This is a genomic window from Flexilinea flocculi (assembly GCF_001192795.1).
GTDB classification, from domain to species: domain Bacteria; phylum Chloroflexota; class Anaerolineae; order Anaerolineales; family Anaerolineaceae; genus Flexilinea; species Flexilinea flocculi.
On sequence record NZ_DF968180.1, the window covers coordinates 598,104 to 655,774 of the forward strand.

At 43.3% G+C, this 57,671-nt stretch carries 44 protein-coding genes and 1 tRNA gene (1 of these 45 only partly in view); 21 read left to right on the forward strand and 24 right to left on the reverse strand.

Translation table 11 applies throughout. The annotated features are described in order from the left end of the window. Positions 1-72: 72 nt before the first annotated feature. The 11 genes from ATC1_RS04725 to ATC1_RS04775 form a co-directional block, all read right to left on the reverse strand. Positions 73-1,719, reverse strand: coding sequence for a sortase domain-containing protein (locus ATC1_RS04725; protein ID WP_062278846.1), 1,647 nt, complete (start codon positions 1,717-1,719; stop codon positions 73-75). Beyond that, positions 1,634-5,830, reverse strand: coding sequence for a choice-of-anchor D domain-containing protein (locus ATC1_RS04730; protein WP_062278848.1), 4,197 nt, complete (start codon positions 5,828-5,830; stop codon positions 1,634-1,636). Before ATC1_RS04730 ends, ATC1_RS04725 begins: the two co-directional genes overlap by 86 nt. A 745-nt stretch (positions 5,831-6,575) precedes the next feature. Then, positions 6,576-8,042 carry a pyridoxal-phosphate dependent enzyme gene (locus ATC1_RS04735; protein WP_062278850.1) on the reverse strand — a complete coding sequence of 489 codons (1,467 nt, stop codon included), beginning with the start codon at positions 8,040-8,042 and terminating at the stop codon, positions 6,576-6,578. 164 nt (positions 8,043-8,206) lie between these two features. Beyond that, complete coding sequence (locus tag ATC1_RS04740) at positions 8,207-9,160, reverse strand: glycosyltransferase family 2 protein (RefSeq protein ID WP_062278851.1); 954 nt, start codon at positions 9,158-9,160, stop codon at positions 8,207-8,209. Next, on the reverse strand, positions 9,157-10,434 hold the full coding sequence (thrC, locus tag ATC1_RS04745) for a threonine synthase (RefSeq protein WP_062278853.1): 1,278 nt from the start codon (positions 10,432-10,434) through the stop codon (positions 9,157-9,159). Before thrC ends, ATC1_RS04740 begins: the two co-directional genes overlap by 4 nt. A 215-nt stretch (positions 10,435-10,649) precedes the next feature. Next, a complete protein-coding gene (locus tag ATC1_RS04750; protein ID WP_062278855.1) occupies positions 10,650-12,689 on the reverse strand; it encodes a hypothetical protein in 2,040 nt (679 codons plus the stop codon). A 3-nt stretch (positions 12,690-12,692) separates the two neighbouring features. Beyond that, positions 12,693-13,433 carry a GntR family transcriptional regulator gene (locus ATC1_RS04755; protein ID WP_062278856.1) on the reverse strand — a complete coding sequence of 247 codons (741 nt, stop codon included), beginning with the start codon at positions 13,431-13,433 and terminating at the stop codon, positions 12,693-12,695. Between the two features lie 26 nt (positions 13,434-13,459). Further along, positions 13,460-14,842: an 8-oxoguanine deaminase gene (locus ATC1_RS04760; RefSeq protein ID WP_062278858.1), complete on the reverse strand. Its 1,383-nt coding sequence runs from the start codon at positions 14,840-14,842 to the stop codon at positions 13,460-13,462. Positions 14,843-15,264: 422 nt separating this feature from the next. Then, positions 15,265-16,182 carry a bifunctional 5,10-methylenetetrahydrofolate dehydrogenase/5,10-methenyltetrahydrofolate cyclohydrolase gene (locus tag ATC1_RS04765; protein WP_236688112.1) on the reverse strand — a complete coding sequence of 306 codons (918 nt, stop codon included), beginning with the start codon at positions 16,180-16,182 and terminating at the stop codon, positions 15,265-15,267. A gap of 183 nt (positions 16,183-16,365) precedes the next feature. Further along, complete coding sequence (locus ATC1_RS04770) at positions 16,366-16,743, reverse strand: hypothetical protein (protein ID WP_062278860.1); 378 nt, start codon at positions 16,741-16,743, stop codon at positions 16,366-16,368. A gap of 115 nt (positions 16,744-16,858) precedes the next feature. Further along, positions 16,859-16,942 (reverse strand) — tRNA-Leu (locus ATC1_RS04775). A gap of 633 nt (positions 16,943-17,575) precedes the next feature. Between ATC1_RS04775 and ATC1_RS04780 the strand changes: the two genes are divergently transcribed. Beyond that, positions 17,576-18,496, forward strand: coding sequence for a tyrosine-type recombinase/integrase (locus ATC1_RS04780; RefSeq protein ID WP_082174664.1), 921 nt, complete (start codon positions 17,576-17,578; stop codon positions 18,494-18,496). Positions 18,497-18,621: 125 nt separating this feature from the next. Here the strand turns inward: ATC1_RS04780 and tilS are convergent, their stop codons facing one another. The 3 genes from tilS to mutL all read right to left on the reverse strand — a co-directional run bounded on the left by tilS (position 18,622) and on the right by mutL (position 23,113). Then, the gene (gene tilS / locus ATC1_RS04785; RefSeq protein WP_082174665.1) at positions 18,622-20,061 is read right to left on the reverse strand and encodes a tRNA lysidine(34) synthetase TilS; all 1,440 of its coding nucleotides are present in this window, start codon (positions 20,059-20,061) and stop codon (positions 18,622-18,624) included. A gap of 51 nt (positions 20,062-20,112) precedes the next feature. Further along, positions 20,113-20,973: a DegV family protein gene (locus ATC1_RS04790; RefSeq protein WP_062278866.1), complete on the reverse strand. Its 861-nt coding sequence runs from the start codon at positions 20,971-20,973 to the stop codon at positions 20,113-20,115. A 328-nt stretch (positions 20,974-21,301) separates the two neighbouring features. Further along, the gene (mutL, locus tag ATC1_RS04795; RefSeq protein ID WP_062278867.1) at positions 21,302-23,113 is read right to left on the reverse strand and encodes a DNA mismatch repair endonuclease MutL; all 1,812 of its coding nucleotides are present in this window, start codon (positions 23,111-23,113) and stop codon (positions 21,302-21,304) included. Between the two features lie 515 nt (positions 23,114-23,628). On the opposite strand from mutL, the gene ATC1_RS04805 reads away from it, so the two are divergent. Next, entirely contained in the window at positions 23,629-23,868 is a 240-nt protein-coding gene (locus ATC1_RS04805; RefSeq protein ID WP_062278870.1) for a hypothetical protein, read from the forward strand. Positions 23,869-24,041: 173 nt separating this feature from the next. Here the strand turns inward: ATC1_RS04805 and arcC are convergent, their stop codons facing one another. The 3 genes from arcC to mvaD all read right to left on the reverse strand — a co-directional run bounded on the left by arcC (position 24,042) and on the right by mvaD (position 27,306). Then, on the reverse strand, positions 24,042-24,998 hold the full coding sequence (gene arcC, locus ATC1_RS04810; RefSeq protein ID WP_062278872.1) for a carbamate kinase: 957 nt from the start codon (positions 24,996-24,998) through the stop codon (positions 24,042-24,044). 265 nt (positions 24,999-25,263) lie between these two features. Further along, complete coding sequence (locus ATC1_RS04815) at positions 25,264-26,205, reverse strand: AEC family transporter (RefSeq protein ID WP_062278873.1); 942 nt, start codon at positions 26,203-26,205, stop codon at positions 25,264-25,266. Positions 26,206-26,331: 126 nt separating this feature from the next. After that, on the reverse strand, positions 26,332-27,306 hold the full coding sequence (mvaD, locus tag ATC1_RS04820; RefSeq protein ID WP_172667717.1) for a diphosphomevalonate decarboxylase: 975 nt from the start codon (positions 27,304-27,306) through the stop codon (positions 26,332-26,334). Between the two features lie 236 nt (positions 27,307-27,542). Here mvaD and ATC1_RS04825 point away from each other — a divergent pair, with 236 nt between their 5' ends. The 3 genes from ATC1_RS04825 to ATC1_RS04840 all read left to right on the forward strand — a co-directional run bounded on the left by ATC1_RS04825 (position 27,543) and on the right by ATC1_RS04840 (position 31,612). Next, positions 27,543-28,130, forward strand: a complete 588-nt coding sequence (locus tag ATC1_RS04825) for a PadR family transcriptional regulator (RefSeq protein WP_062278877.1) — start codon at positions 27,543-27,545, stop codon at positions 28,128-28,130. Positions 28,131-28,262: 132 nt separating this feature from the next. Continuing rightward, positions 28,263-29,006 (forward strand): ABC transporter ATP-binding protein, encoded by a 744-nt coding sequence (locus ATC1_RS04835; RefSeq protein WP_062278880.1) that lies wholly within the window; start codon positions 28,263-28,265, stop codon positions 29,004-29,006. A 53-nt stretch (positions 29,007-29,059) separates the two neighbouring features. Next, positions 29,060-31,612 (forward strand): FtsX-like permease family protein, encoded by a 2,553-nt coding sequence (locus ATC1_RS04840; RefSeq protein WP_082174666.1) that lies wholly within the window; start codon positions 29,060-29,062, stop codon positions 31,610-31,612. Positions 31,613-31,711: 99 nt separating this feature from the next. On the opposite strand, the gene ATC1_RS04845 is transcribed toward ATC1_RS04840, so the two are convergent. Further along, entirely contained in the window at positions 31,712-33,292 is a 1,581-nt protein-coding gene (locus ATC1_RS04845) for a S8 family peptidase (RefSeq protein WP_062278883.1), read from the reverse strand. Between the two features lie 319 nt (positions 33,293-33,611). Here ATC1_RS04845 and ATC1_RS04850 point away from each other — a divergent pair, with 319 nt between their 5' ends. Next, positions 33,612-33,944 (forward strand): hypothetical protein, encoded by a 333-nt coding sequence (locus tag ATC1_RS04850; RefSeq protein ID WP_062278885.1) that lies wholly within the window; start codon positions 33,612-33,614, stop codon positions 33,942-33,944. A gap of 254 nt (positions 33,945-34,198) precedes the next feature. Next, positions 34,199-35,167 carry an acetylxylan esterase gene (locus tag ATC1_RS04855; protein WP_062279000.1) on the forward strand — a complete coding sequence of 323 codons (969 nt, stop codon included), beginning with the start codon at positions 34,199-34,201 and terminating at the stop codon, positions 35,165-35,167. Positions 35,168-35,353: 186 nt separating this feature from the next. Here the strand turns inward: ATC1_RS04855 and ATC1_RS04860 are convergent, their stop codons facing one another. The 3 genes from ATC1_RS04860 to ATC1_RS04870 form a co-directional block, all read right to left on the reverse strand. Then, complete coding sequence (locus ATC1_RS04860; protein WP_062278887.1) at positions 35,354-36,520, reverse strand: MFS transporter; 1,167 nt, start codon at positions 36,518-36,520, stop codon at positions 35,354-35,356. 133 nt (positions 36,521-36,653) lie between these two features. Next, positions 36,654-37,403, reverse strand: coding sequence for a glutamine amidotransferase (locus ATC1_RS04865; RefSeq protein WP_152024227.1), 750 nt, complete (start codon positions 37,401-37,403; stop codon positions 36,654-36,656). 13 nt (positions 37,404-37,416) lie between these two features. After that, the gene (locus ATC1_RS04870) at positions 37,417-38,913 is read right to left on the reverse strand and encodes an RNB domain-containing ribonuclease (RefSeq protein WP_062278890.1); all 1,497 of its coding nucleotides are present in this window, start codon (positions 38,911-38,913) and stop codon (positions 37,417-37,419) included. 583 nt (positions 38,914-39,496) lie between these two features. Here ATC1_RS04870 and ATC1_RS04875 point away from each other — a divergent pair. The 3 genes from ATC1_RS04875 (at position 39,497) to ATC1_RS04885 (ending at position 42,285) form a co-directional block, all read left to right on the forward strand. Then, positions 39,497-40,579 carry a response regulator gene (locus tag ATC1_RS04875; protein WP_062278891.1) on the forward strand — a complete coding sequence of 361 codons (1,083 nt, stop codon included), beginning with the start codon at positions 39,497-39,499 and terminating at the stop codon, positions 40,577-40,579. Positions 40,580-40,754: 175 nt separating this feature from the next. Continuing rightward, positions 40,755-41,087 carry a Rieske (2Fe-2S) protein gene (locus tag ATC1_RS04880; RefSeq protein ID WP_062278893.1) on the forward strand — a complete coding sequence of 111 codons (333 nt, stop codon included), beginning with the start codon at positions 40,755-40,757 and terminating at the stop codon, positions 41,085-41,087. Next, a complete protein-coding gene (locus ATC1_RS04885) occupies positions 41,059-42,285 on the forward strand; it encodes an MFS transporter (RefSeq protein WP_062278895.1) in 1,227 nt (408 codons plus the stop codon). Before ATC1_RS04880 ends, ATC1_RS04885 begins: the two co-directional genes overlap by 29 nt. Before the next feature lie 92 nt (positions 42,286-42,377). Here ATC1_RS04885 and ATC1_RS04890 read toward each other — a convergent pair whose 3' ends face one another. Beyond that, complete coding sequence (locus tag ATC1_RS04890) at positions 42,378-42,629, reverse strand: hypothetical protein (protein ID WP_062278897.1); 252 nt, start codon at positions 42,627-42,629, stop codon at positions 42,378-42,380. Positions 42,630-43,040: 411 nt separating this feature from the next. Between ATC1_RS04890 and gcvH the strand changes: the two genes are divergently transcribed. The 11 genes from gcvH to jag all read left to right on the forward strand — a co-directional run bounded on the left by gcvH (position 43,041) and on the right by jag (position 54,393). Beyond that, positions 43,041-43,430 (forward strand): glycine cleavage system protein GcvH, encoded by a 390-nt coding sequence (gcvH, locus tag ATC1_RS04895; RefSeq protein WP_062278899.1) that lies wholly within the window; start codon positions 43,041-43,043, stop codon positions 43,428-43,430. Beyond that, positions 43,431-44,795 (forward strand): aminomethyl-transferring glycine dehydrogenase subunit GcvPA, encoded by a 1,365-nt coding sequence (gene gcvPA / locus ATC1_RS04900; RefSeq protein ID WP_062278901.1) that lies wholly within the window; start codon positions 43,431-43,433, stop codon positions 44,793-44,795. Continuing rightward, positions 44,782-46,236, forward strand: a complete 1,455-nt coding sequence (gene gcvPB, locus ATC1_RS04905) for an aminomethyl-transferring glycine dehydrogenase subunit GcvPB (protein WP_152024235.1) — start codon at positions 44,782-44,784, stop codon at positions 46,234-46,236. Before gcvPA ends, gcvPB begins: the two co-directional genes overlap by 14 nt. A 183-nt stretch (positions 46,237-46,419) precedes the next feature. Beyond that, positions 46,420-47,808: a leucyl aminopeptidase family protein gene (locus tag ATC1_RS04910; protein ID WP_062278903.1), complete on the forward strand. Its 1,389-nt coding sequence runs from the start codon at positions 46,420-46,422 to the stop codon at positions 47,806-47,808. 773 nt (positions 47,809-48,581) lie between these two features. Further along, complete coding sequence (locus ATC1_RS04920) at positions 48,582-50,087, forward strand: hypothetical protein (RefSeq protein WP_062278907.1); 1,506 nt, start codon at positions 48,582-48,584, stop codon at positions 50,085-50,087. 476 nt (positions 50,088-50,563) lie between these two features. After that, positions 50,564-50,737, forward strand: a complete 174-nt coding sequence (gene rpmH, locus ATC1_RS04925) for a 50S ribosomal protein L34 (RefSeq protein WP_062278909.1) — start codon at positions 50,564-50,566, stop codon at positions 50,735-50,737. A 68-nt stretch (positions 50,738-50,805) separates the two neighbouring features. Then, a complete protein-coding gene (gene rnpA / locus ATC1_RS04930; RefSeq protein ID WP_062278910.1) occupies positions 50,806-51,144 on the forward strand; it encodes a ribonuclease P protein component in 339 nt (112 codons plus the stop codon). Between the two features lie 14 nt (positions 51,145-51,158). Continuing rightward, complete coding sequence (gene yidD, locus ATC1_RS04935; RefSeq protein WP_236688114.1) at positions 51,159-51,485, forward strand: membrane protein insertion efficiency factor YidD; 327 nt, start codon at positions 51,159-51,161, stop codon at positions 51,483-51,485. Positions 51,486-51,511: 26 nt separating this feature from the next. Then, positions 51,512-52,627: an outer membrane protein assembly factor BamB family protein gene (locus ATC1_RS04940; RefSeq protein ID WP_062278912.1), complete on the forward strand. Its 1,116-nt coding sequence runs from the start codon at positions 51,512-51,514 to the stop codon at positions 52,625-52,627. 12 nt (positions 52,628-52,639) lie between these two features. Beyond that, entirely contained in the window at positions 52,640-53,587 is a 948-nt protein-coding gene (locus ATC1_RS04945; RefSeq protein ID WP_062278914.1) for a YidC/Oxa1 family membrane protein insertase, read from the forward strand. A gap of 20 nt (positions 53,588-53,607) precedes the next feature. Then, a complete protein-coding gene (gene jag / locus ATC1_RS04950; RefSeq protein WP_062278916.1) occupies positions 53,608-54,393 on the forward strand; it encodes an RNA-binding cell elongation regulator Jag/EloR in 786 nt (261 codons plus the stop codon). 87 nt (positions 54,394-54,480) lie between these two features. Here jag and ATC1_RS04955 read toward each other — a convergent pair whose 3' ends face one another. Together ATC1_RS04955 and ATC1_RS04960 are read right to left on the reverse strand one after the other, a co-directional pair. Then, complete coding sequence (locus ATC1_RS04955) at positions 54,481-56,148, reverse strand: hypothetical protein (RefSeq protein ID WP_152024228.1); 1,668 nt, start codon at positions 56,146-56,148, stop codon at positions 54,481-54,483. A 50-nt stretch (positions 56,149-56,198) separates the two neighbouring features. Next, on the reverse strand, positions 56,199-57,671 hold the 3' portion of the coding sequence (locus ATC1_RS04960; protein ID WP_062278920.1) for an ArnT family glycosyltransferase. It continues 168 nt past the right edge of the window; only the last 1,473 of its 1,641 coding nucleotides appear in the window; its start codon lies beyond the right edge, outside the window — the gene reads right to left on this strand; the stop codon is at positions 56,199-56,201.

Consider the following 57,671-nt stretch of genomic DNA (forward strand, 5'->3'; position numbering starts at 1 on the left):
CTTTTTTCCGTGCACTAATTGTATCAGAAAGATCCTTTTTTATCCAATTTTACTCGTAGTTTTATGCCATCCTTAACAAATATTTCCTTTAGGAACAACCCCTATATAAGTATAGCTTTGTCCATCCAGATGAATTATCAGAATATCCCCGTATTTCAGATTCTTTAGAGAGGCAAAAGGTCCGGGTAATCCATCCGCCTTATAGGCATGAGCTGTAAGTACCGTATTACCGTTCCAAGTCGGGTAAGCGGTTCCTTCGAGCCAGCCGATCTGATCCTGCAGCCAGGTAACATCCCAGCCATCAGCTGCCTGCGGGACACCGGTAATGTCCGCCTCGAGATTCAAGGAAGGAATCTGAAGCCAGAGATTACCAGAAGGATGATAGGCTTTGTCATCCGTTTGTTGGGGCAGGATTGTCAGCGCTCCGGGTCTGAAACCGGTCAAAGGATTGGATTCGACGGATTGATTTACCAAAACGCGGAAATTGATTGACGCATCCTTCCCGTAATTAATTGGATTTTTTGCCAGATAGACAATCGAGGTAGAGCCGCAAATGAAAAGGCGATAATATCCGTTAGGAAGCGATTTCCCTTCATTCAAAGCGATTGTTGCCACGAACGGACCATCCCCGCCATGGTTGTCATACGTAACAGTACCAGTCGGAATATGGATGTCATCACCAACCGGCGAATTCCCGTTATTGGCAAATGCGAGGCAGGAATTCGTGTTGTAGATATTGTCGGGGCCGGTTTGGAGTAATAAGTAATTGAAAGGATTGGTCACATCATCCGGATCCGTACCGTTACCGGAATTGCTGACATCTTCATCAAAAGTGACTTTGATTCCTGACAGGCTGGTGTCAATGGTGGAACCGTTGGTGAACAAAGAATTACCGTTGCCGATCGTGATGATGACGGTTTTTGGATCCTGGTGATCGATATAAAAGACGCGTTCGAAATTTGAACCGATCGGGAAACCGGAGCGGTCTTTCATGGAGCCGTCAATGGTCAGTTTATATTTTCCTTGTATCAACGGTATACCGCCATTAACCGACAGCGTGGCGACAAACGGTCCGAGATCACTGTGATTGTCATAAGTAACATGGTCAATGGAAATGTCGGCCAGATCATTGATTTTCAGATGATACAGAGATGGATTGAGCACATCAAAAGGATCCAGTGCAGAAATATGCTGCATATCTTTGGAAAAGACGGGCAGCAGTAAGGTGATTGAAACATTCGTGTGTTCATTTTCTGAGAGCTCGCTGTCACCCGTGTCGGCTATGCTTTCCACTTTGGAAATACCGGCAGATTCTTCAATCGATAGAGAAAAATTCTGGACTGCGGATGATAAAACATTGACAGCGCTGATATCGAATGTGTAAGTACCCAGCGTCGTCATCTCCGGTGTACCTTCCAGCGTAGCGGTTCCGTCGTGATGATCAATGAGAGTGATACCTGCAGGCAGTGTATCAGCCGCTGAGATAGTCGGGAATGGAAAGCCGCTTGTTGTGATGTTAAAGGTATTGGGGATTCCGACAATAAATGCGGCATGATCAGGGCTCGTAATGACCAGATCCATACCGAATACGATGGAGAATTGTTCTGCTGCAAGGTTTGAAAAACCGATGGCATCAACGGCGACAGCTGCTGGAATATCGAGGGTAACTGTCCCTTCGCTGCTCGGGATCAAATTGAAGGAATACGTGGAACTGTCCACTGCGAGGAAGCCGCTGATGGTACATGATATCGCTTTCCTCAAAACCGGTCACAGGTTCGCTGAATTGGACCGTGATCGGGATGGGATTGACATTGGTAGGGTCGGATTCAGTGGAGGAAATCAATACCGTTGGCGCGGTCGTATCGATCGTCCAGTTGATTTCGGCCGGGGATGGATCCACATTGCCGGCTGTATCCACAGCACGCACTTGAAAATTATGACTACCATCCGGCAGAGCGTTATATTCTTTAGGACTGGTGCAGACTGAAAAGGTGCTGCTATCGAGCATACATTCCAGGTTTTCAATTCCCGAACCGCCCGGATCATCCCCCTCGAATTCAAATACAGCATCGGTCGAAGTGGTCAGATTGGCGGGAGAACTGAGAATTGTCGTTTCCGGCAGCGATGTATCAATTTGCCAGGTGTAGGATTCCGGTGAATCATCGGTATTGCCGGCAGCATCGACGGAACGCACCTGGAAGGTATGATTGCCGTCGCCGAGGCTGCTGTAGGTCTTCGGGCTCGAACAACTTGAAAAAGGTTCCCCATCCAGACTGCATTCAAAACCGGCTATGCCCGAACCGTCCGAACCATCTGCACCGTCCGGATCCTCGCCGCTGAATGTGAAACTGGGACTGGCGCTGTTGTCGGGATTGCCCGGTTTGGCGATGATGCTTGTCGTCGGTTTTGTGGTGTCAATTCCGCTGATCGGATCGGACAGCTTGTAACTGATATTATTGACTGCATCGACTGCCTGATAACACACCCGGATGCCGTTATCTGTTTCGGCATTGAATGTCTGGCTGGCATAAACCGTGAAAGTCAAACTGCCATCGCAGGTTGTTCCGCGGGTATTGCTCATCTTTATCGTTCCATCCGATGTGGTGGCTGTAATGGTTTTGCTGACAGCTGCCGAAGAGCCCGGATGATGGATCGCAATCTCCGGCGGTGTGGTGTCTACCGTCCAATTAAATTCGGCGGGGGAAGAATCTGCATTGCCGACAGCGTCGACAGAACGCACTAAAAAGGTATGATTGCCGTCGCTAAGGCTGCTGTACGACTTTGGGCTCGAACAATCTGAAAAAGGTTCCCCATCCAGACTGCATTCGAAACCTGAAACGCCCGAACCGCCCGGATCAGCCCCCTCGAATTCAAATACAGCATCGGTCGAAGCGGTTGGATTGGCGGGAGAACTGAGAATTGTCGTTTCCGGCAGCGATGTATCAATTTGCCAGGTGTAGGATTCCGGTGAATCATCGGTATTGCCGGCAGCATCGACGGAACGCACCTGGAAGGTATGATTGCCGTCGCCGAGGCTGCTGTAGGTCTTCGGGCTCGAACAACTTGAAAAAGGTTCCCCATCCAGACTGCATTCAAAACCGGCTATGCCCGAACCGTCCGAACCATCTGTACCGTCCGGATCCTCGCCGCTGAATGTGAAACTGGGACTGGCGCTGTTGTCGGGATTGCCCGGTTTGGCGATGATGCTTGTCGTCGGTTTTGTGGTGTCAATTCCGCTGATCGGATCGGACAACTTGTAACTGATATTATTGACTGTATCGACCGCTTGATAACACACCCGGATGCCGTTATCTGTTTCGGCATTGAATGTCTGGCTGGCATAAGCCGTGAAAATCAAACTGCCATCGCAGGTTGTTCCGCGGGTATTGCTCATCTTTATCGTTCCATCCGATGTGGTGGCTGTAATGGTTTTGCTGACAGCTGCCGAAGAGCCCGGATGATGGATCGTAATCTCCGGCGGTGTGGTGTCGATCACAATGGCATTGTTTCCAGCCAGTGAGCCGGTGCCTGCATTCCAGGGCAGATTCAGAATGGCATCATTTCCGTGATAATCTCGGATGGTTCCTCCATTCGTACTCAGCGCAGTCATACCGGCATAGTCCAAATCAGAGGTATTATCACCCGCCTGAACGGTATATGTGCAGATCAAACGGATGTGTTCATTGCTGATACAATCGATTACACGATTCATGGAATCCATTTTCAACGTCAGCTGAGGTGTTCCATCCACGTTGTGGGATTCGTCAAACATAATAACAATCCCTATGCTGCTTCCAACGCCATATGTACCATCAGGTTTGCCTGTATCGACGTCGGTCACAGACGGACTGACCAGATCCAATGTGTATGCATCTCCCCCCAATGTCGGATTGCTCAGCTTCGGAGTCAGACCGTTATCATTGACTAATCCTAATCTTAAAGAACCGGTCCCGGAACCGGTGGAGGCTGTCACGATCCAATTGGTCCCAGAACCGCTGACACCGGTAATAGCAGCTCCGCTGATTCCGAAAGATACGAGAGTGAAGTTGGAAGCACTGAGACCGGTTACATTGTTTTCAAATACGACATTCCAGCGAACCGAAGCTGCATTGGTGTCGTCGGGATCTGCGCGTAAGATGGAAACAACGGAAGTCAAAGTGGTAAATTCCAAAACGCCACCGTAGCTGGTGCCGGCAGCATTGGTTGCGTAGGCTTGAAAATAATAATGTGTGGCAGAGCTCAAAGGAGAAATGCTTTCTGAAAAATCACCGCTCAAATCGATATTTGCATTCTGAATGACATCCATTCCTCCAATAGTAGGAGTAGCGTTGGAGGATGAATAAACCACGCCGGTTTCTGTAATTGGTGATCCGCCGTCGCTGGTCACGTTTCCGCCCAATGTTGCGACTGTTTTTGTAACGGACGAAGCGGCAGCGGTTGTGACAGTCGGTACCGAAATCCCGCTGCCCTGAATGCTGAAATTGAAGGGATTTTTGCTGTCGTCATCGTTGGCGATACTGACAGTGGCTGATCGATTTCCAGTTGCGGTTGGTTTAAAGGTAATTTTGAAGGTAGTTGTTCCGCCGCCCGCCGCTATGTTACTGGCAGGTAATTGTGTCAGTGTAAAATCTTCTGTGTCGCCAGTGAGGCTGACGTAGGGAGAGCTGCCGGTCAGAGTCAGACTGGCTGATCCATTGTTGGCTATGGTGAAAGTGTGCTCGATTGGATCACCTGCGATGTTGACACTGCCGAAATCGGTATCATCGCTTTCAGAAGGTTCGATATCGCCATTTGTAATTTGCATTGCATTGCCGGAGACGCTCATATTGGGAACAGCCGTCCCGGTTCCCTGGATAGTAAAAGTATACGGATTTTCGTCCCCGTCATCATTGGCAATACTGATCACAGCGGATTTGAGACCGGTTGAAGCGGGATTGAAGGTAATCTCAAAAGTTGTAGAACTGTTGCCGGCGATACTGCTCGAGGGATTTTGCGTCAGTGAGAAATCTGCTGTGGCGCCGCTGATAGCCACAAACGGACTTGATCCGGTTAAAGAAAGCGCCTCTGCGCCGTTATTTTGAATGGTGAAAGTGTGCACCACGCTGCCGGAAGCGATATCGACGCTGCCAAAATCGGTATGGTCGCTGGCAGCTGGAGATGTATCCCCATTGAGAATTGTTACGCCATTGCCGGTGATATTCATCTCCCGGATAAGGATGATAGTAATTGTTCCACTGGAAAGCGGCGCATTGGTAAATCCTGAAGCGATTGCGCCTCCGCTGAAAGTCAGATTGGATACGGATCCGATCGTCAGTGCAATGCTGCCGGAAGCGGAAGTACTCAGATCCGCAGTCACGAAGTAATACGAACCAGCGGTAGAAATTGTGGAACTGAATCCGGAAAACGTTACGGAAGCGTTGTCGCTCTGACTGTTTAACAGCGTATCGCTGCTGGCATTGAAAGTTGCGTCGGTTGAGCTCCACAGTTTCAAATTTGTGATACCGGAGCGCGTTCCGGTTGTGCTGATCGTGACTGAGGTTAACGAGGCTCCTGGGAAATCCGCTTGTAAAGAAAATCCACCGATCGGCTGATTGGTTGTTCCGGCTGTCGGACTGACAGGAGTATAGGAAGCACCATTTGTGAAGGTAATTTGTGAATTTGTGACATCATTCGTGATAGTGATAGAGATTGGGCCATAATATGTTGTTTCGATCCAAGAATCCGGATCTAAATTTTCTGGATTATCTGGTTCAGTAGAACCATAATAATAATATTTTACATGCTTATCATCAATATTATCTTGAACGATATCTGAGAATAACCATAGCAAGTAATCCGGATAATCGCTATGTGATCCTAAAAATAAATAGAGATTTTTTGAAGTGTGTTTTTATACAGGATAACCATGCCAAGTGTATCCTTGATCGAAATACGTACCCGACGAATCTGGATCATTTTCAATCACTACGAATTTATTAATGTATGATTGGGCTTGAGTGAATACAGAAAAAAAAGGTGAAAAAAACAGTATGATAATAAGAATGGTAACAGGAATTATTCGTTTCAATTGTTCTCCATTTTTCCATTTTGGTCAAAAATAAAAAATTTTATTGGAATTAAACGTTTTTTCTTAATGTATTAAAAGGAGGACTTTCAAAAGTTTTTCAACTAATGGTCTTATGGCGAATTTCCTGACAGCAAAAATTTTCTAAAATTACTCTCAACGTATCGGATGATTATCATGTTTTAATTCTCATAAAGAATCGTCAGTATAATCTCTTTACGAGTTTTCTGCAAATTGCTGAATTTATTCCGATGAAACTTCTGTAATGTATCCAGGGAATTGCGAAACTCAACAGACTTTTTTAACCCATAATTAAACGATTTACGGGCTATCACCCTGATCATCTAATTGGATTTCCATTTATATGAAAATATTTCAAAATACATAGGTTTTTATCGATTTCAAAGATAAAAACCTATGTATAAACCATTTTATTCTAATGATTTTGAAAATCAAGTCAGCCCCAGGATCTCAGACCTGACAAAAAGTTGTGCTGAAAATTCGGAAGCTCCTATGCGATTCCAACTGCATCGTTGAACGATTGAATCAGGCGGTCAATTTCATCCCGTTGAGCCTGGATTTCTGTCCAGTATTCGCGGTCATACCACTGTGCGTTCAGCTCCTCTGAAGTTCTGCCCTGCTGTTCAATCCATGTGTAGTACTTCAGGTTGTGGATGCGTTTGCGGTCTTCGTAGGTCAATTCCTTCATGGAAGACGTATTTTCGCCCATCAGATAGCGGCCGAAATTAAAGGCAGCATCGTCTCGAGTAAAAGGTCCGAATTGTGCGGTGTATTCATCCAGACGGGTTCCATAGAGTTCCATGGAATCCGTGAAAATGGTCATCACCACATCCTCATGAGTCAGTTCCTGATATTTCGCGAATTTGATCGCAGAAAGCATATTGGCGATACCGGAGAAACCCATCAGATGGAGCTGGTCGACAATTGCTGCAGGAACACCTTTATCCATCAGATACTTCTTCCCTTCCGGTTCGTTGAACAAACGGCAAAGATGAACCACGGCGTTGTCATCAATCGAAGTGACATAATCAGTGTTGCGGACGTTGTGAATCCAGGGGACGTGTTTGTCGCCGATGCCTTCGATGCGGTGTGCGCCGAAGCCATTGTTCAGCAGGGTCGGGCATTGCAGCGCTTCACTGGCGATAATTTTGGAATCCGGATAATACTGTTTCAGCAAATCACCACAGGCGATCGTTCCGCCGGATCCAGTATTGGAGCTTAACCCGGCCAACCGGTCATTCTTCCCCAAAACCTTCTCCAGGATTTCTTTCATCGCATTGCCGGTAACGTGATAATGCCATAAATAATTGCCGAGTTCATCAAACTGGTTGAAAATCATCAGTTGCTGCCCTGATTTGCGAAGTTCCCAGCATTTATCAAAGATCTCTTTGACATTGGATTCTGTCCCGGGTGTTGCAATGATTTCATCGGCAACATTTTCAAGCCAGGCAAAACGTTCGCGGCTCATGCCTTCCGGCAGGATTGCGATGGACTGGCATGCTAGCAGCGCTGAATCATAGGCTCCGCCGCGGCAATAATTGCCGGTGGATGGCCAGACCGCTTTTTCTACTGTCGGATCAAATTGGCCGGTGACGAGACGCGGAACCAGGCAGGCAAACGCTGCTCCGACTTTGTGGGCGCCGGTCGGGAACCATTTCCCGACGACTGCAATGATCCGTGCGTCCACACCCGTTAGGCTGGAGGGGAGTTCAATATAATTCACATCTCCGTAGTCGCCACCTTTTTCGACGGGCTCATTCTTCCAGGTGATGCGGAATAAATTCCGCGGGTGGATGTCCCACAATCCGATGCTTTTCAGCTCCTTCCGAATTTTGTCCGGTACGAGAGATGGATTCATCTGCTGTGCAAAGGTGGGAATGATGATATTTCGTTCCCGTGCGCGATGAATCGCATTCTCAAGACGTTCTTCATGAATCGTTAAATCTATCCTTGCCATTTGACCCTCTTTATGATTTATATTTTTTTATTTGATGCTGAATTATTCAACTCCGTTGTTGTGATGATTTTAAGCTTTGCGCAAAATCATCACTGCAACCAACAATCCTTCTAATACCATGTGTCGCTTCAGTTCATTGTTAATGAAAAGCCAGATTCTTTAATTTATGCTTTTTCTTCCTCATCAAAAATGGTTTTCGAAATTTCACGGATCACATAAAGCGGACGATTTTTTACCTCATCATAGATTCTGCCGAGGTATTCGCCCAGAATTCCCAGACAGATGAGCTGCACACCGCCGAGAAACAGTGTGGAGATCAGGGTTGTCGTCTGTCCCATTAATTCTCTGCCGGTTGTCAGACGGATCAATATAACCACCGGAATGAGAAGGATGCTGAGTCCGGCCACAATAAAGCCCAGGTACATCGCAATTTGAAGCGGAACATACGAAAATCCTGTGATGGCATTCCAAGCCAGGCGGACCATCTTTTTCAGTGGATATTTGGTGGATCCGGCATACCGTGAAGCCCGATTATATGGAACGCCAATCTGTTTGTAGCCGATCCATGCCGACATACCCCGCAGAAAACGATGCTTTTCACGCATGGTGTTCATAACACTCAGAACTTTACGGTCGATGAGACGAAAATCCCCCGTATCGATCGGGATTTTAACATCCGTGATTTTATAAATTAACCGGTAAAACATAGCTGCCGTTTTTGTTTTAAACCATGTTTCGCCTTCTCTGTTTTCCCGGACTGCATAAACTACTTCATAGCCCTCTTTCCATTTTTGGATCAGCTCTGTGATGACTTCCGGGGGATCCTGCAAATCCGCATCGATGATGATCACGGCATCCCCAAGCGCATGATCCATACCGGCTGTCACTGCAATCTGGTGTCCGAAATTGCGGGCAAAATGAATCACACGGATTCTGTTGTCCAGCCTGGCCAATTCATCCATTTTTTCCGGCGATCCGTCAGTTGAACCGTCATTCACCAGAATCAGCTCCCAGTTTTCTCCAGTTTGATCCATTACAGCAGTCATTCTGGAATACAGCGGTTCCAGACACTCCATTTCATTGAATACAGGAACAATCACCGAGTATTTTGGTTTCATAAGCACGCTCCCATCGATTTCAAATTTTGAAAGATCGCAGATTCTTCCAGGGCTTTCAAATTCGGTTCGATAACCAGCGCTTCTCCGGCGGCTTCCATGGCGGAACGAATGTCTTTTAATCCGCTGCCGGTATTAACCACAAGGACTTCATCCTGCGTACCGATCAGACCTTGTTCTGCAGCCTGCAGCATTCCGATGTACGCTGTTGCACCGGCCGGTTCAGCAAAAATTCCCAATTTCCCCAGCGCAGAAATTCCTGCATAAATTGATTCATCCGGGACGGCAATATAAGCGCCTTTGGTTTCGAATGCAGCACGAACAGCGCGGACTCCGTCTCGCGGAAGATCGACCGAAATACTATCAGCAAATGTCGATGCACTGACCGGTTGAATCTTTTCCGTTCCGTTGGACCAGGCACGGTAGACTGCGGCAGACTTTTCGGATTGAACGCCAAAAATTCTGGGCATCTGCTCGATCCATCCCAGACGGAGCAGGTCTTTGAAACCTTTATGAATTCCGGAGATAATATTTCCATCTCCGACGGATACAAAGAGGTTGAACGGACGATCGGGAAGCACTCGCTTTGGAAAAACCTGCTCCCAGATTTCAAAAGCAGCCGTCTTCTTTCCTTCTGCCGTAAATGCATTGTAACCGGTGTTTCGGCAATACCAGCCATATTTTATGGACGCATCCACAGAAAGATCAAATGCCTGGTCATAATTTCCGTCCACGAGAATGACTTTGGCTCCGAAGATCAGCAATTGCGCAATTTTTGCAGGAGGTGCTGATTTCGGCGCAAAGATGATTGCCTGCCAACCTGCAGCTGCTGCCATGCCTGCCAGCGCTGCGCCTGCGTTTCCTGTGGATGCAGTCGCTATGATCGGGGCTTTAATCTCCTTTGCGCGCGCAATCAGGATTGCACTGGCACGGTCTTTGAACGATGCAGTCGGATTGCGTCCTTCATCCTTTATCCAAAGGTTGCGGATTCCAATCTGCTGCGCAATGGATGGGGCATGGTAAACCGGTGTCCATCCCGCGGTATGGAGAGCCGTTTGCTGATACCCCGGGTCATTTACCGGAAGCAGCGGGAGATATCGCCAGAGCGATGGTTCGCGTGACGCAAAGAGATCTTCCGGTTGAACGGATGCGCGAATCCGTTGGTAATCCAGGATTACATCCAAATTTCCTGCGTCTGCATCGCATACATACCCCTGGTAAGACGCATCAAACGTTTTTCCGCATAATGAACATTGATAGCCTAAAAAATTATTCATAACTTCCTTTTTGCAGCCAACGATTTGAAATATTCGTCAGTCTTTAAAAATCAGCAATTCGAAATACGGGAACTCTATTATGGTGATGTTTTTGCGCTTAGTGCGAAAATATCACCATAACAAGTTTTATCTTTTTTTGAATTGCACGTCTATTTTTCGAACCGCTGATGTTGAACCATTTTATTTGTAAAAAATTCCTTTTTAGTATGGTGTGGTTACTCTCCGCAACCGGCTTTTCGCAGGACTTCCGAAAATTCAGGTCGGGTACGGTCAATTCCCAATAATTGAAGCTGTGAGCAGAAAAAAGCAGCCTTTTGTGGATCGCCGTTAACTTTTTCTGCAATTTGGTTGGCCTGGTCCCACTTTTCGTTCAGAACAAATGCTTTCGCAAACGGAATCCAGTCGACCGGATCCTTTGCCTCAAGCCCGTTTTCGAGTGCCTGCACAGCAGCATTCAATGCTTTGGAAAGATCCCCCCGTTGCAGTTCCAGACTGGCCTTTTGAAAATAGTAACAAAATCCATGCGCCGGTTCTTTTCCGATGGCGTCCGGCGGATTTGCCGTTGTGTTGGAGTCCGTCAGTATCATATCCGGATTGGAAATGCCGGCGACCTTAAAAATACTCTCCGGGAGCCCCGGATAATCACGATTGTCTTTGGTGATGACCCAAAGGCAGGCGTCTTTTCTGTAAAAAATTGCCAGTACCTGATCCGTTGTGGATTGGAAGGTATGACTACGATAGGCATGGCTGATTTCCTGACCGGGCTGAAGATTGCTGAAATAGGTATTAGCGCGCATCTGCAGGTCAAAATATTTGTACTGATATCTGCTGCCTGTCAGGGATGGCGCATATTGCCAGTTGATGATCGGCGTCAGATCGCTGTCGCTGTAACGATCCAGCGGAATCTGATCGGAAACGAGAATTGTACCGGATTCTAACCCGGGGGCACGCCAGGCTAACTGCCAAAAATAGTCATTCATCTTCATGGCTTCCGTTTTGTAGACGAGTGCATTGGAAAAGTGTGATCCTGCAGCCAGCGATGTCAACAAGGCGGTGATGAAAATTTGTGGGGCTGACTTAAAAAGCAATGCGATTAAAGATGCTGCAGTCAACGCTACTCCCGCGATGAATGAAAGCGTGGAGCGATCCCAGGGAAAAGCATTTTCCACATGAATCCATGTTGTCCAGAACGGAATACCGGCTGCGAGTAAAACTGCCAATCCGGTCAGGAGCTGTTGATATTCGACATTCGCCAAGACATTCTTTGTATATGATATCTCTCCGGTCTTTTCCGGTATTCGGCTAAGAACAAACCAGCAGAGGATGAAAACCAGCAGTATCAAACACAAGAAAAACAACCGTTCGTTTTTTTCCTCCGGAAAATTGATTGTTTTACGCCAGGCATTAAAGGAAACCGTCCATAAATCCTGCAGGATCTTTTTTGCGAGTTCAAGCAATGCGCCTGTTCGGTTTTCTGAGAATTTGACGAAAAATGTCGGCTGATAAGTTTGGAAAGAGAAGATGAAAACTCTCCAAACCAAAAAAATCAGTGAAGAAGCCAGATATGGCAGCCAGTGTTTCAGACAAAGCCAGAAACGGGATTTTTTGCCGGACAGCGTAGGTCGAAGGCAATTGAGGATGAAAAACCCAAGCAGAAATGGGCGGATGGCTTCCAATCCGACAAAATATTCACATGAAAACATGGCAGCTGTTCCGGAAAGGAATCCAACAACCATCCAGAAGATTCTTTTTGTTTTTGAATCAGAATCTTTTTCAAGCGAGAGATGCCGAATCATGCACCATATTGAGAACAGGCACAGATCGAGCGAGGCAAAATGCAAAATAAATTGAACAGCAATCGGTTGCTGTTGAAAGCCAGGATAGACTGCAAACAAAAGGACAGCCCAGGAATTCATCCGTTTTGCGGAAGGCCAGACACGTGTTAAAATCTTCCAAAATAAAAATACGGACAACCAGCGTTCCAGCAGCAGTAAAATATGGTACGGCAGAACCGCTTCTCCGAATACGGCGGTTGTCAGCATGTAAATCCAGGCGGAATATGGTCTATCCCAGGCGACAAATGCCGGAAAAGAAGCGGGTCCCATCAGATGATGGTTATAAATATAGATCCAATCGTCTCCATAGAAGCTGAACCAGCGGAAAAAAACCGGTATTCCATATGTCAAGAGAACAATCAGGGATGCCAGTACCAGAACGCTGTTTTTCTTCAGGAAGAGAAAGGACTTTTTTTGCACAATCTATTTACCGATGGACCGGATCACTTCGAATTTCATGAAACCCGGAATAAAATAACTCTGAGAGTAATCGATCATTCTTCCTGTTTTGTCAAACAGGAGTGCATCCAGTTTTAAAAGGACATCTCCACGTTGGATCTGCATTTTTTTTGCTATATCAGAGGGAGCCGGACTGGCGATCACTTCAGTTTTTGAATGGGAAAGCTCAGGCTTTCCGCGTTTGATGATCAAGTCAAGCACGGATCCTGTGAATCCGTCCGAAAGATCTTTTTCCTCAAGAATACCAGGAATTAATGTGTCTACCAGGAAAGCAGCAGGTCTTTCCGCTACCCAGATCACACGTGAAATACGAATAGCTTCTTCGTTCTCATTAATGCCCAGTTTTTTTGCTAATTCAACGTCTGATTTTATTTTATTGATATCTAAATAACCCATTTTGACGTCTAACCCGATACGGCGTGCCTGCGTTTCGATGCTCTCCAGCACTTCCAAACCGGTTTCGATGTTTTGCTGATGATCCAATACAAAAGTGCCGACACCCTGACGTCTGCGAATTAATCCCTGCCCTTCAAAACTGCGCATTGCTTCACGCAGTGTAGCCCGTGAAACCCCCAGGCTGGAGGCTAATTCCGGTTCTGATTGCAGTCGTTCTCCTGCCGGAGTTTCCTCGATAATTCTTGCCAGTTCCTGCTGCAATTTTTGAAAAAGGCTGAGGTTGTCAAAGTTCGGTTGTTGATGATTCATGCGATTTCTCCAAAAGCGAAAAACGTTTATTGCACTAATCGTGCAGCTGCTTTATTATGTTGGTTTACAAGATCCGGAATGTTGGCTGTACGTAGTTCTCCACGAAAAACGACAGGCTTTCCCTGAACAAAATTGTAATCCACCCAGCCGGGATTACAAAAGATTAATGCGGATAATGGATCCTGAAAACTGCCGGTATATTGCAGTTTGTTCATGTCGATCGCGATAAAATCTGCGCATTTTCCTGATTCTAATGCTCCGATATCCTTCCGCCCGAGGACGGCTGCTCCTCCTCGTGTGGCAATTTCGAGCACCTCTCTCGCTGTGATCAATTTTGGCGATTTTTCACCGCTTAGGGAAGCTCCCTGTAAACCGGCACGAAGTCTTGCCATTAGAAGCGCCTGTCGTACTTCGCCAAGCATATGAGAGCTATCATTGCTGGCAGAACCATCAACGCCTAATCCGACATGGATACCTTCTTGTAGATACTCAACCAGCGGAGCAAAGCCCGATCCAAGCCGCATATTGGAGGATGGACAATGCGCGACACCGCAGCCGAAGTGCTGAAATTTACGGATATCTTCATGCCTGACATGCACGGAGTGGGCAAACCAGACATCCGGACCCAACCAATCTACCGATTCCATATAATCCACCGGTTTGTAGCCAAATTTTCTCAGGCAGAACTCTTCTTCATCTTCCGTTTCAGCCAGGTGGGTATGAAGGTGAACGCCATAGTGACGCGCCAGTTTGGCACTGTCTCTCATTAATTCGGTTGAAACACTGAAGGGCGAACAAGGAGCCAGGACAATTTGCAGCATTGAACCTGCTTTTGGATCGTGATATTTTTCTATGACTCGAATACAATCTGAAAGGATATTCTCTTCGCTGTCAACAACGCTGTCCGGCGGAAGTCCGCCTTTACTTTCTCCCAGGCTCATGGATCCACGTGAAGCATGAAACCGCAGGCCGATCTGACGAGCTCCTTCAATCTCATCATCCAAGCGGGATCCGTTTGGAAAAAGGTAAAGATGATCGGAGGCGGTTGTGCATCCGGATAATGCCAGTTCTGCCATGGCAGTCTGCGTTGATATGAAAACATCTTCCGGAGTCATGCGTCCCCAAATGGGATAAAGCGTTTTTAACCAGTTGAACAAATTGGAATTTTGTGCTCCAGGAACTGCGCGGGTCAGAGTTTGATAGAAGTGATGATGCGTGTTGATCAGCCCTGGAAGGACAACATGACCGGAAAGATCCAAAACTTCATCAGCCGTTTCCGGAAGATCTTTTGTGAAACCAGTTCTTTCTATGAAGCCGTCCCGAATCAACATGGCTCCATCACTGTATTCATGCCGTTCTTCATCCATAGTGGCAAGCAAAAGTGCGTTTTTTATCAGCAATGTGGTCATTTTTTTTACCGTGCTCCTTCCGGATTAATTTCTATAAAACCGATTTTGCCAAATAAGATACATCTTCTTTAGTTTATACTCCAAATTTACTTGTCTGACAATAGGACAAAGGTCATCAGCAATTCGAAATTCGAATCAGTCTTTCGAATCAATCGAGACAATTTGTCGGTGTATTGTTTCTATACAAAGCCAGCTATTCGAAATATAACCTTGCTTTTTGAATAAGGAAAGAAAACTGATTGTTTTGTCGTTTTTCATGGCGCGTAAAGATGACAAAACAATCAATAATTCTTTCGTTATTTCAAATTATCGGAAAACTGCCATCAGGATGCGGCAATCGCAGATATGTAAAGCTATAACGATTCTATTCGATAAACTGGACGAAGCCAATCAGAAAGATTGTAAGCTCGGATTTATATTTTTTAGTCGAATCGCAATGCTGCGTTATAGGTGTTCTGCATGAGCATCGCAATCGTCATTGGCCCAACACCGCCAGGTACCGGAGTGATAGCTTTTGCAATCGGTAAAATTGATTCAAAATCAGTGTCGCCGGTCAGATGATAACCTCGCGGATCTGAGTTGTCCGGAACATGGTTGATACCGACATCGATGACTATAGCGCCTGGTTTAATCCAACTGCCTTTTACCATATTTTGTTGACCGACAGCTACAATTACGATATCCGCGCGCCTGCAAATCTTTGGTAAATCCACGGTTTTGCTGTGGCAAATGGTGACGGTGGCATTATTTCGGCAGAGAAGCTGAGCGGTCGGCATACCAACAATGGCGGAACGTCCGATTACGACGGCTTCCAATCCGGTGATGTCTGGTTCAATGGAATGGATGAGATAAAGAATACCGGCTGGCGTACATGGGATAAACCAGGGTGTACTCTCTTTTCTGGAAAGGAGGCCTGCATTGACCGGGTGAATTCCATCAACATCTTTTCTGGGATCAATCAGGGAGAGCAGATGATACGGTTCCAAGTGTTCCGGTAATGGGAGTTGGATTAGGATTCCGTGCACATCCGGATTCGAATTTAATTGTCCGATGAGATTTTCCAAGACCTCTTGTGTCGTATCTTCCGGCAGCAAGTGCGAAAAGGAGCGAATTCCCAGTTTTTCACAGGTCTTCGTTTTGTTTCTTACATGGATGTGAGAAGGTGGATCGTTTCCGACTAATACGGTTGCCAGTCCGGGCGGGGGAAAACCTGCTGCTGTTCTCTGGAGGACTGCTGCCGCGACCTCGTCTTTGACTGTGTTAGCAATTCGTTTTCCGTCGATTATTTCTGCTGTCATAAATTCGTTCACCCATTGCGGTTGGATTTTCCTGATTTCCATTTATCAAAGATTTTTTCCTCTTGGGAGATGAAAACAAGGAATTCTGTTACTACACAGCGATTCGAAGTTTGAGGAAACCATTTTAAAAAAGAGAAAAATTGTTTTTAAGCGTAGAGCGCAAATACATCATAAAAACAATGAATCCTTTCCCTATTTCGAATCGCTCGTAAACTCATTTTTCGTTTATTGATCAAAGATTAGTTTTTGCCAGACCTGCCAATTTTCTACCTGCGTCGGTTGGATGGTGGGTGTTGCAGTTGGTTCGATGGCAGTTTCGCTGACAGGCAGGGGGATGAGAACATGGTCCCCTTCTTTCATCATCATACCCTGCTGCCTTGCCCATTCCTCAACTGCTGTATCCGAATTGGCATAATCCACTTTTTCCGAGACGATTTCCAGTGTTGCTTTTAAATTACTGACATCGGATTCCAGTGTCATTTTTTGATCTGTGAGAAATTGCAATGTGCTGAGACGCGTGTTTAGATCGATCAGTAATGCAACGACAAGCAGAATAATAGCAATAATCCAAATTTGTTTTTTTGTGATCCATCGAACCTTCATGTGTTAAGTGTACCAATAATTCGTGATGATACCAGCAGAAAATCGAGCATCAACCCAACAATTTGCTTTGCCGAGTTCTTTCATAAAAAAAGACCTTTCAATGGAAAGGTCTTTGTGCCGGAGGAGGGATTTGAACCCTCATGAGAGTACACTCACTACGCCCTGAACGTAGCGCGTCTGCCAATTCCGCCACTTCGGCAAAAATACTCATCTGTATTTTACGCGAATGGTGCTATTTGTCAAGTAACTAACAATAATTTCGAAATTACAGCCTGATGAGCCAAGAGAGGATATTTGTTATTCATCTGGTTTGAGCTGAGCATAAAAAAAGCGTAACTACAAGATTTTCCCCTTTTAAATCGAATAGCAATTGATAATTTACTGAATATGTATGATACATCTGTCTGATAAACAAGTATAATATTAATTGTTTTATCCTATATATTCGTAATATATATTTTACGTATCTCCATGCGAATGGTTAAGTAACAGCAATTCGATATTTAGACCGGATTATTGAATTAAGAGACACACTGATTCTCGTATTGTTTTTTGGCGAAACACAAAACCACACGATATCTGTTTTCCCTCTTTTCTCATAAGATTCTTTAAATTTTGAATTGCTGATGATAAATAGCAATATGGAAAAGTGAGTCGATTATACAAAGAAAATTTGTTGTTGTGATATTTTTGCGTTTCATGTAAAAACATCACAACAACAATTCGTTTTTTCCAACCTTCGAATCAGAGGGTTATTAAAAAAACCTTTTTCAAGAATTTGATAATCGTGTATACTTACCAATTAGCAATATCGGAATTTTTTTCATAAAGGATGAAGAAACAGAATATGGAAAAGGGAGAGTCTTCAGTTCGGGAATTTGTTAATGCTGATACCACTTTTCCTGCGGCTATCCATGCGTGGGAAATTCATCTTGCAGATGAAGACAGAACTGGCAATACCATCAAAGCCTTCATCAATGATATCCAATTATTGGCGTCTTTTTTCCCGCCTGATCGTTCCATCGGATCAATAAAGACGCGTGATATTAATGCTTTTCTCAATTGGATGGAGAACGAACGGAAAGTACCCTGCAGTCCAAAAACATATTCTCGTCGAATCACATCGATTAAATCATTCTTTAAGTGGCTGAAAACATATGGCATTCTCTCGGAGGATCCTGCGGAGACTGTTATTCAAAAATCTGTGATCAGTCCGCTACCAGAAATTCTGACTTCTGTGGAAGTTCCATTGGTTTTAGAAACGGCGGATCATTTTCGTTATCTGAAAAAGCCGGATGCCAGACCTATGGCGTTATTGTATTTATTAATTTCGACGGGCATCAAAAAAAGCGAAACGCTCGGTATTTCTCCCAATCATTTTGATTTCGATATTCCTGACAATCCGGTTCTGTATATTCGATATGACACCCCCGGCAACCGTTACAAAGAAAGAAAAATCGATCTTCCGATTAACTGGATTAACATTTATAACGAATATGTTAATCAGGCACATCCAACGAAACGACTTTTTGATTTTTCAGCCCGTAGGCTCGAATACATATTGGAAGATATCGGAACTGCTGCCGGATTAAAAAAGCATCTCTCCTTTAATATGTGCCGGTGGACTTGCATGGTCCATGATTATTATACGAATACCGATCCGGAAGCTATTCGCATGAAGATGGGTGTTTCAAAAATTCAGTGGAGAGAAATTTTTATGAAGCTGGAAAAATTACGAGATCAGTACGCCTGAAATCGGATAGAGCCAGTTTTTCATGAGAATCTGATTTTTTTTCAAATCACATCATCGAAATTTACGAATTGGTATGTATTTTACCGGCTTCAGCCGGCTTTTTTTTTATTGGTGTGCTGCCGATTTTACTCATATTCCCATTTCAAGCAGATACAATGCGCGCTGTCTGGCGACAGACGGCAATTCTCTGCTGATTGATATCCAGGAATCCAGATGATACTGTTTTGATCAGAAACCAGCGGGTAAAGGCTGCGATAATCTCTGGGGATTTTTTGATTGATAAAAAAATCCGAAAGCTTTTGTGAATGTCCTTTTGAGCCGAGCGGAGAAAAGACTTCGCCGGTCTTTCCATTTCGAACGTGTAACGGCCATGCAATTTTGTCAGAATCCAGATATACAATTCTGTGATTGTGTTTCATTTCCCTGATCATTTGATCGAATTCCTGCGGATCGATATCCACGGAACGGCAGGTGATTCTTCCTCCTTCTACCGGTACTTCTCCAGGAAGACTTAACAAAACCGCTGAAGTGTTAAATGTTTGCGGCAACTTGCGGATGTTAGGACGTTGACCTTGCTCGTAAAGCATGAAAAAACCGTTTTCGACTGCCATCCACAGGTGATTGACCAACGGCTGCACATCATTTTCTGCTGCAATTTCTAAAAAATTCAAGACGCGGGCAGATGTGTCAAAACTGAAATCACGCGAGTCCGGTTGCAGCATAAAAAAAGCTTTTCGCACGAATCTGGCCTGAATTCCTTTCAGCTGTTTTATGAAAAGGCTACGGTCAAACACAACCTGCCGCTTTTCGGGATTCGCATAGATTACGCAGGTTTCCCATGCCTCGCTGACTGCATGATGGATTATTTTTTGATCCTCCTGGATTGTCTGCGACAGATTTTGGATATGCTGTCTGATTTGCGGATTGTAGTTCTGCTCCAGTTCAGGAATGAGCTGAAGTCGTAATCGGTTGCGAAAAAAGGTTGTATCGAAATTTGATTGGTCCTGAACCGGATGAATCTGATTCTCTTTGCACCAGTCATCGATTTCCTGGCGACGCACATTGAGTATCGGACGAATCAGCGGTATTTTCTTGTCAGGATCCCATTGATGAATGTATGAAACCGGATTCATACCTGCCAATCCATCAAGTCCACTCCCGCGCAAGAAATGCATCAAGATAGTCTCGGTCTGATCATCTGCGTGGTGTGCCGTGGCAACTGCAGCAGCGTTCCATTTTTTTGCAGCTCGGAATAAAAATTGATAACGGGCGATTCGGGCTGCTTCTTCCAGGGAAATTTTATGAAGTTTTGACAAAGCGGAAACATCCGATGTGTCGGTGACGCAGCGTATCCCCAATTTTTCACATGTATTCTGAACGAAAACCACTTCGGCATCCGCTTCACGCCGCAACTGGTGGTTAAAAACAGCAGCAATGACCGGTTGACCAATTTTTTTCAGATGGTACAGGAGATAGAGACTGTCAGCGCCGCCGGAAATACCAGCAACAACCATATCGTCCGGCTTCAGACGGCACTGGTTTCTAAGATAATTGATGGAAAACATAATCCTAAAGGGCGCTGTGAAAAAAACTTTTCAGAGATGAGCATGCCCTTTTCACAGCAAATCAGCAAAGAGAGACATTGGTCCACTAATCAATCCGGTCAAGGATGGGCCGGTATGTGCGCCCAGGGCTGGAGCGACAGGAACGGTTTCCTCAAAAAAACAATCCAGCCGTTCAGACATTTTTTGTTTTAAAAACTCAATTCCATCCGGGCATAAACCCTGAACAATCTGTGTTCTCAATTTTTGACTTCCGTATTTTTCGGTATTCAGTTCAACAATTTGCGCGATTGCCCGTTTAAACGTCACTGTTTGTGCAGCTGTGGCATATTTCCCGCTAGCTATGTCAACAGTAATAACGGGTTTGATATTCAAAACCGATGCCATGAGACCTTTTAAGTGGCTTACACGTCCTCCATGAATCAGATATCGCATTTCTTTTAACGTGAACATTCCGGTAACCTGATCACGGATTAAAGTGAGTCTTTCGAGGATTCTTTCAAGTGACCACCCTTTTTTGGCGGCAATTGCGGCTGCCTGTACCTGCCATCCCTGCGCTGCTGAAAGTGTCTTTGTATCCCAGAAGGTTACATCTGCTTCCGGGACCATGGCTGCACCCACTTTCGCAGAATTTAACGTTCCGCTTAATCCGGATGAAATATGGACGGATAGGATCTTTTCTCCTTTTTTTGCCAGATTCTGATAAATCTTGGCAAAATCCCCCGCAGAAGCCTGAGATGTCATAGGGTAATCTTCTGTTTCGCTTAAAAGTTTATAAAATTCTTCACCGGACAACTCGTTTTCGCCTTCGTAAGTTTTTCCGCTGAGAGTAATTCGTAATGGGGCGTAATGTATTGCCAGCCCTTTCCGTTGTGATTCTGATAAATCTGCTCCGCTGTCTGTAACAATCTGCATAATTTCCCTTTATGTCGGAATCTTACTGATGCATTTAACGAGATCTGATTTTTAAAAAAGTAAGATAGGAAAACTTCTCTCTTCAATACTTTATTTCAAAAATCATAAAATCCAGTCTACAATGTATCCAAAGTCACCGATTCAAATAGTCTTTGGCGCCAGCGTTTCGAAATTCGGAAAGAATTCAATGTCGTTGCCGGTTAATATTTATGATCCGCAAAAACACACCTGCAACAAATTTTCTCTCTTTTCGAAAAAGTCTTTTCCAAATTATGAATTACTGGTTTAGCGCTTTCTCTTAAAAGAATCAAAAAAGATTCTTTTTTTATTATATTGTACCTTTTCTTCCGAATTGTCGTTCCAAAAGATGAATACTTAAATGAATCATCGTAGGGCGACCATGCGGACAGGTTCTTGGTGATTGACAATTCTCTAAATCCCGGATTAATCCTCGCTGTTCCTCTTCCGATAAAGGTTGTCCGGCTTTAACAGCCATACTTTTACAAATCCGGCCGGCAATCCTTTTTTCAATTTCAGATTGGAGCGGCGTTTCATCTTCTTCAAAATCCTCAACGATGGAACGCACAGCGGCTGCCGGATTTCCTTTTGTAAAAATTTCCGGAATTGACAGGATTCGATACGTTGCCGGACCGAATAATTCAATCCGAAATCCGAGCCTGGTCAATATATCCATGTTTTCTTCCAGCAGCGAAGTCTGCCAGGCGGATACCTGAACAATGGCGGGTTCCAGCAACGATTGAGAAGCAATTCGGGAATCAACCTGCCCCATTAACTTTTCAAATAAAATACGTTCATGTGCCGCATGTTGATCAATCAGATAAAGTCCGTCTGGTCCTTCTGCAATGACATAGGTTCCTCCGATTTGACCGATCCAACGCAGAATTGGAAATCCCGGGTTAATCGGGGCAGTTTGAAAATTCGACTGCGGTTGCAAGATAGCGGATGAGCTGCCCGCAGGTATAGAATTGTTGGGTGGGATTTGATTTTGAGGTAACTCAGTTCTCCAAAATGCAACAGGTATACCTTCTGCCGGATTATCCACCACAGTCGTAAGTTCGTTGTCGTTTGATTGCGGATTTGCAGGAGCATGCCATCCAGGCCATTGTGCATTAGAATGAATTTCAGGAACGGGAGACTGAAAGATCAGGCTGCGTCGAACAGCGCGATGCACGATTCCGAATACTTTGTCCGGAGACCGAAATCGGACTTCGGCTTTGGAGGGGTGAACATTCACATCTACTTCTTCCGGATCCATGGAGATGAATAATGCCGCGATGGGATATCGGCCAACCATGATCAGCGACTGATATGCCCGAATGATGGCGGAATTAAGCTGGACATCCTGAATCCAGCGGCCGTTAACAAAAAAATTCATTTCTCTGCGATTGGAACGAGTCAGAGCAACCGGGCTGATAAATCCAAAAACCGAGATTCCTTCTTCTTTCAGATCGATTTCTATCAGTTTCTTTGCTATGTCAACACCATAGATAGCTGTCAGAACTTCGCGGTAATCAGCATTTCCGGTTGTCCGGATACCCGGTTTACCATCATGTGTGCTTTGCCAGCGGATATTTGGATAAGCGAGCGCATATCTGGAGATCAGAATTTCAATCTGGTTCCGTTCCGTAACGTCACTTTTGAGAAATTTCAATCTGGCAGGAACATTGTAAAATAAATCAGTAACTTGAACGATTGTGCCCTGTTTCGTTCCGGTTTGATGGATACCGGTGATTTTTCCACCATCCACCGTAATGGAATAACCGTTATTGCCTTCTGCAGTACAGGTGGTTATCCGCATGCGTGAGACTGAACCGGCAGCAGCCAGCGCTTCACCACGAAATCCCAATGTATGAATATGAAATAAATCTTCTGCGTTTGTCAGTTTACTGGTTGCGTGCCGCATAACGGCTTTTTCAAGTTCATCCGATTGGATACCGCAGCCATTGTCGATAATCTCAATGATCCGTTTTCCTGCTTCTTCTGTTCGAATCATTATGGCTGATGCACCTGCATCAATCGCATTTTCGATCAGTTCCTTGACCACAGAGGCAGGTCGTTCGATGACTTCTCCTGCGGCTATCTGCGAAACTACCTCATCTGCAAGTATTCGAATGGCCATCAGCCTCTCCTCTGATAATTCGAAATATGCTCATCATTACAAGGGCTTTTCCTAATTTCGAATTAATACTTTTGATAAGATTATAATCGTTGCACATCTATTTCAAAAAACGGCGATTCGAAAAACGGGTATTTTTTATTATTGTATCGTTTTTGCGCATCACGCAAAAACGATACAATAATAAAAAATAAACGATGGATTGAAAGATTGGACTTCCTATCCGAACGATAGAAATATCATCACCTGTTTGACAGAATTCACAACCGGATGAAATTTTGTCATTTTTTTTATCTGTTGCGCGAAAACTTATCATCCTCCTTAATTTTTGATGATATTCTTCCTATATCGCCAGCAGATTATTCGTAGTACTAATTAAATATCGAATGACATGAACGGATTCCGGATCCTCCCGTGTTTTTGAACAGTTCATAATTATTTTCTTTCAGACTGTCATCCGGAAAATCGTTCTGTTAAATTTTCCCAGTTTTATTGATTTATGAAAAGAGGAAATTAATATGCTGTCTAAAGAAGAATTTATGAAGCAATTGTCGCAGTATAAGAATTCAGAGGAAAGAATGGATTTCCTGGTCAGTGAAGGTTATCAACCAGATCAGAGTGAATCATTATCGGATGAAATCCTTGAAAAAATCGCCGGCGGCAGGAATGACATTCGTAATCCGAATCCTTTGGATCCTTGCTGGTTTTGTCTTACTTATCATTTGCCATGCGGGGGTGAAGCCTGCCCTGATTATTAATCGGTTGATTCCAGCAATTCGAAATATCAATAAATTTTTTTCCAAAATTCGAATCACTGAATTACTGGATTGGGGAGAAGAACGGATTCTCCTTGTTATGAAATATTGAATGAAAAAAGTGTCTTCCTTCATCTGAAGAAGACACTTTTTTTAACTGCATCATAAACAACAGCCTAAGCTGCTGTGATCATCGTTCCTGTTTCTCCCCTCAACGCACGTCCAATATTTTCTGGATTGGTAATCAGGGCTTGTTTACCGCCGGCTTCCAAGAACCAGATACAAGCTTGAATTTTGGGCGCCATTGAGCCGCTTTTGAAATGTTTGCCTTCTTTCAGATAGGCTTTTGCCTCGTCCAATGTCATCTTGTCAAGCCATTTTTGTTCCGGCGTTCCATAATTGATCGCTACCTTCTCAACTGCGGTGGAAATCAGCAGTAAATCCGCATTGATTTTTCGTGCCAGCAGACTGTTGCCAAAATCTTTGTCAATCACAGCTGAAACACCTTCCAGACTTCCATCCTCGTTTTTAATCACTGGAATACCACCGCCGCCGATTGAAATGGTAACAATTCCTGCCTGAATTAAGGCTTTAATGGCATCGAGCTCCACAATTTCCATCGGAAGCGGGGATGCGACAACACGTCTCCATCCGCGGCCGGCATCTTCGACTACCGTCCAGCCGTCTGATTCCGCTTTGATATTGGCTTCCTCTTCCGTCATAAATCCGCCAATTGGTTTGGTCGGATGTTGAAATGCCGGGTCATTCTTGTCAACAATAGTTTGTTCCAAAACGCAGGCAACGGGCTTATTAATGCCACGTGTTTTCAGTTCATTTTGTAGATTCTGAACCAGCATATATCCGATTTGCCCCTGGCTTTGTGCTCCGCATACATCCAGCGGTGCCATGGAGAGTCCTGCCTGTTTTTCAGCAATTTCTGCTTTTTGCAGGATGAATCCTACCTGTGGCCCATTCCCATGTCCGATTACAACTTCCCAACCGGCTTCAATCATATCCACGATGTGCTTAGCAGTCTCTTTCGCAGCCAGATATTGATCCTGACAGGACTGATGGGCATTATCCTTGATTAATGAATTTCCGCCAATAGCGACAACAGCAACCTTTTTTTCCATTGAAATCCCTTTTTCGTTTTCGAATAATATTTTTTAAGCTTCTTATGACCGAAGCTACATTGTCTGACAAATATTATACACTGATTCAATATTGTCAAATTGCAAAAATTCAAAAATAGAAAAGATTACTTACTGTCGAAGTTTATTACAAAAAACCAAAAAATGAAAAATTGTAAATTCTTCTACGATTCGAAAGACAGAATAATATGATGAATTTCTGTGAGGGGAAATGGAACACTATGGTGTATCAGTAATTCGTAAGCAGTTACTGGATGACTCCGAAAATCAGAAGATAACAGCTGATCATGATACAAAAACCGATGGTTGTAAAAAGGATGATCAAACGGGATTCGTTCCCGCAGCTATGGTATTTCTGGCTGACGATGAAATGATTTACAGCGGTTGGAAGCATGGAACAGATCACGGCAGCGGATAACCACCAGGCATCCAGACGGAAAAGGTATTTACCGATCAGGAAAGCGATCAATGGCTGAACAATCACTTTAAAAAAGGATGCGATGAGCGCCATTTTCATTTCATGTTTTGAAATCATACTGCCTGCAGGCAGGTTACTGGTGAAACCAAGGACAAAGAGTCCGGTTGTTGCTGCCGGTTTCCCCATTAACTCAAAAGTCGAGATTAAAAATTGCGGGTAATGTATTTTTAATACCAATGAAAGGATTGCCAGAAAACTTGCGATCAAAATGGGATTTTTTACTACCAAGAGTATCGTCCCAAATCGATCTCTTTTTGGCTTCGGTTCACAGAATTGATCCATCAAGAAAATGGAAAGCGGGAAAAAAAAGGAAGCCTGAAGGAATAATGCAATTAAAGGCGGGATGACCGAAGAGAGGATCAATGAAGTGACTGGAACACCCATGTAGACGATATTTGCGTAAAAACCACCCATCGTCAGCATGACCAATTCCTGACCACGGATGTGAAACAGGCGGTTGTATAAAAGATATTGCAGTGTGATAACGATCAGCATACCGGAAAGGAAGGTGAATAAAAATCGATAATTCAATAAATCTTCCAGTTTTGACTGATAAATATTGGAAAAAGTCAGGCTTGGCAGACAAAAGAAAAAAAGGAAACGAGTGAGTATGTCACTGGTTTCAACTTTTAAAATCTTAAATTTCCCTGCTGCATATCCGATCAGGATTATGGACAATATGGGAATTATGAGGTTGAGTATGTTTTGCATGGGATTTTCAGGATCATTTCTGAATCAATCGGGTTGGCGATGAACTTTTCTTCCGTCTATCTGTATTTTGATGTACCTTGTTTCTTAGCATCAGAACAAGAATACTTGATGAATAATGCAGCGGAATTATACCAGAACGGCTGCACCGCCAATATTGGATCGGATGATTTCTTTAACTCCCGGGATTTTGTCCAACCTTTGCTGTAAGGCAGCTGAAACAGAAGCAGGGCAGATTATATGAACGTTGGGACCTGCATCCAGCGTGGCAAAACAGGGAAATCCGTCTTTTCGCCAATCCATGATGGTTTTGATAATATCGAGCGATAAAGGTTCCCAGTAAAAAAGTGGTGGATTTTGCGTCATCATAACCGCATGCATCATCGTACTGTCTTTTTCGCTGACTTCTGCCAGCCGGTTGAAGTCGCGTTGCAGAATGGCATTCCGACATTCAAGAAGCCGTTCTGGTGCAGATTCGACTCTCATTTGCTGATAAGGACTGGTGACTGCCATACGATGACCTGCGGTCGAGCCGACTTTTTTGTGGCTTTCTGATACGACGACAATTAAATCAATCAAATCCCAGTAATCCTCAGCTGCGATGGAAATGGAGAGTGAGCTTTGGTCGTCATCTCCCGCCAGCCATTCAGAATAGCCTCCAGGAACAGAACGGCAAGCGGAACCGGATCCTCTACGTGCTAATCGGGAACACTCCGCCTCTGAAAGTTCCATACCGGCTGCAGCGCTGCCGGCAAGCGCCAGCGCTGCAAATGCAGATGCTGATGATGCAATCCCTGCTCCGATCGGAAAATTGTTGACGCTTTCTACAGAAGCAAAGCGCGGTTCTGCTGACATGGAGCGGATAATGTCGAGAAATTTCGCGACACGCGTCAATGCTTCTCCATTAATTTCCTTATCATTGATTTTCAGCGTATCACAGTGCAGCTCATCCCGAAAACTCACGACCGTTTTCGTATATAGAGTCCCTAGATTCATCGAGATGGATCCATTCATAGGGAGCCTCAGCAAATCGTCTTTATTGCCCCAATACTTAATGAATGCGATGTTCGGATGAGCGATAGCGGCTGCTGTTCGGACTGCCATGGATACCTCATTTTGTTGATTTTCTTTTAGTTTACCATGAACCTGAGCTGAGTGTTCTTTGACAGCAATCAGCATTTTGAAAGTTGGAAACACCATTTGCACAAAAATATCACAACAACAAATAATTCTTCCCAAATTATGAACCGCAGGAAAGCTTAAAAACTTCTTGACAAAAACTATTAACTTGTTTAGTATATATAAGATTGTAAAACTATTAACCAGGTTATTAGATAAATATGTCTGTCAGATATGCAATTCTTGGACTTTTGGCACAGCATCCTAGTCACGGTTATGAGCTGCATGCTGCCATCTTGGCATTGGCTGGCGGTGGGCAAGATTGGGATTTAAAGCCTGCTCAGGTCTATACGACGCTGAACCGATTGGAAAAAAATGGTTTCGTCCAAAAAACGGAAGTACAACAGGACGGCGGCCCCGAACGGCAGATTTATGCAATTACGGCAAATGGAAAAGAGGAATTGGCTGAATGGTTTACAAATCCGACGGTAGGGGATCATCAACGGGACGATTTTTTCTTGAAATTGATGACAGCGTTGATTTCCACAGATATTAATCCATCGTGGATCATTCAAAAACAAAGAATGCATCTGCTTCAGGAATTGCATCGGGCAACCGCACAGCGTGATCAGTACAACCCGAAGAGCGAAATGGCACAGATTCTCTTTCAGGATAAGATGATCATGCATTTGGAAGCTGACATCCGATGGCTTGAGATGATTGAAGTTCGATTGGAGGAAATAAAAAAGCAGCCATTTCCCGAACCGGATGTTCGGCCAAGAGGAAGACCCAAAAAAAATACCGATTAATTTATGCAAAAGAATGATTCGAAATATGGACGCGTTGCTTATTCCTGATAAAAAAACATCGCCAAGTTCAAAAAACGCATTGAAATTATGGATTACTGAATACGAAGAGGGAGTTCAAAAAAAGGAGGAAAAATGTCAGTTATTCAAACTGAAAATTTAACCAAGATCTACGGGAAAAATGAGACAGCGGTAACAGCATTGGATCGCGTCAACATTCAGATTGAAGAAGGTGAGTTCGTTGCCGTAATGGGTCCCAGTGGCTGCGGAAAATCCACATTGATGCATCTCTTAGGAGGTTTGGATAAACCGACCAGTGGAATTGTACGCATTAATCAGATCTCGATTGCTGAAATGGGCGATGATGAATTAACAAAACTGCGAAGAAGAAAGATCGGATTTGTTTTTCAGTTTTTTAATTTGATTCCTGTTTTAGATGCAGCGGAAAACGCCGCTTTACCAATGACGCTGGATGGAATGAAACCGGATCTTGCCCGAAAGAAAGCATGTGAATGGCTGGAGCGATTCGGTATGGCAAACCGAATGAAAAATCGTCCTGATCAGCTCTCTGGCGGTCAGCAACAACGGGTTGCCATTGCGCGTGCGTTAGTAGCCGATCCGACTATCATACTCGCAGATGAACCGACCGGAAATCTGGATACGCATTCCGGGGACGAAATTGCCGGATTGCTGCGAAATGTCTCGAATGATTACAACCGAACTGTGATCATGGTTACACACGATCCAAGGATTGCTGCTTATGCCAACCGAATCATCTTTCTAAAGGATGGCAGCGTCATCGATGAAACCATACTTGAGAAAAAGAATGATAACAACGCAGGTCTGGTCGCTGACAAAATGAAGAAGATTTCAGATTAAAAATGAAAAAGAACTGATTAGGGTTCTTTTTAATCTTTTCGAAGGGTGATTCCATGAACATACAATTTCGTTTGGCACTTCGATACTTGAGTGGCAGAAAAATGCGGACTGCTTTGACAACGCTGGCAATTGTATTCGGCGTATTAGTTATTTTTGGAATGAATATTGTTCTGCCAACAATGATCACTGCCATTAAAACCAACATCTATGCGGCTTCCGGTCAGGCAAGCTTGACGATTTCTCATATCACGGGCAATTTATTTGATCAATCGCTGGTTGAAAATGTTTTGCCAATCAACGGCGTGCTCGCCGCAACGGGGAAAATGGTTCGGACGATCAATTTACCGAAGAATTACTTTGATCAGGACAGTGAGAAACCGGATCGCGTCTCCGTCCTGAATCTGCAAGGATTGGATCTTGATAATGTTCAATCGGTCCATTCATTTCCTTTGCAAGATGGCCGTTTTTTGCTGCCAGAAGATCGAGATGCTGTTGTCATTACGCAGTCTCTCGCGGATAAAATATCCGTAAAAATCGGGGATTCCATGCGGATCCCCACGGTTGTCGGTGAGAAACAGTTGACCGTTGTGGGGCTTCTGTTCCCGCGTACACTTCCTGGTGATGAGGACATTTTTGTAAATCTACCTTACGCGCAGGAAATCATGAACTGCTCTGGGAAAATCAACCTGATTGAAGCAAATATCGATAATTTTGAAGATCAGGGAAAACGCGATGAAGTTGTTAATGCAATCCAGGAACGGCTTGGCTTGGATTTTCAAATCGGGACATTAAACAGTAATGAAGAATTGTTAGGCGTCATGGATATGGGTCAGATGATCTTGAATATATTTGGAGTACTGGCTTTGTTTATGGGCGCTTTTATTATTTTTAATACCTTCAGAACGATCGTTCTTGAACGGCGTTATGATATCGGTTTGCTGCGGGCTGTCGGCGCCAGCCGCAGTATGATAACCGGTATGATCCTGATAGAAGGTTTGATTCAAGGAATCATCGGATCGCTTGCGGGTATTGTGTCAGGATATTTTTTGGGTTATGGTATTCTACGCCTGGCTCAAGAACCAATGAGCGCTTTTGTCAATATCAAGCTGGGAACTCCCGTTGTTCCTCCAGCGCTGGTTGGTATCTGTTTGCTCCTCGGTGTGTCCATCTCTGTTTTGTCCGGGTTGATTCCGGCGATCAAAGCAGCGCGCATCACGCCATTGGATGCATTGCGTCCTTCCGTTGCAGATGTCAATTACCGGAAACAAACCGGTATCTTCTTCCTGATCGGATCCATCTTTATCGGAGTCGGAATCCTATTGCTGTTTTCCGATCAAATGTCATGGATTGCTGCAGGCGCCTTTGCTTTTCTGCTCGGACTGGTCTGTATCACGCCTGCTGTTGTTCGACCGTTTGCATTGCTGTTCGGGAAAATTATTGCCAGAATCTATCACCGTCAGGGTATTGGTGAATTAGCACAGGGAAATATGGCACGTCATCCAGGCAGAACTGCCATTACTGTCAGCGCAACGCTGCTGGGCTTGGCTGTCGCTGTTGCTGCAGGTACGCTCGTGTCCAGTGTCAGTATCTCTGTGGCAAATCTGATCAAGATATCTATGGGAAGCGATTATCTATTAGTTCCGCCTTCTGTCTCTTTATGGGGGACCAATATTGGTGCCAGTGCTGATTTGGAACAAAAACTGCGCGCTGTTGAGCAGGTTGATGTGGTTTCTTCACTGCGTTTTGCAGAAAGCAAGGTGAATGAAAATTCGGTTTCCGTCTTAGGAATTAATCCACATGATTATCCCTGGGCTGGCGGATTGACCTTTGTTGATGGCAGTGAATCGGATTACGATCAATTAAATGATGGCAGATCCATGTTTATTAACAGCATATTTGCCATGACTGTCGGCGCAAAAAAAGGGGATGTCATTGAATTGGCGACAACAGATGGCCGAAAACCATATCGTGTGGCAGCCGTAGTGAATGATTTATTAAATGCAAAAGTGACAACAGTTTTTATCTCTCAGAAGAATATGGAAAAAGATTTTCAAGTGACGGAAGATATTTTTATCCAGGTAAATTTGAAGGAAAATGCGGATATCAATGCTGCGGACGCCGCCATTAAAACTGCTGCATCCGGATATGATCAGTTTACAGTGATTTCAGGAAAAGAATACTCGCAATCCTTGATGAATCAACTGCAAACAGCTTTTTCGGGTTTTTACTTTTTGCTGATTTTACTGGCTGTGCCTTCTTTGCTGGCAATGTTAAACACACTGTCCATCGCCGTCATCGAACGGACACGCGAAATCGGAATGCTGCGTGCAGTGGGCGCAACAAGAAAACAAATTCGCCTGATGATGACTGTGGAAGGGCTCCTGTTGGCTGCTTTTGGAACCATATTGGGTATTTTGGGCGGGCTTTATCTGGGATTCCTTTTCGTTAAAGGGATTGGAACCTTTATGCCTTCCGAATATATTTTCCCGTTGTCCGGTGTTTTGGCTGCTCTCATTATCGGGCTGAGTTTTGGCATTTTAGCAGCTGTCATTCCATCGCGGCAGGCTGCACGCCTGGATGTCATCAGAGCTCTGCGATACGAATGAATCAGGAATAAATGTTGTTATGTTGTTTTTGCGCTTTGTGCAAAAACAACATAACAATCAAAAATTATTTTTTTCTCGAATAACTGTTCAAATTCATTTTTACCAAACGCTTCCTTCAAAGTTGTAAACCGGTTGATTCGATTGACTTGTATCTCCGACTATCCACCAGGGTTCTTTCAATGCCTCGATGATTTTCGGTACTTTTGAAAAATCAAGAATTTTTCGAGTATATCGATCGCGCGTGGCACTGAGTGTTGATACTTTTTGCAGGAAAGATTCAACATTTACTCCGGTTGTTTCCGGTACCTTCCCTGCAACCAATGCGATTGCACCAGTCACCATCGGCGTTGCCATCGATGTTCCGGAGGCATATGCGTATGATCCATTTAGAATTGTGGACAGAATGTTAACCCCAGGCGCCAGCAAATCCACTGCCAGCGCATGATTGGAGAAGCTAACGATTTCCGGTTTGTTGTTGACATAGTTTACGGCGCCGATCGAATAAGCGCTGGGAATACAAGCCGGATAGTTGATAAATCCATTGTAATGATTATTTCCGGCAGCTATTACCGGGATGGTTCCAAGCTCTACCAACCGGTCAAATAATGGCTTTCTTGGATCATTTTCACAATAACCGCTGCAGCTTCCTCCTCCCAGGCTCATGTTGAAAGCGACAATATTTAAACCGGATTCGCGGAGATCGATAAGATATTCAAGCGCTTTCATCTGATCGCTGTCCCAGGAAAGCGCAAGGTTTGTTTGTGATCCATAAACAGTGAAATTCGAAAAAACTTGGAGTGCAATAATATTTGCCTTTGGAGCGATTCCGCCATTGCCTGCGGCAATTCCGGCAACATGGGAACCATGCGACCAGGAACTTGATAATCCACCCCAATAAGGATAGGCGGATTCTGATTCCGTTAATTGAATTGTTCTGGTTGAATCAGTACAACTTGCAACCGAAAGGAGATCCGGTAAAAGATTTGCCGGTGAAGACCAGCAATGTTCATGGGTCACTCTTCCACCGAATTCCGGATTGGAAGCGTCAAGGCCTGTATCAAGGATTGCAATATAGGCATCAGCGCCTTCATAGCCGGCTTGATGCATCATGCTGACATGGGTGATTGCTTCTGTAGCTGATCCCAGTGTTATGGCTTCCGGAGTACTGAGTTTATCGGTTTCAATTCTGATGATGTTCTGATTATTCTGAAGAAGTTTTACCAATTGATTTGCGTCAGCAATGACCGAAAAAACATTGGTATATTTATAGAAATATATATCTCCGATACCGAGCGAGGCTGCCAAAGCCTGAACGCTTTCTTTGCTGTCGGATTCATATTTGAAAAGGACTTTAAACTCTTTTACCGGTAAAATTGGTCCTTTTTGAGACGCGTCAGTCTGTTGTCGGATTGTCTGCACAAAATCCAGTAAGTTTTTATCGTTAATTTTCTCCAAATCGTTTTCACTTAAATTTTGGAATGCATTGATGTCTATAGGTGATAGCTGAGAGGATTGGGCAATTTTTAAGGCTTCAAGCGCTGTCGATTGCTCACTGGTTAACGGTCTGGATACATTAAGAAATATATTTTCTGAATTATTTGCTGAAGCCGAACAAAATGTCATCGCAGCAATGAAAAGGGTGATGATCCATGCAAAAAAGACACGCTTCTTATTGTTCATGTAAGTTCCTCAATGAAAAGTGAAATTTATTAAGAATTGAAATTGAGAATTCCTGCGAATTACAACATTGCAATTTTTGTACCATCACTCGAAAAGCGCACGATTCGAACTTATAATAAGCCTTTCGAGAAAAGAGAAAAAACGTTACATCAACGAATCGATCTTTTAAATTTCGATTTACTGGTTGTTTTTTGACATGCTATAATTTTTGTGTCATGAAGATGCACGCTGACTTTTTCCCTGGCAGGCGTACATTTGCGGTAATATTGCATTCTTTAAAAAATACTCGAATGATCAGTTTTATTTATTAGAGGTATTTATGTTCTATGAAACATGGATGAGCAGCGATCCGGTTGCAGCTTCTCGAGCAGTGCGAAAAATTACTGATAAAAACCTTTTACGTCAACTTGCACAATTTGGACGCTTGTCGGAAGTCAGAACAGAGGCTCTCTTTCAATTGAATGAGCCTGAATTATGGGAGAAAGCAGCAAAGGAAGATCAGGATGCCAGTGTTCGGCGGAGCGCAGTGCGTCATATTACTGACTTGAATGTTTTACAAGAAATTTTGCTGCAGGATTCAGATTCTACAGTACTGGAAACTGCAGCAATCCGGCGGGATCAATTGATTGATCAGAATTCTGAAATGAAATAATTATTTTTTCCTTCTGAAAAGATCCTATCAAATGTGATTTTCCAAGAATCTACCATTAAATTGAAATTTTAAAAGAATTCTTTGTTGTTCTCAATTCGAAAAGTCAATCCATATTTCGAACAGCAGATGAAAGAAATTACACATCCGATCATGAAAATTGAATTCTATTTTCATAGAAATTGCTGGGAATTTACGAGTTAACGATTCACTTTCGTTTTATCATTGAAGAAAAAGAAAAAAGAAAGGTATCTCATATGCAATTTGATTTATCGCTTGAAGCATTAAAAACATATCTGCCTCTGCGTACAGAACCTGCGGATTTTGATTCATTCTGGGCACAGACACTGACGGAAACTCGAAAATTTGATCTGAATGCTTGTTTTACACCAGTTGCATGCGGATTGAAATTGTTGGATGTGTTTGATGTAACATTCTGCGGGTATGGCGGTCAACCGATCAAAGGGTGGTTTTTACTCCCTCGGGACCGAAATGGACAACTTCCCTGTGTTGTGGAATATATAGGATATGGCGGCGGAAGAGGAAAACCGTTGGATTGGTTGTTATGGAGCAATGCCGGTTATGCTCATTTTGTAATGGATACACGCGGACAGGGAAGCTCCTGGCAGGTCGGCGATACACCAGACCTTGAACCGGAAGGATCCAATCCACAATTCCCTGGCTTCATGACACGCGGAATTCTGCGACCGGAGACCTATTATTATCGCAGATTGATCACAGATGCTGTTCGAGCTGTAGAAGCAGCGCGTGCCAATCCTTTGGTGGACAAAAACAGAGTCGCAGTCCTGGGTAATTCTCAAGGTGGTGGAGTGTCTTTGGCAGCAGCCGGACTGATTCCGGATTTGTCTGCTGTTTTATGCGATGTACCTTTCTTGTGTCATTACCGGAGAGCGACAGAAATTACCGACGCAAATCCATACAATGAAATCTCCCAATACTGCAGGAATCATCGGGATAAGATCGAAACCGTATTTCACACTTTGTCGTATTTTGACGGGCTAAACTTTGCAGTTCGGGCAAATGCACCGGCTTTATTTTCCTCAGGATTGATGGATGAGATTTGTCCACCTTCGACAGTCTTTGCCGCCTATAATTATTATGCCGGAGAAAAACAAATAGAAGTCTGGCCTTATAACCATCATGAAGGTGGATCAACTTTCCAAAATATTGAGCGGATGAAAATGCTTTCTCGTCTCTGGCAGTAATCAGCGGATTTTTCGGGTATCGGCGTATTGAAACTGGAGCTGTTAGGGGTTTCATATCCGGCAATTCAAAAAACTCTTAAGAAAAGCGAGAAAAATCGTTGTTGGGTTGTTTTTGCATGTAGTGTAAAAATACCCAAAAACAAGTAATCTGTCCCGGATTCCGAAATGCTTTTTTGAATACCACCGTTATGGTTTTTTTCTGGGGACAAGCAGCAATAATGGCGTGCCGATCAGCATGATCAACGCGCCCATCATATATGCGGTTGAAATTCCATATTGGTTGCTGACTTTCCCCATAATGGTAACATCAATTGAATAAAAGATAAAATTTGCAGTTTGAAAGATTCCAAGCGCAAATGCGCGGAATTCCGGGAATTGTTCCTGAACGATGATCATCAGAATCGGGTACATGGAAATGTTTGTGAAGCCCAGTATCATCAGAAAGACGAAACTGAGCCCAATCGGTGATTTAACAAAGAGAATTGTTGCAATCGGGGTGAGCAGATAACCGAATAAAAGCATCTTTCGACGACCGAAAAAGTCACTCAATGTTCCGCCTAACAATGCCCCCAGCGCTCCGGCGATCTGCATCAAGGATAAAGATATGCTCGCCAGAGAGAGATTAATTCCTCTCTGGGTTTGAAAGAGCGTCAGATAAGAGGACATGCCTGTAATCAGGAAGTTTCTTGTGAAAAGGATTCCGCAGATAACCAGCATTACTGGAGTGATTTTTCGAATCGCATCTTTTAATTCTATCGGATGATTTCCTTCTTCCAGTTCTGTCGGCACAAACGGAATATCGCGGAGCAGCACAAAAAAGATCGCTGTTGCAGCAAATCCAATTACCATCAACCAGGGCAGTTGTTGCATGGTCAGAAAACTGAGTGCCGAAATCACCATCAGAGGACCAAGTACGCGTCCAATTTCGCCGCCGACCATGAAAATACTCATGGATCTGCCAAGATGATTGTTACCCAATTTTCCACAGCAAACCGGCGCAATCGAGTGAAATACGGCAGAACTGATTCCGCTGATGAAAATCATTAGAATCACGAGACTATAAAAAGGCGCAATTGACAGGCAGCTCAGAACAATCGAAGTGACCAGAGGAGCAAAGATCATCCAGTACTTCAGATTTTTTTTATCAGCAATGCGTCCGATGAAAATCTGAAGAATGGAGGGCAGTTGCTGTGCAACTGTTCCCATGCCGATCATTGTGGTCGAAATGGCAAATTTCTCTACAAAATAAGGCGCTAAGGTTGGAATAATTGCCTGAAAAGTATCATTCACCATATGACTGGCGCTTAAAGCGAGAATTTTTGGGTTATTATCTTTTGTTTCGATTTTTGCCATGATGGTCCTATTTTTCTTTATTGTAAATTTCCACAATTGTACGACATAATTAAAAAACAATTCCGCTTCGCAGCGGTTTTCGATAAAAAAAATTGTCTTTCATAGAAATGCGAAGCAGAATTATTGATTCCGATCAATCTTTCGAGAGCCAATGAAGAAGATTGGTAAAAAAAGGCGTGTACGATTTCCAGTGGATGAATTCAGGGGTTGCCCAATGAGGGAGTGTGTCACTGGCAAAAGCTGCTGTTCTCCCATTTTGATAATCTTGAACAGCCAATAATACATCCTGGTTCTCAAATCCGAGAATGACGGATGCTTGTGTTTTCGCTTTTACTCGATTGTATCCGAGAAAATCCGGCCAATCGGATTCAATACCCTTCATGATCGGATGATCTGGCTGTAAAACACGGGGGAAAATTCCCTCCGGACATTCAATCCGGTCATCATACGGAAGCATTTCAACCGGCAAAATATCGGCGATCGGAGTCATCCCATAACGGGCTTTTCCTTCATAACCGGTAAAGCTGAGATATCCGCCGCACATCAAAAATCCGCCACCTCGCGATACATATTCTTTAATCAGCTTTAATCGGTTGGGCATGCGTACCGCATTGGCATGTGTCTGCGGGGGAACGAGAAAGGTATTGCTGCCGATATCGCTGAAAATCACGACGCTGTATTGGTTCAATGTTTCAAGCGTGTCGAGAAAATTACTGTGAGCCAGATGAATCGGGAATAATTCGATATCGATGCCGTTTTCTTTTAACGCATCCACCATCGATCTGCCTGCTTCAGCATATCGTGAAATGGTTACATGATCGTACCCTTTGGTATATGTCTGGCTGATTGTGCAAGTCTCTCCTACAAACAGTATCTTTTTCATTTTTACTCCGATATCATTTTTTGTAAGATTTTGCCCTTGTGAAATCAATGTAACCCTGATCGACGTTCACACTGATCAATTCCACCTGAACTCGATTGCCCACTTTCAACCCTGAAAAACCTCTGACTAATTTTCCTTCCACTGGAATGTCGATCAGACGAACCCAGGTTCCCTTCTGGGCAGCTCCTGTAACCAATGCGTCAAATTGTTTCCCGATTTTTGATTTTAACAACAATGCAGCGGCGGATTTTTCAACCTGGCGTTCTGCTTTTGTCGCAATATCTTCCTGTTCCGTCATATGTATGGCTAATGTTGCTAATTCCTCGAAAGAGTAGGGAGATCGCTGATTTTCCAGAGCAGCTTTCAGCAACCGCTGTGTGATTAAATCCGGATAACGTCGGTTGGGAGCTGTAGAATGCGTATAGTCTTTTATTGCGAGACCGAAGTGTCCGGGTGCTTCCAATCCTGGCTTTTGTGCCACATATTCACCGGATCCTAACAGTTTGATAATTGTCAGTGACACATCCGGAAAGCGCAGTGGATCTGCCTGTTGCTGCTTCATGAGAAATTCATTTAATTTTCTGGAATCAGGTGAACCGGGCAATTGGAAATTGTATTCTTTCACAAATTCGACAATGCGATCCCATTTTTTTGGCTTGCGGACAACTCGACGAATATCCGGAATTTTCAGATCTTCCAAATAGCGGGCACAAACGCTGTTCGCGCAAATCATGAAATTTTCAATAATCTTTTTGGCACAATTTGTTTGTTCAACCTGCAAATCAACAATCTGATTTCCTTGAAAAACCGGTCTGGCTTCAATCGTATCCAGATTGAGAGCACCTCTATAATCGCGATTCTTTTCAAGAATTTCAGCAATATTTTTCTGAAGGCGAATATTCTCAGCCAGTCCAGGTACGGAAGCAATCGCTGCCGGTTCACTGGCTTTCCCATCCAGCCAGGCAGCAACGCTGTTATACGCCAATTTTGCCTGATTACGAACAACTGCCCGGTAAATCTTTCCTTCTTTTAATGTTCCTTTTTTGTCATAGATCATATCGGTAACAATCGCCAGTCGGTCTTCATGAAAATTCAGAGATGTCAGATTCGTGGAAAATTTCTCCGGCAGCATCGGGAAAACCTTGGCTGCAGTATAAATGGAAGTCGTATTGTGGCTTGCAAATTGATCAATTGCGGAACCGCGCTTTATCAAAGCATCGACATCTGCCACAGCAACGCGGATGCGAATGGATCCATCTGGTAAAGGTTCTGCAACTGTTAATTGATCCAAATCCAATGAGTCATCATTATCAATCGATGCCCAGAGAAGATCTCGCAAATCCTGTATCAATGGATTATGATCAATCGAAGCCGGAAAATTGATTTTTTCCATTTCTTCAATGACATCTTGTGAAAACTCAGAATATAATCCGCGTTCATTTAAGACGCGCTGTGCAATATCTTGCAGAATTTTCAGATGATCCTGATTTTGTTCATTAAAATTATCCATAGTTCCTCTCTTCCTTAGATAAGCGATTCTTTTTCAGAAAAAAACAAGGGGATGCAGTTTTATTTAAGTTTATGAAAGTATCCGTCGAACGGTTATTTCCTATTTAATCTTATCATCAACTAGGGGAATGGTCATTGTCAGCAATCTATAACAACGATTCCGAATTTGAATTTGCTTTTCGAATCAATCAAGAAAATTTGTTGTTCTTATAATTTTGCGCTACGTGACAAAGATTTATATGATGTATGATTCATGGATTGATCTGTCATTGCGAGGAAAGCGTCAGCTCGATGAATCAACCTTCCCTCAAGTGTCAGTAGATTGCTTCACCCTTACGGAATTCTCTCCTACAGGAAAATACCACTACAGCAAATCATCCTTCTCATTTTGTAAATTGCTGATTGGACCATGTAATCGGGCAAATAAATTGCTATAATTAAAATAACAGTATTTTTGTACAAAGATTTGAATCGAAAGCACATTATCCCGCAAATACTTGGATAATTTCCTTTTTCATACAGCCAGGACAGTCACACAATTGCGGAAAAAGCGTTTCATTCCCAATTTTTTTCAAAGGCGGTCTATGGAAAATCGTGAAAAATCCTTTCTCTCTGAGAAAGCAAATATTCTGATAGTCGATGATACGATTGAAAACCTGACATTATTAAGTCGAATGTTAAAAGATTGCGGATTTACTGTCAGGCCGGTTCCGAATGGAAGATTAGCCATCCAGGCTGCACGGTTATCAAAACCGGACTTAATTCTGCTTGACATCATGATGCCTGAAATGGACGGTTTTGAAGTCTGTTCCCGGTTGAAAAAAGATGCTTCCTTAAAAGATATTCCAGTTTTGTTCATCAGCGCCTTAACCGAAACATCGGAAAAAGTCAAAGCTTTTGAAGTCGGAGGTTTGGATTATATTTCCAAACCATTTCAATTTGAAGAAGTGAAAGCCAGAGTGGAGACTCATTTGAAACTGAGCCGGCTGCAAAACGAGTTGGAACAGCAGGTACAGCGGCAAGTCAAGGAAATCTCAGAATCTCAGATGAGTATGATTTTTGGCCTTGCAAAATTGGCTGAAATTCGTGATACCGATACCGGAAGACATTTGGAACGTATCAGAATCTTATGTAAAACACTTGCAGATGAATTGCGCAATACTGAAACGTATCAGAGTATTGTGGACGAAAATTTCTGCAGACGAATTTTTGAAGCCAGTCCGCTGCATGATATTGGAAAAGTAGGTATAGTTGACAGCATCCTTCTGAAACCAGGGAAACTACTTCCAGACGAATTCGAAATCATGAAGCGCCATGCAGTCATCGGTGCCCAAACGCTGGAAGTTGTACAGGATCATTTCCCGAATAATGAATTCCTGAAGATGGGAATTGAAATTTCCAGGTCACATCACGAGAAGTGGAATGGACAAGGATATCCGGAAGGATTGGCGGGCAATCAGATTCCTCTCAGCGCAAGGATAATGGCAATTGCGGATGTCTATGATGCGATGCGGTCGAAGCGTATTTATAAAACCCCGATTTCGCATCATGTTACATGTGAAAGCATCGTTGAAAGCGCCGGGGTCAGTTTTGATCCTGAGTTGATTTCTTTATTTACAAATTTGGAAAGCACATTTGATCAAATCTGGATAGAATATCTGGATTAAAACAGTCAAATATTTCTTTTTTTTTGTTTCAACAATTGAAAAACACCCTCGGTAATTTGCAATACGGTTCGATTTTGAATTGCTGAAATTTCTTTGGAAAAAGTGAATTCTTTTGGTTACTATCCAGAAGAAGATCATTTTGTTATTTACTTTTTTTTCATAATTTGGAGGACTAATGAAATTTGTAAAAGTTGCCGAAGTTCAGGAATTCGCTGCAATAGCAAAGAAAAAAATTGATTTCAATGGTACAGAAATTCTTCTGGTACGAAAAAAAGATGTCTATTATGCTGTCAACAATCGCTGCCCGCATATGGGTGGATCTCTCTATGATGGAATATTTAAGGGAGACGCAGTATTTTGTCCAAAACATGGATCTGGCTTCAATCTAAAAACAGGCGAAGTTATCGAGCAGGGAAAACTCCTGTTCATAAAAGTGAATGTGAAAAATATTCAGACATATCCTGTTAAAATTGAAGGCAATGAAATTTTCATCGGAATCGAATCATAAGATTACTTCAACACAACTGTTTATCCCTTTATCCCTGGGATTAGCCCTTGGTACATTGGGAGATACGATATTATATGTCGCACTTCCTCAAGAAAAAATACTTCTTCAAACGGGTTTAACGACAGGTGCAGTTGGACTAATTCTGGGATTAAATCGGTTAGCAAGGCTATTAACAAATCATCCGGTTGGTACTTTGTATTGTTATCTTCCACGCCGAAAGATCATGATTCCCGCTGCATTTCTGGGTGTGATAGCATCTGTTTGTTATGCGCTTAGTACCAACATCACTTTGATGATTGCTGGAAGGGTCATTTGGGGGTTAGCCTGGTCAGGGTTATGGATCGGTGCAACAACAATGACCCTTGATATATCCACTGATGAAAATCGTGGAAAAATGTCAGGAATTCTGGCTTTTACGACAACGATTGGTTTAACAATTTGTTCGCTGACAGCAGGTGTTTTATGCGATTGGCTCGGTTTTCACTTAGCTATGTGGTTCACTGTTTTTGCTTGTTCACTGAACGTAATTGTTTGGTTATTTTTTTTACCGGAAACCATCACATCTTTTCGGAGTAAAAAAAATCAATCGCTATTGCCGCAGACCCAAGCTGCTATGAATACTCGAAGTCTGTTTAAGATTTCAGGATTCATCGGCATTCCATTATTTGCTCAAAACTTTGTATATAACGGTGTAATTGTTTCCACAACTGTTCTTTGGTTAGAACGTTTTTTGGGAGATGGCGTAAAACTGTTCCATACATTTGTTCCAATTGTGACATTAGCAGGTATTTATAGTGCGTTCCGAATACTGATCGGAGCAACAAGCGGTCCAATAGCAGGTGCTTTTACTGATCGAACAGGAAATAGGAAAACCGCTTTAGTGATCATGTTAATCTTTGGCGCATGTACGACTTTTCTTTTAGGATTATCTATTCCTATATTAGCTTTTACTGGCGCAATTCTTGGCAGTATCGCAACAGGAGCGATTTCTACATTGGTGTATGCCTGGGCAGGAGACCGATTCCAAAGCGAATCTGCCAGCAAAGCCATTGGTATGATTAATAGTATGGGTGACCTGGGCAGCGCGCTCGGCCCGATCATCGCATTGAACCTAATCCCTCTTTTCGGATTACCGAAAGTTTATAGTTCCCTGGGCCTTATTTTTATTGCGGCGATATTGTCTATCCTAAAAGTATAAAAAAACATTAAACAGGGGCTTTTTATACCAATAAAGATATGGATGACCGATCGAATCAGGAAAGGTTATTTCAAATCACCGTTGATTCTTGCTTATGAAGGTTTTTCCTTCGAGCTTGAAAAAGGGATTGCATCCGGTCCGGAAATCGCTTTTTGAAATTCTTTGATAATTTCCTGTGCCTGCTCTCTGGTCAAGTAGAGGTTGGTTTCTCCTCCATAAAAAATTTTTTCATCCTCAGCACAATCTTCAGTGATTCGAACGCAGATATCGTCTTCAAATTCTGCATCTGCCTTGTCTACAAAAACTTCCACTTTTAGACTGTTATTTAATAAGAAGACAGCCATCTCTTTTCTCCTTTTTGATAATTTTTAAAGGATCTCGATTCCGAATAAGCTATTTCATCGATCCTGTGGGCATTTTTTACGCACAGGAAAGATCTCATTAAATTAATTATACTCATATGAAACAGCAACAGAATCACAATTCAGCGATTCGAAATTTGGTCAGGGTTCTTTTTTATTATGATGATGTTGCGCTTCGCGCAACATCATCATACCAACAAGTTTTATCTGATTGATAAGTTTAGTGAGTCAATATTTCGAATTGCTGATTCGAAATATAACTTTATGGTAAAGGTCCTTGTTATGAAATTATGGATCTTGCTTTCATGAAATCAGGGTCATAACTGATTTATACCGCAACGAATTCGTAATCGCACGTATAATTAAAGCAAAAACATCATCAAGGAGCTCTTCATGAATATTATTCCTGGCTTTTTTTATTCAAAGAATGACGAATGGGTTGAAGTCAAAGGGACAAAAGCTACAGTTGGGATTACTGATTTTGCCCAAAACTCCCTGTCAGATATTGTATTTGTAGAAATCAGTGTCTCAGAAGGTGATCATGTCGAAGCCTCAGATTTAATTGGTACGGTTGAGTCAGTTAAAGCCGCTTCTGATGTTTATACGCCGGTGGCAGGTGTCGTTGTTGCGGCCAATGAATCTGTTATTGACAATCCCGAATTGATCAATGCCGACCCGTTTGGGAAAGCCTGGCTCATTCAAGTAGAAAATGAAGATGGTATTGATACCAGCGGACTGATGAATGCAGAGGAGTATAAGACTTACTGCGAAGGACGGGGATAAATGATGTTCATTCCACATAGTGATGCCGAACGGGATGAAATGCTTGCCGCAATCGGTATTCAATCGATGGATGATTTATTTGAAGCAATTCCAAAGAGATACCGCTTCCCAAAAATCAATCTGCATGAAGGTATGACTGAAATTGAAGCGTCTGCTCAATTAAAAGAAATCGCAGAAGCTGATCTTTCCGTCGAAGATGTTTCCTGCTTCCTGGGAGCAGGAGCATATCATCACTATATCCCTGCTGTGATTGACAATCTGATCAGCCGAGGAGAATTTTATACAGCCTACACACCTTATCAACCGGAAATATCTCAGGGTACGCTGCAAGGAATTTTCGAATATCAAAGTCTGATCGCCAGACTCACCGGCATGGAAGCTGCCAATGCATCCCATTATGACGGCGCAACTGCTTGTGCCGAGGCGGGAATTCTGGCATATCATCAATTCCGCGGTAAACGAAAAAAAATACTGGTATCTCCTGGCCTTCATCCGCACTATGCGGCTGTCATGCAGACCTATTTGGAGAATTTTGACGGTGTACATATCGAAATTCCCGAATTCAAATCATTAGATTCAGTCACGCCGCAGAATTTGGCTGATTTGATTGACGAAGAAACAGCGATGGTGATGGTTCAATATCCGGATTTTTTTGGACAGTTGTTTGATTACTCGGAATTTGCAGAAATAGTCCATGCAAAAGGAGCGTTGTTCTGCATGAGTGTCAATCCAATCGCTTTAGGCCTTTTGAAAACTCCTGGTGAGATGGGAGCAGATATCGTCGTCGGTGAAGGACAGCCATTAGGAATTCCGCTATCGTTAGGTGGTCCGTATCTTGGACTTTTTGCGGCAAAAAAGGATTTAATTCGGAAAGTTTCGGGACGAATTGTCGGAGAAACTGTCGATAATCGCGGACAAAAAGCCTATGTGCTGACGTTAACAGCTCGTGAACAGCATATCCGGCGCGAAAAGGCAACCTCCAATATTTGCTCGAATCAAGGTTTAAATGCCTTAACTGCCGCGATCTACCTGAGCCTTTTAGGAAAAAAAGGATTACAGGATGTGGCACGATTGTGTTATGACAAGGCACACTACGCAGCCGAGAGAATTAGCAAGATACCCGGATTTCACGTATTGAATTCGACCCCGTTTTTCCATGAATTTGCTGTTGCTTGTCCTGCACCTGTCTCCGAAATAAACGAACATTTGCTGCACCATGGGATTCTGGGCGGATTGGATCTTTCCAGGATGATTCCATCTTTACAGAATGTGATGCTAATTGCGGTGACAGAATTGAACTCAAAAGAGGCGATTGATGATTTCTGCCGTATTCTTTCAGGAGACGAAAATGATGATGAATCGTGAACAAAAAACAATTTTTGAACTCTCTTCTGAAGGGCGGAACGGTTTCAGATTTCCAAAATCGGATGTCAAGGCGGCTGAGCTGCCGAATGATTTGATGCGTGAAACTTTACCGCTACCGGAATTATCAGAAATGGATGTAGTCAGACATTATACACGGCTGTCGGCATTGAACTATTCGGTAGATACCGGCTTTTACCCGCTTGGGTCCTGTACAATGAAATACAATCCGAAAATCTGTGAAAAGGCCGCAAGATTTTCAGGGTTTTCACAGCTTCATCCGTTGCAGCCGGTAGAAACAGTGCAGGGCGCTTTGTTAATTCTGTATGAAATGCAAGAGATACTACAGGAAATCAGTGGATTTCATGCAGCATCCCTGACTCCAGCTGCTGGCGCTCACGGCGAGTTTAGCGGCGTTAAAATGATAGCTGCTTATCACAATCAGCGCGATAACAGTCGCCGTAAGGTGATGCTGATTCCTGACAGCGCCCATGGCACCAATCCCGCATCTTCAGTGATGTGCGGTTTTCGGGTACAACCTGTCAATACGAATGAGCGGGGAAATATCGATCTGAAATCACTTGCCGCCTATTGTAATGACGAGCTCGCTGGAATTATGATCACGAACCCGAACACGCTTGGACTCTTTGATGAAAATTTGATTGAGGCGATTGACATGGTCCATCAAGCCGGAGGTCTGGTATATGGCGACGGTGCGAACATGAACGCTTTGCTGGGAATCGCCAAACCGGCTGAACTGGGTTTTGATGTAATGCATTTTAATCTTCACAAAACTTTTGCTACTCCACACGGCGGCGGAGGGCCAGGCGCCGGTGCAGTTTGTTGTACCGAACGGTTGCGCGACTTTCTGCCGGGTCCAATCGCTGCTGTCATTGAACCAGCTACCGATGAATTACCTCCGCTCTATGGATGGAAAATGCCTGAAAAGAGTATCGGACAAGTCGGATCTTTCTGGGGACATTTTGACGTAATCGTAAAAGCCTACACCTATTGTCTGATGCTGGGGCGCGATGGATTAAAACGAGTTGCCGAATTTGCCACCCTTAATGCAAATTATCTGATGTCTGCGCTGAAGGATGTATATCCGCTTCCCTATGATCGTATCTGTATGCACGAATTTGTTCTGGATGTAAAATGGCCGGATGCTCCGGATGTCCGTGCTTTGGACGTTGCGAAGCGGTTGATGGATTATGATTTTCATCCACCAACCAATTACTTTCCGCTCATTGTCCATGAAGCGCTGATGATTGAACCGACCGAGACTGAAAGCAAGCAGACACTCGATCTGTTCATTGAGGCGATGCGGAGCATTGCCAAAGAGGCGCATGAACAGCCTGAATTACTGCACGATGCTCCGGTTAATACGCCATTCGGGCGGATGGATGAAGTCAAAGCTGCAAAGGATTTGAAAATCACAGAATAAATATTGCTGATTGCAGAAATCCGAAGGGATTTCGGGCATGCGGTTTTATTCATGATATGGATGAGTGTATGGATGTTGAAGTTATTTGCCTTACACTCATTTTTAATGCTGAAGAGAGTCAGATCGCTCTTCTCATAAATTATTAGATTCCATCGGATTCTTGTGAGAGATGAAAAGGAAATTATGGATGAAATTTTAAATATTAAAACGAAGTTTGAAATAAAAACGACAGAGGAAAAACCTGCTGGTGCAGTGGCGTTGAAAATTGTCAGCGAAGCTCAGAATCCCTTTTTGAAAAAAGCTGGAGATTTATTTTTTTCTCAGGGAGATGACGGCGTTGTTGTTACATTTTATACCGGCGAAACATTTAATTCCGACACATATCGTTCGCTTGGAGGGAAGATCGCAGCCTGGATAAAAGCCACTTTACCGACAAGTGTTTTCTGGGAATATGATCCGACAATAGCTGAGCAGGAAGTATCGAACTTGATCGAGGGATTGCTGCTTGGAAGTTTTGAATTCGACCAGTATAAAAAAGTGAAAGAAATTCCCAACAGCAGCACACTTTTCCTGGATACTGCTTTCTCAGAGCTGTTGGCTCAACGAAAAATTGTGTGTGATGCTGTGAATATGGCTCGTCATTGGGCGCATGAACCTGCCTGCCTGATTAATCCTCAGACACTCTCTGAACGGATTGAAATTCTGGCAAAGGCTTATGGCTTGAAATGTACAGTTCTGGATGATCTGCAATTACGCGAAATGGGTGCAGGGGCGATTATTGCCGTTGGACAGGGAAGCAAGACACCCTCCCGAATGATCATTGTGGAATATGAAGGACAAAAAAAAGAAAAACCGGTGGTTCTGGTGGGAAAAGCCATTACCTTTGATTCTGGCGGTTATTCGATCAAACCGTCTGACAGTATGGTTTCTATGAAATATGATAAATGCGGAGCAATGGCAGTTCTGGGTGTGATGAGAGCGGCAGCCGAACTCCGATTTGAAAAACCGATTGTCGGAATTATTTGTGCGGCTGAAAATATGCTCAGTCAAAATTCCTACCGCCCGGATGATATTATTCACAGTTTGTCTGGTCAGACAATCGAAGTTATATCAACGGATGCAGAAGGACGACTGGTTCTTTGTGACGGCTTAACATACGCTCAGCAAAAGTATGATCCGCAGGCTATTATCGACCTTGCGACTTTAACCGGCGGCTGTGTTGTCGCTTATGGCCATGTCCGCGCGGGTGTTCTCTGTAATCAGACCGAATTATTTGATCAGTTATATGCTTCCGGAGAGAAAACCTGGGAGAGAGTCTGGCGGCTTCCCCATGATGAAGACTATGCCGAATTGTTGAAAGGAACAGATGCTGACTTGAAGAATTCAGGCGGCCGCTGGGGATCTCCGGTGACTGGGGGCATGTTTCTGAAACAGTTTGTCAAGGATACGATTCCCTGGGCGCATATCGATATTGCAGGTGTCTCTGATTTGGAAAAAGGGACTGCTTATTCGGCTCCAGGTGCTACCGGTTTTGGCATTCGTCTGATACTCGATTGGTTGCAAAAAAACTAATTTCTTTCTGTCACGAATGTGCTTGGAAAAGAGGTCAAGTAAGACCTCTTTTTTTTGTATTAAAGGGAAAAAAAATGCAATACAGCGAGAGAAAAGAAGCTTTAGCATAAGACGAAGGAAAAGCGTTTTTGTCGGCAACGACAGGCGCCAACAGGTATAGCAGGTGGTTATGACGCTCACGGGACAGGATATTGCTTCGTCTATACAGGGTTATAACCATGATCAATATCGCCCAATGCAGCTCGTATGGCAATCTGTCATTGCGAGGAGGGCAAAAGCCCGACGAAGTAATCTTTTCTCATGCGACAGAAGATTGCTTCGCTACGCTCGCAATGACAAACTTCGCCCCTGTGTGGCTCGTATGGCATCCTGTCATTGCGAGGTGGCATAAGCCTGACAAAACAATCTTTAAGTATTAAGAGGTAAACACTTTGCTATGCACGTGTAGAAAAAATTTAATTTTCGTGAAAAAAAACCAATTTGAAAATATGCCCAGGCTGACACTCACAACATGAGACAACAATTCATTTATGAAACTTCTGGTAAACCGTATAAAAAGGGTTATTAAATTTTTTTATTTTTTTTTATTTGGCTTAAATCATGCACTATATGAAATGCCATACAAAACGTTGATGAAAAATTTAAAAGGAACTATTAAGCAATTTTTCAGAAAAATAAAGAATGGCACTGTACTTGCAACAGAATAAGTTAACCCGTCAAAATCGGGAACAAGTGGCAAAATCAAATTTCGAAAGAAATGAGGTCAAAATCTGATGAAAAAACAAACACTTTCCATATTATTGGCTCTGGTATTGCTCCTGAGCATTTCAATTTTCCCCGTATTTGCACAGGATTGGGACGAGGAAGACGTTTCCAGTTATTTCGGTTCCATCGAAGACTGGGATTCGGAATCCTACAGCCTTGCCGGTGTGGATTCGGAAGATTTCGTTTTTGAAGACTACGATTCCAAGAGTGTTGAATCTTTTGACGTAACTCCTGAAGCGACATATGAAGCAAAATCACTGATCAATGATACATTGGCAACAGCAACAGCAACCTATGTACCCTGCGGTGACGGAAAATTGAAAATCACAATTCACCTGGAACAATTAACCCCGATTACCGGCACTCCTTATGTAACCTATATCAGGTCAGTTGAGGTTTCCAATGTTCTCGGTGATCCCAATATCGCAACAGCATCATACAAATTGCAGGATTGCCATTCTCAATTTGGAGATCGATGCGAAAAAGTCTATTTTGACTCAGACGGCACAGCAACATTGACTGGTTACGTAAAAGTACCGATGGTACTGGATGGCACCGTAAATCCTACCTTCACAGTCAATATTGTCCAATCAGAGAGCAAATGGGCTGCTCCGGATGATGTCGCAGGCTTTGATATTGCCGGAACATCCACAGTGGATACGCACGCTCCGGATATGTGCCAGATTGGCGTCATTTCAAATACATTGAATGGCTACTATCAGCGCTGCAACGGTAAAGCCGAATTCCGTGTTGACATTACGATCCCGGCTGATGTGGATTTCATTGTTCCTTCTGATGTCACAATCGGCTCAAAAACATACTCCGATTATATTTGCCGTTACACACGGTATGGAAACGCCGGCTATCCGATGGGCGGTGATTATTGCGAACCCGGACATCGGATGAATGTCAGAGAGAATGACAAAATTCGCTTCGAAATCCTGATTGATAAATTAACCAATCCGATCAGTGAAACTGACAGTGATGACAATTTGATGGCATACTGGCGTCTGGGTGGAAATTCGGTAATGCTTACTGGTGAATTAATCAGCCGCCGCGGACCGAGAGAACTCTGCGATGCAAAAATTGTCCCGCTTTCACCGTTCGAACCGTTATTTGGCGATGACGATGCAATCGAACCATCCGGCTGGTACAACACCTATGACAAAGCTGTAGCAGGTTTATATCAAAAATGCGGACGTTTTGGAGTATTTCAGATCCGACTGCGCAACGATGGTGCCAAGATGGGTTATGTGAATCTGCCGGGGGCTGTCGCAATCAATGGAGGTACGCCAATCTCATTCTTCTGGCTTTCCAATATTGAACCGGAACATAATAGAATTCCGTTGATCCCGGGTGGTGAGGTCACATTGAAAGGACACGTCTATATAACCAGTATCGGCAGTCAGATGAACAGTGACGGACCTGCAAATATCGCTGTGAACTTCTCCGATTTAGGCCTCTACATGACCGGCAATCTTTTCTCCGATCATGTTAACTGGCGCTGTCATTAATACTTATTCGACTTGACTAAAAGAAAATCCGTTCAAATGGACGGATTTTCTTTTTTTTTTGTCATCGATTATGAATTCAGCAAAACCTTTTTTCCCTATTGATTCGAATTACTGGAAAATATTCCATTGGGCGGATTTTCTGATAAAATACAGCAAATCGAAATATGGGAAAGCCATTATAAATGAAAGAAAAAGTGTTGTAGTATTGATTTTAAGCACCGCATAAAAACAATACTACAACCATTATTTACACCATTATTGGAAAATCACGAATAATTTGACCATCAGCCATGATTAAGATATAATTCATCGGCTATTAAAAAAAAGAATGACGGGAAACCCTTGGATGATGTTGAGGTAGTCCGGTATTTCAAAACGTTTTTCTTCAAAAATATTTTGAAATATCTGAAACTTTCAGCAAACGGAGCCCAAACAGGAAGAGTACCGTTAATGATAAGAGACTGAAAGGAAAGAATATGTCAACAAAACGAACCTATCAACCAAAAATTCGCCGCCGTGTGCGTGTTCATGGTTTTCGTGAGCGAATGCAGACAGCAGATGGACGTGAGGTTTTAAAACGCCGCCGCGCACGCGGACGGAAGACCCTTACTGTTTCCATGAATAATCATGTAAAGCAGATTCGCTGGTAAAAGAAACAGACGGCATACAGATTATCAAAGACAATCAGACTAAATCACGAATCTGAAGGTGTAATCTTTTGGAGCGGAAAAAACGTCTGAACCGGACTACTGATATTCAGCGGGTGAGACAGAAAGGGAAATCCTTTCCGCACCCGCTTCTCGTTTTAATTGTGTTGTCCGGTGAAGATCAACCTGAATGTCAGATCGGTGTTATCGCAACAAAATCAATTGGAGGCGCTGTGGAAAGGAATCGCGCTAAAAGATTGATTCGCGTATCAGTCGATGAAGTAATCAATACCATTCGACCTGATGTGAAAGCGTTAATTATTGCGAGGAAGCCAATCGTTCAAGCTGATGTGTCTGAAGTCAGCGCTGCGCTGCATTTGATGATCCATAAAGCCAAAATTTGTATATAAGTCATTCTGTCAACGTGAACGATCCAGTACAGGAAAATCTGAATAACCTAATAGAAGATCAAAATATTTCCGAACCTTCTGTTGTAGAGCCACGTCTGCGTGACCTTCCTTTCCGAATTCAAACGGTCTCTCGCTGGTTCTTTTTGGTTTTAATTCGAGGTTATCAATATACTTTTTCCAAACTCCTGCCTGGTAATACATGCCGCTTTTATCCTTCTTGTTCTCATTATGCCTATCAGGCAATCTATAAATATGGGGCGATAAAAGGAGTTCCGATGGCAATATGGCGTGTCCTCCGATGCAATCCATTCAATCCCGGCGGTTTTGATCCGGTTCCGTAGTAGAATCCCGGGCGGAAGAAAAATCAATGAAAAAAAATAAAATAATTCTGATAAGTGGGCTCGTTCTTTTGAGTGTGTTATTACTTAGCTCCTGTGCAGGGAATAGCGCGCTGAATAATGCAACGAGCTGGCCTGGAGTTACGGCTGAAGGTAATACAATTTACGCAGCCTATAATTCGTATGTAAGCGCTGTTGAGGATGGTCAGAAAATATGGACTTATCCGGCAGAAGCTGATAAAAGCCTATCGTTTTATGCAGCACCCCTCATCGATGGCGATCTGTTATATGTTGGGACTTACCACAATCAAATCCATATCCTGAACAAAAATACCGGAGCATTGGTTCAAAAAATTGAATTGGCTTCCTCAAAAAGCAAAATTATCGCTTCTCCGGTAATTGATGATGGATTATTAATCATTCCATCCAGTGATGGCGCTGTCTCTGCCTATGCTGTTTCTGATTATTCAAAACCGGCTTGGACCATTAAGTTATCCAGCGACGTGTGGACAACTCCTCTGGTTTTAGATGGCAAAGTCTATATCTCTTCATTGGATAAAAAACTCAACGTGATTGATTTGAAGACCGGAGAACTATTGAGCTCTGTTCAAACCAACGGTGCTATTATGGACAATCTTGTGTATGCCAATCAAGTGATTTATTTCAGCACATTTGGCAAAGAAGTCCTTTCTTTTGATCCTGAAACCGGAACGACTAAGACGATTATTCAGACAACCGGTGAAATATGGGCTGCTCCTCTGGTCTTAGACGACCGGATCATTGCAGCTGACATGCAGGGTAATGTGTATTGCAGTGACCTGGAATCAGGGAAATCTTTATGGACACTGAACAATATCACCGGAGATGGCAGTGCAATTATTGCAGCACCTGAGCAACTTACCAACCAAAATATTCTGATTTCTGCAGAAAATGGCGATTTATTTGTCTATGATCTGGATGGGAAATCCGTCGGTACTCGTTCAACGAAATTGAAAACAATGTCATCTCCTGTTGTTTATGATGATTCCTTTGTTTCAGCTTTTATCCCCGGAGATTCCCTGCTGAAAAGCTTTTCCAATGATCTAAAAGAAAATTGGCTTTATATTGGCGAATCCGCATCTGCTGCCAAGACCCCGGCAAAATAAGGAGAGAATACTATGTGGCAATCTTTTGTAAATATCTTTCTGGATATTTTGCTGTATATCTATAAACTTGTAGATAATTTTGGCGTAGCAATCATCCTATTTACCGTTCTGATCAAACTTGTCATTTATCCTTTGATGCGTTCACAGATCAAGAGCTCCGCTGCGATGATGGAAATGCAGAAATCTCCGCGATATTTGGAGATGATGGAGAAATACAAGGATAACAAGGAAAAATTAGCTGAGGAACAAATGAAGCTGTATAAAGAAATGGGCGTGAACCCGACAGCTTCCTGCCTCCCCACACTGATCCAGCTTCCAGTGATCTTCGCTTTATATCAAGCTGTCATTGCTGCGATTGTTTCAACTCCGCTTGGTATGCTGGATCTTACGAAACGGATTCATCCGGAATATCTGAAAATCGGAGAAATATTTCCGATCAATCCGAGTTTCTTATGGATGAATTTAGGACAGCCTGAACGTTTGTATATCCCTGGAATCAGTTTTGGAATTCCCGTTCTTGCCATTCTTGTGGTGGTGACAACGATTCTACAGACAAAACTGACCATGCAATCTCCAACCGGCGGTTCCACAGCGAGCACTGGCGGAAGCGGTGCGATGATGACTGGCATGATGAATATTTATATGCCGGTATTGATGGGATTTATGGCTTACACGTTGGCATCCGGGCTTTCGTTATACTTTTTAATTTCGAATGTGTTTACGATTGTGCAATATGGTGTGGAAGGAAAATTAAATTGGTCTGCATTAAAATTCGGTAAAGCAAAAACAGCCGCTTTAGCCGAACCAGCTCCCGTATCCGTTGCACAGAAACCAAAAATAAATCCATCTCCTTCTGTACCTGCGAAAAGCAGCACACCAGCGATTTCCGCAGTGAAGGAAGAAGAAAAAATCGATTATCGTGAATTTAAGAATAAGAAAAAACCAAAGAAGAATCAGTAATAACGGGGCAAGTAAACGATATGGCAAAAACTACACTTGAATATATTGCACCAAGTTCCGAAGAGGCGATTATCAAAGGATTAGCTGAGCTTGGAATCAGCAGAGATAAAGTTGAAATTGAGATTCTTGATTCTGGCAGCAAAGGTTTATTTGGCTTAGGCGGCCGACAGGCACGCGTTCGTTTGACCGTTATCGAAGAATTGGTCGAGGAATTTCAGGACAAACAGGATGGTGCTAATCAGCCTGATCCATTGATTAAGCACTCTGATGTTTCTGTTCCATATACAGCAGCCGAATTAACCGAAAGTGAAGATACATCGGCAGAGTTGATTAATGCCGATACCCTGAAAGTAGCCATCAATGTGGTGGAAGAGCTTTTAGAGAAGATGCGTATTCAAGCTTCCGTTATCGGTAAAATTGGAAAACCGGCGGATGAATCCGATCAGGAAACCATTATGATCGATATCAAAGGGGATGATTTATCCTATTTGATCGGACGACATTCCGAGACATTAAATGCGCTTCAATATATCACCAGTCTGATTGTGGGGCGTGAACTGGGTCATTGGATCCCGCTTATGATCGATGTGCAGGGTTACCGTGAACGCCGAGAACGCCAGCTACGTCAGATGGCATCCAGAATGGCAGACCAGGTGATGAAATCCGGTAGAAGGATTTCGTTGGAACCGATGCCGGGAACAGAGCGTCGGATCATTCATCTGGCTTTAAGGGATTACAAGAATGTGTACACCGAGAGCGTCGGTGAAGAACCGAATCGGAAGGTTGTAATTCTGCCAAAGAATTAATACTGATCAGCAATTCGAAATATGGATCAATCTGTCAAATAAGAATGTTCATTTTCGAATCGTCGGATAAAAATACAGGGGCTGAATTTATTCAGCCCCTGGCCATTTAAAATTGCGGACTCTCTTATAGATTGCAGCAACATCATAACCGTCTATTGCGTAGGTTTTGATCATTTCAAAATCCGGAATAGAATGTTGATTCCCCGGTGTGTTTTTATAACTGTAGCAGAGATACTCGGCATTTTCAGTTTTCCATACCGGATCAAATTTATCCTGTTCTTTTTGCGGGAGGCGCATCAGACTGTATTCGATGGATCCCCAGGTGTAATCTGCATTAAGATCCAATGATATCCTTCTCCCGTTGAATTCTTTCAGCAAATCCAGAATACAGTTTTTTGAGGCGACACCCCAGTAATCCCGAGAAAATTGCTGCGCATAGTTTCTTCCGATTTCGTTAAAATAAACAAAATCCAGCGGATGATTTCTTAACACCCATGAACCTGTGGAAAAAAAGGAATACAGCATCATGCACAGCAAGGCAGCGTTTTTGCAGGTTCTCAGTACGTGATTTTTTACCGGCATGGATAAAAGCGCTTGAAATCCGAGCACAGCCAGGTAAATGAATGGTGCATACAGAAAGTAGGCATGCCGCCACCCATTATAAAGGTTCATTTTAAGAAGAATGATTCCAATAAGCCCAGTCAGGAAGAATGCAAGGCAGAACCAGTCAAATAGCAGGTCAGCAGAGAACTTACGCTTCAGGATTGCCGGTAGGACTGAACTTCCGATCCCAAAACATGCTGCCATAAAAAGCAGGATGTAGAAAACGGGAATGGTAATTCCCATCCATACCGGCAGGTAATACCAGATCTGTTTTGTGTCGACATAGTTTCCAAGAAACAATTCTGCCTGTCCCAGAGGTTTCAGATTGGCTTCAGTCAGTAATTCCGTTTCTCTGTCAGTGATCTGGCTGGATGAAAAGCGAATTCCTTCAGAAAGACGGGTTGTCGGTGAGCCCCATAAATAGGGCGTGACAGCATAGAAAAGCAGCAATGATACGATTAGAGCAAGGAGCCAGGATCGGATAATGTTGGGATTTCTGATTTTTCGAATCCAGTGATTGAGACCTGAAATAATCAAAAAAGCAGGCCAAAGAAAAAATCCTGCCAGTCTTGTGTTGGCTGCAAATGCAAAACCGAAACAAAAAAGGACCAGCCCCCATCGAGAATTTTTCATCATGTACCAGCCGATGCCGCACAGGCAAACCATTACCCAACTGAAAAAAACAATGTCTTTACAGTTGTAGAAAGATTCGGCGAAGAAGCGGGGAGTCAACATGAGCATGATGGTTCCTGTCAGGGCGATCAGCGCGTTTTTGAATCGAATTTTCAGCAGAATGAAGAAAGCGATCATTGCAAAATAAAAATTCAGGAAGGTATAAAACCTGCGAAAATTCAAGAATTGGGCTGCATTCAATTCGACACCCGGTATTTGATTAATGAAGATGGAGGGCATCATCACAGCTGTCCCATAGGTTCGATCATCATAGGATAAAAGATCTGGCATATTCTGCAATTTCCCGATGATGGGGACAGAAATTTCAGTATTGGCAAACCAGGCAGGAAATTTTGACAGAATATATTTGGCATTGACCGCAGCCGTCTGAATCTCAAGTATTTCATCGGTGAATCCGCCATAATCATCATACAGGATCAATGCGATGCCGAGTAATAGAATAAAAAAGACAAACGGCATGATCCGAAAACATAGAAGGAGGATTCTTTTGGGAAAATGAGCGATCGATTTCATGGAAGATTTTTTTCGATTCGGCGATAGACAGCCGCAACATCGTACCCGTCTACCTGAAAGGTTTTGATGATTTCAAATCCGGGGATTGGATGGCTGTTTCCAGGGATATTCTTGTAACTGAAGCATAAATAATCAGCATTTTCATTTTTCCAGATCACCTGGAAATGTGCCTGCGTTGCTTCAGGGAATCTCAGCAGACTGTTTTGCGCAGATCCGTAGGTCAGATCCGCATTGACACCGAGCCTGATCGGTTCGCCGTCGATGTAGTAGCGGTCGACTTCCTGAATGCATCTTTTGGATGCGACTCCCCAGTAATCCCGTGTGAATTGCTGAGCGAAGTAACGGCCGATTTCATTGAAATACACGAAATCGAATGGATGGTTTCTTACCATCCAGAGACCTGTGGATAAAAACGATATCAGGCAGGTGATAACAAGTAACATGTTTTTTATTAAGTTGCTTTTTTTCGTAGGCAGCGAAATCGTCCAGAGATCAAAAAAACCGGCAACAGAAAGGCAGATAAATGGACCATAAAGGAAATACGAATGTCTCCAACCGTGATAAATCACTGCTTTAAAAACCGCTATTCCGATGATGGATACAGCTATAATACTGAAACAAAAAAAGTCCCATAAATCAGGTTTGGAAAACCGGATTGGCATCTTATTTCTGATACAACTTTTCGTCAAGGAAACAATTCGAATCAGAAAAAGTACCAGATAGAAAAAAGGAATAGTAATACCCATCCATACTGGAATGTAATACCAAATATCTTTTGGTGCAATGAAATTACCTATAAACAATTCGGCATCTCCGATACCAACCTGCCGGGCTGAAAATTGCAGGCTGGAAAAAAAATTTCGAATCGGATCAAGCCATAAAAAAGGAGTGAACAGATAATAAAAGAGAAGCGATACTCCGCAAGTAAAAAAGATGAGAATCCAATCTTTCCGATTCCGATTTTTGCTATTCAGGAGTTCAATTACAGATAAAATAATAAACGCAGGCAGAAGAACTATCCCAAAATTTCTTGTGTTGACCGTCAGACCAAATGCTGCACTGAAAATGATCAAACCAAAAGTTGATCGTTTAAAAAAATAAAGACCGATTCCGAACAAACTGATCAGAAACCAGCTAAAAAAAATCATGTCCTTTTCGTTGTAAAACGATTCAGCAAAGAATCGGGGAGAAAGGACGAGCAGAGTAACTCCCAATAAAGCAATCCACTGATTATGAAAGCGTAAACGGAATAAAAAAAAGCTGCAGATTAAAGCCAAAAAGAAATTTAAAAAAGTATAGAAACGGCGGAAATTGAGGAACTGTGCAGTATTGATTGTTTTCCCCGGAAGGAGAAGGATAAATAAACTTGGCATCATGACCGCTGAGCCGTAAAATTTATACTGATAATCCTGGATTTCAACAAGAGAATCAGGATTTACTGTAGGAATTGCCGGTAATTTTTCTGGTAT

Excerpts from the sequence above, each read along its gene's own strand:
- ATC1_RS04790 (WP_062278866.1), bottom strand. The coding sequence starts at position 20,973 with ATGCAGATTGTTACAGACAGCGGAGCAGATTTATCAGAATCACAACGG.
- ATC1_RS04735 (WP_062278850.1), bottom strand. The coding sequence starts at position 8,042 with ATGGCAAGGATAGATTTAACGATTCATGAAGAACGTCTTGAGAATGCG.
- ATC1_RS04815 (WP_062278873.1), bottom strand. The coding sequence starts at position 26,205 with ATGCAAAACATACTCAACCTCATAATTCCCATATTGTCCATAATCCTG.
- gcvH (WP_062278899.1), top strand. The coding sequence starts at position 43,041 with ATGAATATTATTCCTGGCTTTTTTTATTCAAAGAATGACGAATGGGTT.
- ATC1_RS04875 (WP_062278891.1), top strand. The coding sequence starts at position 39,497 with ATGGAAAATCGTGAAAAATCCTTTCTCTCTGAGAAAGCAAATATTCTG.
- ATC1_RS04845 (WP_062278883.1), bottom strand. The coding sequence starts at position 33,292 with ATGAACAATAAGAAGCGTGTCTTTTTTGCATGGATCATCACCCTTTTC.
- ATC1_RS04855 (WP_062279000.1), top strand. The coding sequence starts at position 34,199 with ATGCAATTTGATTTATCGCTTGAAGCATTAAAAACATATCTGCCTCTG.
- mutL (WP_062278867.1), bottom strand. The coding sequence starts at position 23,113 with ATGGCCATTCGAATACTTGCAGATGAGGTAGTTTCGCAGATAGCCGCA.
- ATC1_RS04740 (WP_062278851.1), bottom strand. The coding sequence starts at position 9,160 with ATGAAACCAAAATACTCGGTGATTGTTCCTGTATTCAATGAAATGGAG.
- rpmH (WP_062278909.1), top strand. The coding sequence starts at position 50,564 with ATGTCAACAAAACGAACCTATCAACCAAAAATTCGCCGCCGTGTGCGT.
- ATC1_RS04780 (WP_082174664.1), top strand. The coding sequence starts at position 17,576 with ATGAAGAAACAGAATATGGAAAAGGGAGAGTCTTCAGTTCGGGAATTT.
- ATC1_RS04865 (WP_152024227.1), bottom strand. The coding sequence starts at position 37,403 with ATGAAAAAGATACTGTTTGTAGGAGAGACTTGCACAATCAGCCAGACA.
- ATC1_RS04835 (WP_062278880.1), top strand. The coding sequence starts at position 28,263 with ATGTCAGTTATTCAAACTGAAAATTTAACCAAGATCTACGGGAAAAAT.
- ATC1_RS04755 (WP_062278856.1), bottom strand. The coding sequence starts at position 13,433 with ATGAATCATCAACAACCGAACTTTGACAACCTCAGCCTTTTTCAAAAA.
- mvaD (WP_172667717.1), bottom strand. The coding sequence starts at position 27,306 with ATGGCAGTCCGAACAGCAGCCGCTATCGCTCATCCGAACATCGCATTC.
- ATC1_RS04805 (WP_062278870.1), top strand. The coding sequence starts at position 23,629 with ATGCTGTCTAAAGAAGAATTTATGAAGCAATTGTCGCAGTATAAGAAT.
- ATC1_RS04880 (WP_062278893.1), top strand. The coding sequence starts at position 40,755 with ATGAAATTTGTAAAAGTTGCCGAAGTTCAGGAATTCGCTGCAATAGCA.
- ATC1_RS04955 (WP_152024228.1), bottom strand. The coding sequence starts at position 56,148 with ATGCCGTTTGTCTTTTTTATTCTATTACTCGGCATCGCATTGATCCTG.
- ATC1_RS04770 (WP_062278860.1), bottom strand. The coding sequence starts at position 16,743 with ATGAAGGTTCGATGGATCACAAAAAAACAAATTTGGATTATTGCTATT.
- ATC1_RS04760 (WP_062278858.1), bottom strand. The coding sequence starts at position 14,842 with ATGACCACATTGCTGATAAAAAACGCACTTTTGCTTGCCACTATGGAT.
- thrC (WP_062278853.1), bottom strand. The coding sequence starts at position 10,434 with ATGAATAATTTTTTAGGCTATCAATGTTCATTATGCGGAAAAACGTTT.
- ATC1_RS04850 (WP_062278885.1), top strand. The coding sequence starts at position 33,612 with ATGTTCTATGAAACATGGATGAGCAGCGATCCGGTTGCAGCTTCTCGA.
- ATC1_RS04940 (WP_062278912.1), top strand. The coding sequence starts at position 51,512 with ATGAAAAAAAATAAAATAATTCTGATAAGTGGGCTCGTTCTTTTGAGT.
- tilS (WP_082174665.1), bottom strand. The coding sequence starts at position 20,061 with ATGTTTTCCATCAATTATCTTAGAAACCAGTGCCGTCTGAAGCCGGAC.
- gcvPA (WP_062278901.1), top strand. The coding sequence starts at position 43,431 with ATGATGTTCATTCCACATAGTGATGCCGAACGGGATGAAATGCTTGCC.
- ATC1_RS04885 (WP_062278895.1), top strand. The coding sequence starts at position 41,059 with ATGAAATTTTCATCGGAATCGAATCATAAGATTACTTCAACACAACTG.
- jag (WP_062278916.1), top strand. The coding sequence starts at position 53,608 with ATGGCAAAAACTACACTTGAATATATTGCACCAAGTTCCGAAGAGGCG.
- ATC1_RS04860 (WP_062278887.1), bottom strand. The coding sequence starts at position 36,520 with ATGGCAAAAATCGAAACAAAAGATAATAACCCAAAAATTCTCGCTTTA.
- ATC1_RS04945 (WP_062278914.1), top strand. The coding sequence starts at position 52,640 with ATGTGGCAATCTTTTGTAAATATCTTTCTGGATATTTTGCTGTATATC.
- arcC (WP_062278872.1), bottom strand. The coding sequence starts at position 24,998 with ATGGAAAAAAAGGTTGCTGTTGTCGCTATTGGCGGAAATTCATTAATC.
- ATC1_RS04825 (WP_062278877.1), top strand. The coding sequence starts at position 27,543 with ATGTCTGTCAGATATGCAATTCTTGGACTTTTGGCACAGCATCCTAGT.
- ATC1_RS04890 (WP_062278897.1), bottom strand. The coding sequence starts at position 42,629 with ATGGCTGTCTTCTTATTAAATAACAGTCTAAAAGTGGAAGTTTTTGTA.
- ATC1_RS04920 (WP_062278907.1), top strand. The coding sequence starts at position 48,582 with ATGAAAAAACAAACACTTTCCATATTATTGGCTCTGGTATTGCTCCTG.
- ATC1_RS04870 (WP_062278890.1), bottom strand. The coding sequence starts at position 38,913 with ATGGATAATTTTAATGAACAAAATCAGGATCATCTGAAAATTCTGCAA.
- ATC1_RS04910 (WP_062278903.1), top strand. The coding sequence starts at position 46,420 with ATGGATGAAATTTTAAATATTAAAACGAAGTTTGAAATAAAAACGACA.
- ATC1_RS04840 (WP_082174666.1), top strand. The coding sequence starts at position 29,060 with ATGAACATACAATTTCGTTTGGCACTTCGATACTTGAGTGGCAGAAAA.
- ATC1_RS04765 (WP_236688112.1), bottom strand. The coding sequence starts at position 16,182 with ATGGAAATCAGGAAAATCCAACCGCAATGGGTGAACGAATTTATGACA.
- gcvPB (WP_152024235.1), top strand. The coding sequence starts at position 44,782 with ATGATGAATCGTGAACAAAAAACAATTTTTGAACTCTCTTCTGAAGGG.